Annotated in this window: 26 protein-coding genes (2 of these 26 cut by a window edge); 4 read left to right on the top strand and 22 right to left on the bottom strand. The window is 71.6% G+C overall.

Features of this window, described 5'->3' with window-relative positions:
- The 5 genes in view from ABGB06_RS33020 to ABGB06_RS33040 are tightly spaced (at most 42 nt apart) and all read right to left on the bottom strand, a layout consistent with a single transcriptional unit that may run on beyond the window.
- On the bottom strand, positions 1-506 hold the start of the coding sequence (locus ABGB06_RS33020; protein WP_347596925.1) for a cellulase-like family protein. The gene continues 760 nt to the left of window position 1, outside the view; 506 of the gene's 1266 nt are visible here — the first part of the coding sequence; the start codon lies at positions 504-506; its stop codon lies off the left edge, out of view.
- 42 nt (positions 507-548) lie between these two features.
- On the bottom strand, positions 549-1421 hold the full coding sequence (locus tag ABGB06_RS33025) for a carbohydrate ABC transporter permease (protein ID WP_347596928.1): 873 nt from the start codon (positions 1419-1421) through the stop codon (positions 549-551).
- On the bottom strand, positions 1418-2389 hold the full coding sequence (locus ABGB06_RS33030; RefSeq protein ID WP_347596930.1) for a sugar ABC transporter permease: 972 nt from the start codon (positions 2387-2389) through the stop codon (positions 1418-1420). The genes ABGB06_RS33025 and ABGB06_RS33030 overlap by 4 nt, the downstream gene beginning before the upstream one ends.
- Positions 2386-3720 carry an ABC transporter substrate-binding protein gene (locus tag ABGB06_RS33035; protein WP_347596933.1) on the bottom strand — a complete coding sequence of 445 codons (1335 nt, stop codon included), beginning with the start codon at positions 3718-3720 and terminating at the stop codon, positions 2386-2388. The genes ABGB06_RS33030 and ABGB06_RS33035 overlap by 4 nt, the downstream gene beginning before the upstream one ends.
- Complete coding sequence (locus ABGB06_RS33040; protein WP_347596936.1) at positions 3713-6112, bottom strand: beta-galactosidase; 2400 nt, start codon at positions 6110-6112, stop codon at positions 3713-3715. The genes ABGB06_RS33035 and ABGB06_RS33040 overlap by 8 nt, the downstream gene beginning before the upstream one ends.
- A 171-nt stretch (positions 6113-6283) precedes the next feature.
- Between ABGB06_RS33040 and ABGB06_RS33045 the strand changes: the two genes are divergently transcribed.
- Positions 6284-7018, top strand: a complete 735-nt coding sequence (locus ABGB06_RS33045; protein WP_347596939.1) for an FCD domain-containing protein — start codon at positions 6284-6286, stop codon at positions 7016-7018.
- Between the two features lie 40 nt (positions 7019-7058).
- On the opposite strand, the gene ABGB06_RS33050 is transcribed toward ABGB06_RS33045, so the two are convergent.
- The 4 genes from ABGB06_RS33050 to ABGB06_RS33065 form a co-directional block, all read right to left on the bottom strand.
- Complete coding sequence (locus tag ABGB06_RS33050; RefSeq protein WP_347596941.1) at positions 7059-9095, bottom strand: right-handed parallel beta-helix repeat-containing protein; 2037 nt, start codon at positions 9093-9095, stop codon at positions 7059-7061.
- A 117-nt stretch (positions 9096-9212) separates the two neighbouring features.
- Positions 9213-10625, bottom strand: coding sequence for an Nramp family divalent metal transporter (locus tag ABGB06_RS33055; protein ID WP_347596944.1), 1413 nt, complete (start codon positions 10623-10625; stop codon positions 9213-9215).
- Positions 10626-10650: 25 nt separating this feature from the next.
- Entirely contained in the window at positions 10651-11286 is a 636-nt protein-coding gene (locus ABGB06_RS33060; RefSeq protein WP_347596947.1) for a bifunctional 4-hydroxy-2-oxoglutarate aldolase/2-dehydro-3-deoxy-phosphogluconate aldolase, read from the bottom strand.
- An 80-nt stretch (positions 11287-11366) separates the two neighbouring features.
- Positions 11367-13118, bottom strand: coding sequence for an IlvD/Edd family dehydratase (locus ABGB06_RS33065; RefSeq protein WP_347596949.1), 1752 nt, complete (start codon positions 13116-13118; stop codon positions 11367-11369).
- 139 nt (positions 13119-13257) lie between these two features.
- On the opposite strand from ABGB06_RS33065, the gene ABGB06_RS33070 reads away from it, so the two are divergent.
- The 3 genes from ABGB06_RS33070 to ABGB06_RS33080 are packed head-to-tail and all read left to right on the top strand — an operon-like array spanning position 13258 to position 16480.
- Complete coding sequence (locus ABGB06_RS33070; protein WP_347596952.1) at positions 13258-13911, top strand: GntR family transcriptional regulator; 654 nt, start codon at positions 13258-13260, stop codon at positions 13909-13911.
- Positions 13908-15047, top strand: a complete 1140-nt coding sequence (locus tag ABGB06_RS33075) for a mandelate racemase/muconate lactonizing enzyme family protein (protein WP_347596955.1) — start codon at positions 13908-13910, stop codon at positions 15045-15047. Before ABGB06_RS33070 ends, ABGB06_RS33075 begins: the two co-directional genes overlap by 4 nt.
- Positions 15044-16480 (top strand): aldehyde dehydrogenase family protein, encoded by a 1437-nt coding sequence (locus tag ABGB06_RS33080; RefSeq protein ID WP_347596958.1) that lies wholly within the window; start codon positions 15044-15046, stop codon positions 16478-16480. Before ABGB06_RS33075 ends, ABGB06_RS33080 begins: the two co-directional genes overlap by 4 nt.
- Positions 16481-16501: 21 nt before the next feature.
- Here the strand turns inward: ABGB06_RS33080 and ABGB06_RS33085 are convergent, their stop codons facing one another.
- The 13 genes from ABGB06_RS33085 to ABGB06_RS33145 form a co-directional block, all read right to left on the bottom strand.
- Positions 16502-18106: an AMP-binding protein gene (locus ABGB06_RS33085; RefSeq protein ID WP_347596961.1), complete on the bottom strand. Its 1605-nt coding sequence runs from the start codon at positions 18104-18106 to the stop codon at positions 16502-16504.
- The gene (locus ABGB06_RS33090) at positions 18103-18918 is read right to left on the bottom strand and encodes an enoyl-CoA hydratase/isomerase family protein (RefSeq protein WP_347596964.1); all 816 of its coding nucleotides are present in this window, start codon (positions 18916-18918) and stop codon (positions 18103-18105) included. The genes ABGB06_RS33085 and ABGB06_RS33090 overlap by 4 nt, the downstream gene beginning before the upstream one ends.
- Positions 18919-18954: 36 nt before the next feature.
- The gene (locus tag ABGB06_RS33095) at positions 18955-20310 is read right to left on the bottom strand and encodes an MFS transporter (protein ID WP_347596967.1); all 1356 of its coding nucleotides are present in this window, start codon (positions 20308-20310) and stop codon (positions 18955-18957) included.
- 4 nt (positions 20311-20314) lie between these two features.
- Positions 20315-21382, bottom strand: coding sequence for a hypothetical protein (locus ABGB06_RS33100; RefSeq protein WP_347596970.1), 1068 nt, complete (start codon positions 21380-21382; stop codon positions 20315-20317).
- Between the two features lie 21 nt (positions 21383-21403).
- On the bottom strand, positions 21404-22930 hold the full coding sequence (locus ABGB06_RS33105; protein WP_347596972.1) for an AMP-binding protein: 1527 nt from the start codon (positions 22928-22930) through the stop codon (positions 21404-21406).
- Between the two features lie 259 nt (positions 22931-23189).
- Positions 23190-24086: a LysR family transcriptional regulator gene (locus tag ABGB06_RS33110; protein ID WP_347596975.1), complete on the bottom strand. Its 897-nt coding sequence runs from the start codon at positions 24084-24086 to the stop codon at positions 23190-23192.
- 65 nt (positions 24087-24151) lie between these two features.
- On the bottom strand, positions 24152-26092 hold the full coding sequence (locus tag ABGB06_RS33115; RefSeq protein ID WP_347596978.1) for an ABC transporter ATP-binding protein: 1941 nt from the start codon (positions 26090-26092) through the stop codon (positions 24152-24154).
- A 114-nt stretch (positions 26093-26206) separates the two neighbouring features.
- On the bottom strand, positions 26207-26446 hold the full coding sequence (locus ABGB06_RS33120) for an MbtH family protein (protein WP_347596981.1): 240 nt from the start codon (positions 26444-26446) through the stop codon (positions 26207-26209).
- Positions 26447-26637: 191 nt separating this feature from the next.
- Positions 26638-28098, bottom strand: a complete 1461-nt coding sequence (locus tag ABGB06_RS33125; RefSeq protein ID WP_347596984.1) for an arylsulfotransferase family protein — start codon at positions 28096-28098, stop codon at positions 26638-26640.
- Between the two features lie 119 nt (positions 28099-28217).
- Positions 28218-29375 carry a cytochrome P450 gene (locus ABGB06_RS33130; protein WP_347596987.1) on the bottom strand — a complete coding sequence of 386 codons (1158 nt, stop codon included), beginning with the start codon at positions 29373-29375 and terminating at the stop codon, positions 28218-28220.
- Between the two features lie 13 nt (positions 29376-29388).
- Positions 29389-47199, bottom strand: coding sequence for an amino acid adenylation domain-containing protein (locus ABGB06_RS33135; protein ID WP_347596989.1), 17811 nt, complete (start codon positions 47197-47199; stop codon positions 29389-29391).
- 47 nt (positions 47200-47246) lie between these two features.
- Positions 47247-51884, bottom strand: a complete 4638-nt coding sequence (locus tag ABGB06_RS33140; protein WP_347596992.1) for an amino acid adenylation domain-containing protein — start codon at positions 51882-51884, stop codon at positions 47247-47249.
- Positions 51881-57671, bottom strand: partial view of an amino acid adenylation domain-containing protein gene (locus ABGB06_RS33145; protein ID WP_347596994.1) — the 3' portion only. The gene runs 3425 nt beyond the window's last position; the window shows 5791 of its 9216 coding nt (coding positions 3426-9216); its start codon lies beyond the right edge, outside the window; its stop codon occupies positions 51881-51883. Before ABGB06_RS33145 ends, ABGB06_RS33140 begins: the two co-directional genes overlap by 4 nt.

A 57671-nucleotide genomic window follows, 5' to 3' on the forward strand; every position in this document is an offset into this window, starting at 1 on the left:
ACGCGGTCGTCGAGCCCGTCGTGTGCGGCGAGGAAGTCGACGAGGTCCGCCAGGGCGTCGGCCAGGGCCTCGGCGCGCCGTTCGGGCTCGATCGCCATCACGGCGTCGAACCAGGCGCGGTCGCCCGCGAAGGCCGGGCTCTGCTGGTACTCCCAACTGGAGAGGACGACGTAGCAGTCGTGCCGGCGAGCCGCCCGGAACAGGGCGAGCAGATGGGCGCGGCCGTCGATCTCGGCCTGTCCTGCCACGTCGTACCAGCGCACGCGCTGTCCGTACGCTCCCCCGAGCGGGCAGAGGCGCAGCCGCCGGGTGTCGAGCCCGGTGCCGAAGAGCAGCAGCGGCATGGCACAGACGCGGACGGTGTTGTAGCCGCGGTCGACGGCCTCGGCGAAGGCGCGGTCGAGGTCGTCGAACGGTTCACCGGGGCCGGTGCGGGTGTACCAGGAGAAGTCCCACAGGGAGATGGTCAGCTTGTCCGGCAGATGGGCGGGAGGCGCGGTGGGCACGACGGGTGGGCCTTTCCTCTCGGGCGGGGTGGGGGTTCGGGGTCAGTTCTTCACGGCGCCGGCGGTGAGTCCTTCGAGGAGCTGCCTGCGCAGCAGGAAGAACACCAGAAGGCTCGGCACGGCCGCCAGCACCGACGCGGCCAGCACCAGGTCGTACTGGCGGCCGGTGGCGCCGAACAGCGCCTGGATGCCGAGCGGCAGGGTGTAGTTCTCCGGGTCGCTGACCACGATCAGCGGCCAGAGCAGGCTGTTGTAGCTGGCGAGGAAGGACCACACGCCCAGCGCGCCGAGCGCGGGCCGCAGCAGGGGCAGCGCTATCCGGCGGAAGAGCGCGAACTCGGTGCAGCCGTCGACGCGGCCGGCGTCCAACAGGGCGTCGGGCACCGCCTGCTCGGTGTACTGCCGCATCATGAAGATGCCGAACGCCGGCGCCACCCAGGGCACGACCAGCGCGAAGTACGGCGTGGTCAGGTGCGCCTTGGCGACCATGATGAACAGCGGCACGACGATGACGGCGAACGGCACCGCCAGCGAGCTGAACATCAGGTTGAACAGGAACCGCTTCCCCCGGAAGCGGTACTTGGCGAAGGCGAACCCGGCCAGCGAGCACAGCCCCACGGACACCACCGTGGAGATCCCCGCCACCAGGGTGCTGGTGACGAACCAGGTCCAGAACGGCTGACCGTCCAGCAGCCCGCGGAAGTTCTCCAGGGTCGCCGGCAGCGGCAGCGGCTGCGGGGGGTAGCTGAAGATGTCGCTGCGCGCCTTGAAGGAGGAGGACAGCGCCCACAGCAGGGGCAGCGCGAAGATGACCAGCAGGCTGGTCAGGAACGCGTAGAGCAGCACGCGCCCGCCGGTGGTCCGGCCGCGCCCCTGGTCGCGGGGCGCTTCGGCGTGGGTGGTCGTGACCGTCACTGGTCTCTCCCGACTTTCAGGGCCCGCATGGCGAGCAGACCGAGCGCGAACACGACGAGGAAGAGGAGGACGCCGGCCGCGGCCGCGTAGCCGAGTTGCTGGCGCTGGAACCCGGCGCGGAAGATGAACATGGCGACCGACAGGGTGGACTCACCCGGGCCGCCCTGGGTGAGCAGGAACGGCTCCTCGAAGATCTGGGCCGTGCTGATCAGCACGGTGACGGCGACGAACGCGGTCACCGGACGCAGCGAGGGCAGCGTGACCTCCCAGAACCGCCGCACCGGTCCTGCCCCGTCGATCGCCGCCGCCTCGTACAGCTCCTTCGGGACGTTCTGCAGGCCGGCGAGGAAGAAGATCGTCAGATAGCCCGTCCAGCGCCACAGCACGAGGATCACGACGGTGACCCGGGCCCAGGCGGGATCGCCGAGCCAGTCGATGCCACCGAAGCCGAAGGCGGCCTCCAGCAGCCCGTTGACCAGGCCGAACTCGTTGTCGAAGACCAGGCCGAAGACGAGGGCGACCACGATGGGGGAGATCACGACCGGCATGAAGTACGCCAGCCGGAACATGTCGCGGCCACGCAGCCCCCTGGCGTTGAGGGCCTGCGCGATGAGCAGCGCGGCGGGCACGACGACGCACATGGTGAAGACGACGTACAGCGAGGTGTTGCGGACCGACGTCCAGAAGCTGTTGTCGGTCAGCAGGTCCTGGTAGTTGCGCAGACCCACCCAGCGCGGGGCGCCGAGGCCCGCCCACTCCGTGCAGCTCAGGTAGAGGCCGACGCCGATCGGGACGAGCAGGAAGAGTCCGTACAGCAGGTAGAAGGGTGAGATGAAGACGTACGGGGCCAGGGTGCGCTGGTGGCGCAGCCACCACGAGGGCCTCGGCGTCGCCGCCGCGGGCGGGGCGCCGCGGCCGGACGGCGGTCTGGTGCGGGCCGCGCCGCGGGTGGTGGGCGGAGAGGTCATCGTTTCACCTGCTGTCGGTAGGCGGCGAGGCCGTCCTCGATCGCGGCGGCGGGCGAGGTGCGGCCCCGCAGCGCGTCCAGTACGGGCCCGCCGAGGACGTCGGTGAGGATCTGCATTCCGGCGTCCTGGCGGAACAGCGGCAGGTCGTCGGCGGCCCGACCGTAGACGTCGAAGACCCGCTGGCCGAGGAACTCGTCCTCGATGTCGAGGAGTTCGGGGTCCTCGTAGAGCGAGCGCAGCGTGGGCAGGTAGCCGCCGGAGCGGTAGCGCAGCAGCTGGCCCTCGCGGGTGAGGTAGACCCGCCGCAGCAGCTCCAGGGCGGCGTCCGAACGGGCCTTGTCCTTCAGCACGGTGAAGGCGGTGCCGCCCAGGGTGGAGGCGATGTGCCCGCCGCCGCTGAAGCGGGGCAGGGTGCGCATCCGCCATCTGCCCGCCTGGTCGGGCACGTTGGCCTGCAGGCCGTAGGCGTTGTACCAGTTGGGCATCGCGGTGCCGGCGAGGCGGCCCGACTTGAGCGCGGCGGCGCAGGCGCTGCCGTAGGGGTCGGGGAGGGCCAGCAGGAAGCCGGTGCGCACGCCCCGGGCCATGAACTCCAGCACCTCGACGGCCTCGGCCGACTGGAGCGTGATCTCGCCGCGCTCGTCGAACACGCCGCCGCCGCGCTGGAGCAGGAACTGCAGGAAGCCGTTGACGATCGAGCCGTTGTCACCGGTGGCGACCATGCCGAGGCTGATCTCGCGGTCGGCGTTCAGCCGCTCGCCGTGCTCGGCCAGCTCCTCCCACGTCTCGACGTCCTCGGGGACGCCGAGCTCGTCGAAGAGGTCCCGACGGTAGTAGTAGACGGTGATCGAGTTGTCCGAGTCCAGGCCGTAGGGAACGCCGTCGACCGTGTACGGGGCGAGCTTGAGGAGGTCGTCCCCGAACGGCCGCACGGTCTCGGTCAGCTCGGTGAACAGGTGCTCCGCGATGCCCGAGACCATCACGCGCGGGAACTGGTCGATGACGATGCCCGCCAGGTCCGGCGTGTCGCCGTCGGCCACCGCCTGGGCGATCATGCGGGTCACGATGTCGCTGGGGGCGGCGTTGGTGATGTCGACGCCGAACTCGAAGCGGGACCCGCGCATCAGCGCCGCGTCGGCGACGGCGGCCTCGAAGGTGGTGATGTAGCCCGGGTCGTGCGTCCACAGGCTGATGTCCACCGGACCCGAGGCGACCGGGGTGGAGCTCGCGGTGCCGCACGCGCTGAGGGCGGGCGCGGCCAGCAGGCCGAGGCCCAGGCCCGCGCCGCCGCGCAGCAGGGCCCTGCGGCCGGGGGGCTTCCGGTCAGTCATCGCTGGCTCCTCGTGCCGCCCGGGAGGTGCCGGACGCGTGGAGGCCGATCCGCCGCAGCGGCACGACTGACACGGCGTCGACGGACGTCCCGGCGCGGGCGGCGTCGAGGCCGTCGCGCGCGGCGGGGCTCACGTGGATCCGGCTCTCCCCGGCCAGCGGGAGGATCCGCAGCTCGATCCCGTGCCGGACGATCTCGGCGGCGTGGCGCCGCAGCCCGATCTCCCAGTCGGGGCCGTACCAGAAGTGGTCGGCGACGAGCCTGTCGCCGACGTACGCCCGGGCCACGTCGCCGGTGTACCGGACCCGCAGCAGTACCTCGCCGTTCTCCTCCTCGAAGACCTCGGGCGGGATGGTGACGTGGTGGTGCGAGGCCCGTTCGAAGTCGGCGTCCAGCGGGGCCGAGGCCCGGGCGTGGGAGCCGCCGGTGCGGGCCGGGGCGGCGACGGCCTCGGACCGTACGCACGTGACGGCGGGGGCCGTCGGTGGCGGGGTCGCGGGTGGGCCCAGGGCCCAGCGCGTGAAGGCGCCGTCCGGGACCCCGGGTCCGCTGGCGCCGCCCGTCAACTCGGGCGGCGCGGGGAGGAGGGCGATGTCCGGGGCGGCGGCCGTGTGCACGCGCAGTTCCTCGCCGTCGGCGAGCACCAGGTCGTCGCAGAGCACCAGCCGGTCGCGCCCCCAGACCCGGACGCGGCCGAGCCGTCGCCCCTGCTCGGCGGAGAGCACCAGCACGCGGACCGGGCCGCGCGGGCCGTGGACCGTCAGCGACGCGCCGGTGCCCGGATCCGGCACGGTGACGAGCGTGCCGTCGGCCACCTCCCGTGCGTGCGCGGGCCCCTCGACCCGCGTGCCGCCGGGCAGCAGGAACCGGGGCGTGACGCCCTCGGTGCCGGCGAACACGGCGGTGGGCGTGCCCTCGACGTCCAGGCGGGTGAGGGGCTGCGCGGTCGCCCACACCAGGCGCACCCCGCGCCCCAGCTCGTATCCCAGCGGCCAGACGAAGCAGGCGCCGGACGGCACGGTCACCGGCTCCTCGGGCAGGGTCAGCGTCCGGCTGTCCAACTTCACGACGAAGCGCACGCCCTCGTGGTCCGGCAGCGGCTCGTGCGGCTGGTGGTTGTTGACGAAGAGGAAGCCCTCGTCGCCGCGCGAGCGCACCGCCCAGCGCAGGGTCGTGCGGTCGTCCAGGCCGCCGGGCTCGGTGTCGGGCAGCGACAGCGGCATGTCCGCCAGCGCGGCGCCCGAGTCGTGGAGGAGGAGGTGCTGCTGGCGCAGCGCGTGGAAGGCGGGGCGGACCTGCCCGAACTCGCCCAGCGGCGCCTGGAAGTCGTAGGTGACCGCGGGCAGGTCGTTGGGATAGCCGGTGGCGTGGGACTCCTGGTTGGGAACGCCGTGGTCCAGCCGCTGCGAACAGCCGTGGTAGAGGTAGTAGCCCTGCCACACCGAACCGCTGCCGAGCTTGGTCAGCGCCAGCGCCGTGACGTCCCGTTCGGGCACCAGCGGCCGTCGGTGGTAGGCGATGGCCATGCCGCCGCCGAGCTCGCACGTCGCGTACGGGTAGCGGCGGTCGTCCGGGCCGCTGCCGGCGGGCGCCGCGTCGCGGAGGTCGGCCCCGATGGCGTGGTCGTCGCGGATCGGGGTGAAGAAGTAGTGGCGGCGCATCTCCCGCGCCCACCCCGGGTGGGCGTCCTCCCAGAACGCCTCCGGGTAGCCGCCGTACAGCGGCAGCAGCACGTCCTCGGGTAGCTGCGCCGCGCCCCACGCGGTGGCCGTCCACAGCGGGGCGTGGATTCCGGCCTCCTCGGCCAGGCGCCGCAGCGTCGCGAGATGCCCGGGCTGGTCGTACAGCTCGTTCTCGACCTGCACGGCGATCACCGGGCCGCCGTCGCGGTGCCACAGGCCACGCAGCTCGTGGGCGATCCGCGCGTAGTACGGCCGCACCAGCGCCAGGTACGCGGGGTCGTCCGTGCGCGGGACGCATCCCGTCCCGGTCAGCCAGTCGGGGAAGCCGCCGTTGCGGCACTCCCCGTGGGACCAGGGGCCGATGCGCACGGCGACCGCCAGGTCCAGTTCCGCGCACAGCTCGACGAACCGGCGCACGTCGAGGTCGCCGTCGAAGCGGTGGGTCCCCCTCCGCTCCTCGTGCTGGTTCCAGAAGAGGTACGTCGCCACCAGGTCGATGCCGCCCGCCCGCATCTTCAGCAGCTCCTCGCGCCATTCGGCGGCGGGGTACCGGCTGAAGTGGAACTCGCCCATCACCGGGATCCAGGGCCGGCCCGCGCGCAGCAGACGACGGCTGTCCACGGCCAGGGGCGCGGGCGCTCCGGGCGGACTGCCCATCCGGAGATGGCCCGCGAGGACGGCGGGCGGTTCGTGGGCACGCAGCAACAACATGACAGCTGGCTCCTGCATCGGGCGGCTCGGTGAAGTGGGTTCATCGTGTGGGCGGCCCTCGACGCTGTCAAGATGTATTCATATTTAATCTTCGGGGGTAGGATGCCGCCATCCGGTCAGCCACCTGGCCGCGTCCTTCCTTGCATCCGAGCACCCAGGGGGAGAGCCGACATGGCGTCCTACACCAGCCGCGGCGTGCACGGGCAGGTGGTGCACGCCCTCGGCGTCCGCATCGTGAGCGGCGAACTGCCCGAGGGCGCGACGCTCGACCCCCGGGCCGTCGGCGACGAACTGGACGTCAGCATCACCGTCATGCGGGAGGCGCTGAAGGTCCTGGCGGGTAAGGGACTCGTCGACGCCCGCCAGAAGCGCGGCACTTTCGTCAGGCCGCGCGGCGACTGGCACCTCCTCGACCCGGACGTCGTCCGCTGGCACATATCCGGCGGCCTCGGCGAGCGGATCATGCGCAACCTGGCCGACGTGCGCTCCATCGTCGAACCCGCCGCCGCGCACCGGGCCGCGCTGCACCGCACCCGGGCCGACCTCGACGCCCTGGAGTCGGCCCTGGCCGCCATGGCCGGCGCCCGGGCCGACTCCGTCGCCGCCGCCGAGGCCGACGTCTCCTTCCACCGCGCGCTGCTGGCCGCGACGGGCAACGAGATGCTCGCCCGCATGGACCTGCTGCTGGAGCCCGTGCTGCGCGAGCGCGACCACGTGGTGCACTCGCACGCCGGCACCCACGATCCCGTGCCCAGCCACCGCACCGTCCTCGACGCGGTCCGCGACCAGGACCCCGCACGGGCCGAGCTCGCCATGCTCGATCTGCTCGCCATGGCCGTACACGACCTGGACCAGATCGCCGGCTACGCCGCCCCGCAGGCCCACCGGGCGACGCCGGAGGGCTGAGCGGGGCGGCCGGGCGGGGCGGCCGGGCGGGGCGCGGGGGTCAGCGGCGGGCGCCGGCCTCCGCCATCACCTGGTGGGCCGCGTCGGGCCAGTCCTCGCGCGGGACGTCGTTCAGGTCGACGTTGTCGCTCCAGGTGAAGCCGAACTCCGGGTCGGTCGGGGTGCGTTCGTTCCCGCCGGTCCACCAGTTGCCGACGAACGCGCAGTCGAGGGTGTTGAAGACGTCCGGGCCGCCCTCGATGTCGGCGTTGACGTAGATGTAGCGGTCGCTGTCGAGGATCACGTTCTCCCGCACCGTGATGTACCGCGAGCCCTGGTCGATGAGCATCCCGAACGTCTCCCGGCTGTCATAGATGTGGTTGTGCTCGATGACGGTGCCGGGGCTGGCCGACAGCGAGTAGATGCTGCCGCCGTCGTGCATCTCGTTCTTCGTGTCGTAGATCAGGTTGTGGCTCACCCGGTTGTCCCGGAACGTGGTGGGCGTGTCGTAGATCGGCTGGTACTCGTACAGCCCGGCGTCCCGGTAGTACTGGTTGCCGCCGGGGTCGTTGATGCCCCAGCCCCAGCCGATGTCGATCCCGTCGTAGGGGAGGTCCGTGAGCGTGTTGTGCGAGATGGTCGCGCGGGTCACGTACGTCGAGAGGATGCCGGCGCTGTCGCGGTAGTTCTGTCCGATCCTGGTGATCGTGTTGTCCGCGATGGTGATGTCGTGGTTCGTCATCCGCGGATCGCTCGGATGGTGGGCGTTCGGCTGCACACCGCCGACGACGATGCCGGAGCCCGCGGAGTCGGAGATCGTGTTGCCGACGACCTCGATGCCCGACGCGCCGTATCCGACGCCCGTGCCGTGCGCGTTGGGGTCCATGCCGATGCCGAGGGCGACCGAGCCGAGCTGGTCGAACCGGTTGCCGTCGAAGGTGACGTCGGTCGCCGCCGAGACCTGTACCGCGCCGGGCACCTGCCACCACTCGTTCCGGGTCTCCTCGAACTCCGGGCAGCCGTCCTGGCACGTGGTCAGGTAGTCGGCGGGCGGATCGTACTCGCCGACGATGTGCGCGCCGCTCTGCTGGTCGGCGTAGCCCCACCGCGAGTTCGGCCGCAGCCAGGTGGTGTGCGAGAACTGCAGGTCGCGGAACTCCAGGTCGCGGACGGGCCGGTCCTGGTCGCCGCCGATCTCGACCAGCGTCTCCAGGTTCGGCAGCCGCACGTCGACGTCGTCCATCGTGGTGCCGGGTTCGGCCTGGTAGTAGACCTTGCCGGCGGGCGAGTCGAGGTACCACTGGTCGGGGCCGTCGAAGAACTCGTAGGCGTTGACCAGATAGAGCGCGCCCCGGTTGTACGGCGACTTGAGGGTGTCGTAGCCGAAGTTGTTGTTCTCCCAGGCCGGCTGCACCATCCGGATCTCGTTGCCCACGATGCTCCGCACCGGGGAGATCCGGTCGGTGAAGGACCCCATGCTGACGATCTCCAGGTCGGACTGGTTGCCCAGCTCGCTGAGGTCTCCGAACCTGTCGTCCTCGAGGACGAGCCCGCGCTCGGTCCAGGTCAGATGCGCCCTGTCGTCCTCGTCGGCGCCCAGCATCAGCTGGGTCCGCTCCGCCAGTTGGCCGTCGACGTACAACTGGCGGGACTCGGTGCCGCGCGCCACGTCGGCCACCCAGATGTTCCGCTCCGGATCGTGCGGCGTCCAGCCGGTGACCCGCTCGCCGCCGGACAGCACCGCACGTTCGCCCGGCGCGCTCGCCCAGGTGACCGTGTGGCCGTGGGACCCGCTGTCGGTGGCGTCGAACCGGAGCGGCCGGTCCAACTCGTAGGTGCCGCCGTCCAGGAGCACGAGGGTGTCCCGATCGCGGGCATGGGTGCCCGCGATCGCCTTCGCCGCGGCGATCGACCCGACGACGACGTCCCCCTCCGGCGCCCCCTGCGGGCCGCGGGGCGCCACGACGATCGTGAAGGGATCGGCCGCCGCGACGGGACCCGCCCCGGCGGTGGCCACCAGCGCGCCGGCGGCCAGCGTGCCCGCGAGGGCGCCGACGATGTCGCGTTTCCAGTGTCTGGTTCGACGCCCCGATGGCATGGCGGCTCCTCATATGTCTGTTGACTGACAGATCCGACCTGGACCGTAGAGGCATGATCGGATCACGTCAATCGCCTGGAGCCGAGGGGAGGAGCCGCCGGGATCTCCTGACAGGGCCTAACCGTTGACGGAGATGCCGAAGACCTCCAGCAGGGCGTAGACGGCCAGCCCGGTGATCGCGACGGTGCTCACGGCGAGGACGGGCGTGACCCAGGGGCTGGCGCGGAAGCGCCGGTCCACCTCCGTGGTGCGCAGGTGCCAGACCGCGACGAGCACCGCCAGCAGGAAGATCGCGTTGCCGATGGCCCCGATCTGGAGCAGCAGCAGGGGGGACTGGACGAACAGGTACATGGCCGCCCAGATGGCCGGCAGCACGACCGTGAAGATCCGCAGGTAACGGGTGCGGACCGCCAGGTCGTTCCAGTCGATCGCGCCCATCAGCCCGAGGGTGTTGGTCCAGAGCCGGGGCACCGCCGCCACGGCGGCCACGTGCGTGGAGAACAGCACCGCGACGGCGCCGACCAGGAAGACGACCTCGGCCCACGGGCCGAGCGTGTCGGTGTAGATGCGCGACACCGTGGTGATGACGTCGTTCCCCTCGGGGACGGCGTTCTGCGGGGCCAGGACGGAGGCGCCCATGACGTAGAAGGCGAGCGTGGTCAGCGTGCAGATCACCCAGGAGACCAGCACGTCGAGCTGCATGACCTTCAGCCATCCCTCGGCGCGGAGGGCGCGCTCCTCGCTGCCGTCGTCGGGACCGGTCCAGCGGGCGTACCCCTTCTCCAGGCACCAGAAGGTGTAGTTGGTCATGTCGTCGGCGCCGACGCCGGTGGAGCCGAACATGGCCAGGGCGAGTCCGATGGTCCCGGCCGGGATCGCGAAGCTCAGCCCCGTGCCGAAGTCGCCCGCCGAGTAGGTGTACGGGGTGAAGGGCAGCGAGAGCACGAGCGCGATGGTGCTGGTCGTGAACAGCACCACGGATATCGTGGTGACCTGTTCGACGACGCTGTACCGGCTGCTGCTCATCAGCAGCACGCTCACCGCCGTGACGATGACGGTCCAGAGGACCAGCGAGGTGCGACTCAGTTCCCCACCCGCTATCGGCCAGGCGATGGAACAGGCCGCGGCCGTTCCGCCGATGACGCCGCCGCGTTGGAAGTTCTTGGCGGTGTCGAGGCCTATCCAGAGCCAGTTCATCCACCCCATGGGGCCGATCCGGGGCCCGACCTTGCCGTAGCCGGCGAGCGCGGTCTGCCCGTTGAGGATGGTCCATCGGGCCAGTTCCACCTGCACCCAGACCTTGACCGCCGCGCCGACGATCACGAGCCAGAGCAGGGCGAACCCGGCCTTCGCGCCGAGCGAGGTGGTGACGAGGAGTTCGCCGGATCCGACGACCGAGGCGGTGAGCACGATGCCCGGGCCGAGGTAGCGCAGCCGACCCCGGAGGGTCTCGGGAGGGTTGCGGACATCCTCGGGCCGCAGTTCGTAGGGATCCTGCTGGGGGGCGAGGACTTCGGTGGCAGTCAACATGTCTCCTTCGACAGGACGCTGGTGGTCAGCTCCGGAGCCGGCCGGGTCGGGCGGTCGCCTCGGCGAGTCGCCTGGCACCTCGGACCACCGACTCGATGTCGGCGGGATCGCCGAGCAGTCCGGCGGCGACACCGACGCCCACGCATCCGGCCTCGACGCACGCCTCGGCCAGGGCCTCGTCGACGCCTCCGGTGGCCACGAACGGCACGTCGGGCAGCGGGCCGCGGAGTTGCCGGATGTGTCCGGCGCCGACCGAGCTGATGGGGAAGACCTTGACCGCGTCGGCTCCGGCGCGGACCGCCCGGACGACCTCGGTCGGCGAGAGGGCGCCGGGCACGGAGCCCATGCCGAGCTCCTTGGTCCGCTCGACGACCCGTGGGTCGATGTCCGGGGAGACGACGAACTGGCCGCCGACGTCGGCGACCTGGCCCACCTCCTCGGTGGTGAGCACGGTGCCGGCGCCGACCCGCGCGTCGCTGCCGAGCCGGTCGCGGACGGCGGTGATCCCGGCGAGCGGGTCCGCGCTGTTCAGCGTCACCTCGAAGAGCCGGACGCCGGCCTCGTAGAGGCCCTCGGCCAGGTCCGCGCACTGGCTGGGAGACTGGCCGCGGAAGATGATCAGGAGGCGGTCGCGTTTCAGGTCACTCAGGAGATCGTTCATGGTGCGGCCTTCGTTTCGAACGGTGCGGAAAGTGCGAAAGGTACACGAGGGTGGAAAGGTGTCGGCTCGGGGATGCCGACTCAGAGGTGCCGGCGTGGCACGGCGTGTCCGCGGCGCCCGGTCAGGAAGTCCAGATCGGCGCCCGTGTCGGCCTGGTTGACGTGGCTCCGGTAGAGCGCCGCCCAGCCGGAGCCCGGCTCCGGGCCCTTCCGTAGGTCGTCGGCGGTCGCGTTCTCGGCCGCGCGCGCGGTGAGTTCGTCCTCGGGGACGTCCATCTCCAGCCGTCGGGCGGGAACGTCCAGGGTGACGCGGTCGCCGCTCCGGAGGAGGGCGAGTGGTCCGCCGACGGCGGCCTCGGGCGTCACGTGCAGGACCACGGTCCCGTACGAGGTGCCGCTCATCCGGCCGTCGGTGATGCGGACCATGTCCCGCACGCCCTGGTCCAGCAGCTTCCGCGGGATGGCCAGGTTGCCGATCTCCGGCATGCCCGGATATCCGACCGGACCGGCGTTGCGGACGACCAGGACGGTTTCGGGGGTCACCGGCAGCTCCGGGGAGTCCTTCTGGGCGTCGTAGTCCTCGATGGTGTCGAAGACGAGCGCGGGACCGGTGTGCCGGACGAGCTCGGGCGATGCGGCGGAGAGCTTGATGACGGCGCCGTCCGGCGCGAGGTTCCCACGCAGCACCGCGGTGTGGGAGCCGGGCTCGGCGACCGGGTTCTGCCGGCCGCGTACCACGTCCGGGCGCCAGTTCGGAGCGTCCGCGCAGTTCTCGCCGAGCGTCCTGCCGGTGACGGTCAGGGCCGAGCCGTCGAGCAGGTCGCCGAGTTCGCGGACGACGGCCGGCAGGCCGCCGGCGTCGTGCAGTTCCTCCATCAGGAAGCGGCCGGAGGGCATCAGGTCGACCAGCAGCGGGATGTCGGCCGCCAGCCTGTCGAAGTCGTCGAGGGCCAGGTCGACCTCCGCACGGCCGGCCATGGCCAGCAGGTGCACGACCGCGTTCGTGGAACCGCCGATCGCGGCGTTGACGCGCACCGCGTTGGCGAACGACCGCCGGTCCAGGACGCGCGAGGGGGTCAGCCCCTCCTCGACCATGGCGACGATCCGCGCTCCCGCCTGTTCGGCGATCCGGGCCCGGCCCGCGTCCACGGCCGGGACCACCGCGCTGCCGGGAAGGGAGAGGCCGAGCGCCTCGGTGACGCACGCCATGGTCGACGCCGTTCCCATGGTGGTGCAGTGGCCGGCGCTCCGGGAGAGGCACGCCTCCGCCGACCGGAACTCGCACGAGGTCATCCGCCCCGCCCGGACCTCCTCGCTGAACTTCCAGACGTGGGTGCCGGACCCGATCGCCTCTCCGCGGAAGCGCCCGTTCAGCGCGGGACCCCCGGTCACCATGACCGTGGGCAGGTCGACGCTGAGCGCGCCCATCACCTGGGCCGGCACGGTCTTGTCGCAGCCGCCCAGCAGGACCACGCCGTCGAGCGGGTTCGCGCGCAGCGTCTCCTCGACGTCCATCGCCATGAGGTTGCGGAACAGCATCGCCGAGGGGCGCATCAGCGTCTCCCCGAGGGAGATCGTCGGAAACTCCATCGGGACGCCGCCGGCCAGCAGCACGCCGCGCTTGACGGCCTCGGCGACCTGTCCCAGATGGGCGTTGCACGGCGCGAGATCCGACGCGCTGTTGGCGATCCCGATGACCGGGCGGCCGTCGAACATGGCCGCGGATCCGCCCCGGTTGTACAGCTTCGACCGGTGGACGAACCCCAGCTTTCCGTCGAGCCCGAACCACGCTGCGCTGCGTCGCTGGGCAGTGGGCTTGTTTTCCTCGGGCATCTCGTTCCCTCCGCCAGATGACCAGCGACATGTAACAGCATCGATTTACATGTAGCAAGACCGTCTGCATGTAAATTAACCAGTGTTACATGTAAGCTGCGCGGAGCCTGTCCCACGGATGAGAACCCAGGGGTGAGTCATGTCCGTCGCGAGCGATCCCCGCGTCACCGATCGTGTCCATCACGAGCTGCGCGAGTGGATATTCGCCGGGGATCTCCCGGCGGGCGCTCGACTGAGCGTTCCGGCCCTGGCCGAGCGGTTCGGCGTGAGCCGGAGCCCGGTCCGGGAGGCCATCGCGCGCCTGGTGCACGAGAGACTGGCCCGCGAGGAACCGCGCCGGGGCGCCGTGGTGGCCGACGTCAGCATCAACGCGCTGATCGCCATCTACGAGGTGCGGGAGGTCCTGGAGGGCCTGGCGACCCGACTGGCGGTCGAGAACGCCGGCCGCCGGCTGATCCGGACGCTCGAGGACGTACTCCAGGAACACGGTCACGCGGTCGCGGCGGGCGACGCGACGGCCGCCTCCGAGGCCGACCTGACCTTCCATCGGCTGATCCGGGAGGCCGCCGGCAACGCGGAGGTGGTCCGCATGCTCGACGACGTGCAGACCCAGGTGCGGTTGGCGATGCGCACCACCCTGGTCACCGGGGGACCCAGACTGGCGATCGCCGACCACCGCTCGATCGTCGCGGCCATGGAGGCGGGCGATCCGGCGGCGGCCGAGGAGGCCGCCCGGGCGCATATCGCCCGGCTGCGGACCGTGCTGGCCGAACAGGTGGCGGGGCCGCGGTGACGCGCGTCGCCACGGCCCGGATCCGGGTGCTCCGCGCGCCGGTTCGCGACGGCATAGCGATGTCGTTCTCGCCACTGCGCGAGCGCACGATGGTCCTGGTCTCGCTCACCGACGAGGACGGGACGACCGGCCACGGGGAGAGCTGGGTCAACTATCCGCCCTGGGGGGTCGCGGAGCGCACGGCCACCCTGCGGGAGGGGGTCCTGCCGCTGCTGGCCGGGCGTCGGATCGACGACGTGCCGGCCGTGCACGCCGACCTGTGCGACCGGCTCGACCCGCTGGGCCGCCAGTGGGGCGCGCCCGGGCCGGTCCGCCAGGCGATCAGCGCGGTCGACGTGGCCCTGTGGGACCTCCGGGGCCGACGGGCCGGCGCCGCGATAGCGCGCGTGGCCGCGCACCGGGTGCGCGACCGCGTCCGGGTCTACGCGAGCAGCCTGGGCCCCGAGTCGGTGGCGGCGCAGGCGGCGAGCTGCCGCGGCGCCGGACATGCCGCGGCGAAGGTCAAGCTCGGTTTCGGGCGGGAGACCGACACGCGCAATCTCGCCGTGGCGCGGGAGACGCTCGGCGATGACGTGCTCCTCTACGCCGACGCGAACCAGGGCTGGGACCTCGACGAGGCGGTGGCGATGGCGCCGGTGCTCCGCGATGCCGGGGTCGGGTGGATCGAGGAACCGGTCCGCGGCGACGGGTTGGCCGACCTGGAGGAGCTGCACCGGCGTACCGGCCTGGTGATCGCGACCGGCGAGAACCTCTACGGACGCGCGACGTTCGAGGCCTACGCGGCCTCGCCGGCGGTCGCGATCCTGCAACCCGACGTCGCCAAGGCCGGCGGGATCACCGAAGCGCTCGCGGTGTGCGACGTCGCGGAGGGACACGACACCGCCGTCATGCCCCACCTCTACGGCGGGGCCGCGGCCTTCGCGGCGACGTTGCAGGTGGCCGCGGCGTGCCGCGTGGTGGGCGGCGTCGAGTACGACGTGCGCGACAACCCCCTGCGTGACCCGCTTCTCCTCGATCCGCCGACCCCCGAGAAGGGCCGGCTCGACCTGCCCGACCTGCCAGGACTGGGCGTCCGGTTCGACACCTCGGCGCTGGAACGGGTGACCTGCCACGACGAGACCCTGGAGCTTTCGTGACGAACACGACCCAACCCCTCATCGGCGCGCGCATCGGCCGGGAGCCGGTGGCGCCCGAACACCCGACGCGGCACGAGCTGGTCGATCCCGCGACGGGCGCCGCCTGGGCGAGCGTGTGGTACGGCGGCGAGCCGGAGGCGCGCCGGGCCCTGGACAGCGGCGCCCGCGCGCAGCCGGACTGGGCCGCGCTGACGGCCGGCCGGCGGGCGGCGGCGCTGCGCGCGGTCGCCGCCGACCTCCGCGAGGACCGGCCCGCCGGGGAACTCGCCGGCCTGATCACCCGCGAGACCGGGAAGCGGATCGCCGAGTCGCGCGCCGAGGTCGCCCTGTCGGCCGCCTTCTTCGAATGGTTCGCCGACGTGGTCAGTGGTCGCGCCGGGCAGGTCTGGGACCACGTCCCCGGTCTGCGGCACGAGGTGGGAGACCGGGCGCTGGGGGTGGTCGCCGTGCTCACCCCGTGGAACTTTCCGGTGTCGATCCCGGCGCGCAAGATCGCGCCCGCCCTCGCGGCGGGATGTTCGGTGCTGTTCAAGCCCTCCGAGGTGGCCCCGGCCTCGGGCCTGTACCTGGCCGAGGTCGTCGACCGGCACCTGCCGAACGGCGTCGTGTCGACCGTGGTGGGGGAGCCCGCGGTGATATCCGACGTGTGGCTGGCCGACCGGAGGGTCCGCGGCCTGACCTTCACCGGCTCCACCCGGGTGGGGCGCCTGCTGGCCACGGCCGTCGCCCCCCGGTTCACGCGGGCCGTGCTGGAACTCGGCGGCAACGCGCCCTTCGTCGTGCTCGACGACGCCGACCTCGATCTGGCGGTGGACGTCCTGATGGTCGCCAAGTACCGCAACAACGGGCAGTCGTGCATCGCCGCGAACCAGGTGTGGGCGCCCCGGGCGCTGGCCGACGAGTTCGCCGCCCGGTTCGGCCGGGCGTCGAACCGGCTGGTGCTCGGCGACCCCGCCGACGAGGCGACGACGCTCGGGCCCCTGGCGCTGCCCTCCGACCCCGCGCGCGTGGACGGGCTGGTGGACTCCTCGGGCGGCGAGGTGTGGCGCGCCGACACCGCGGTGCCGCGGGCCGGGCACTTCGCGCGGCCCGCGGTGAGCGTCCGGCCGGGGCGCGACAGCGCCTTCGTGCGCGAGGAGATCTTCGGCCCGGCCGTGTCCGTGCTGGAGTACGACGCGATCGAGGAGGTCCTCGAGGCCGTGGCGTCCAGTCCCTACGGCCTCGGGGGTTACGTGGTCGGCGCACCCCGGCGGGCCGCCGACGTGGCCCGGGCGCTGGACGTCGGGATCGTCGGCGTCAACACGGGAAGCCCGAACACCCCGCAGGTTCCGTTCGCCGGTCTGAAGGACAGCGGGATCGGCGTGGAGGGCGCGCAGCTGGGACTCGACATGTTCCTCACGCGGCAGACGGTTGCGGTCGGGGACCACCGCTGATCCTCCGATCCTGGGCGGGCGTCAACGCGTCCGCCCCGAGCCGCCCCGCGCGTCGCCCCGCGCGTCGAAGGAGTCGTTCGTCTTCCGCGACAGCAGCGACTTCTGGATGCGCAGGCTCGGCGTCTTCGGGAACTCGTCCAGCACGGCGACGTAACGCGGCACCTGGAACCGGGCGAGACGCTGCCCGCACCAGGAGAGGAAGCCGACCGGATCGAACGCGGCCGGGTCGGCGACGGTGAGGAACACCTTGACGTCCTCGTCGCCCTCCGGGGCGGGCACGCCGACGACGGCGCTCTCGGTGACCGCCGGATGCGTGTTGACGACCGCCTCGACCTCCCAGGCCGAGACGTTCTCGCCGCGGTGCCGCAGCGAGTCGGTCAGCCTGCCGACGAAGTGCAGCGCACCGCCGGTGAGACGGCCACGGTCGCCGGTCCGCCACCACGCGCCGCGGCGGGACCGCGCGGTGGCCTCGTCGTTGCGGAAGTAGCCCGGCGTCACGAGGCCCTCGACCAGCGGGCGCAGCACGATCTCGCCGCTCTCGCCGTCGGGGACCGGCCGGCCGCGCTCGTCATGCACCTCGACGTCGAACCACGGCAGGGCCCGGCCGATGCCGCCGCCGACGCCGGAGACGTTCGCCGTCGAGATGCTGGACGCCTCGGTCATCCCGTAGCACTCGTGCACGCGCAGGCCGAACCGCGTCTCCGCCTCCCGCCAGGCCTCGCTGGTCATCCCGCCGCCCCACGAGACGCGCACGCCGTTGTCGCGTTCGGACTCGGACCGGGGACGGCTGAGCAGCATCGGCAGGATGCCGCCGAGGTGATGGATGTGCGTCGCGCCCGCGGCGACGGCCTGGGACCAGAAGGCCGAGGCGCTGAACCGCTCGACGAGGGCCAGCCGGACCCGGCGCAGCAGCGGGACGAACAGCACCTGCGCGCCGCCGACGTGGCACAGCGGCTCCCAGAGGAGGAACGTGTCCCCCTCCCGCGACGCGCTCACCTCGGCGGCGCCGAGGGCCGCCGCCCGCAGCATCCGGTCGGTGACCTGAACTCCCTTGGCGGGTCCGGTCGTGCCCGAGGTGTACATGATGCTGACGATGTCGTCCGCGCCGTAGTCCCCGCCGCCTCCGCCGCCGTCCGGTCCGGCCGGCGCCGGCCGGACCCCGGCGCCGTGGTGGCGCCAGGGCGCGACCGCGCCGCCCGCGTACTCGACCACCCGAGGCGGCGCGCCGCCGGGCGGGAGGGTCGCGAGTTCCGGCGCGTGCACCGGATCGACGACGAGCAGGCTCGGATCGCTGTCGGTCAGCACATGGGCGAGTGGCTCGCCGCGGAGCCGGGTGTTGACCGGCACCCACACCGCTCGCAGTGCCACCAGCGCGTGCACCAGCACCACGTGCTCGAGATGGTTGGGCAGCATCACGGCCACCCGGTCGCCGCGGCGGACGCCCAGCGAGGCCAGCCCGCGCCGGGCGTCCGCGACGGCCGCCGCCAGCGCGTCGAGGGTGATCTCCTCCCCGGCGAAGGTCGCGTACGGGGCCTCGCCGCGCTCGGCCGCGGCGGCGGCCAGCAGCTCGGGAAGGGTGGCTCCGGTGAGCGCGGCGAGGTGCCGTGGGTCGGGCTCGACGGTCACGACCTCCCGCTCCCGCCCGCCGCGGCCCGCTCCGCCCCTCGTGTCTTCCTGGCCTTCCGGGCCTCGAAGAACTCGCGCATCACCTGCTGCGGCTGCCCGGACGCCCAGGCCTCCTTGTCGATGCGGGCGGCCGCCGCGAACGCCTCGCGCAGCCCGGGCAGCAGATGCTCCCGGTAACGCCGTTTGGTGAGCGCCACCGCGACCGTCGGCAGCGCCGCGATCTCGTGCGCGACCTCGATCGCCCTGTCCAGCACCCGCTCCCGCGGCACCACATGATGGACGAGGCCGACGGCGGTCAGCTCGTCCATGCCCATCAGCCGGCTGCTGAGCATCAGCTCCAGCATGCGCGAGGTGCCGAGCGCGGACCGGGTGAGGTACATGCCGGTGATGCTGGGAATTCCGGAACTCACCTCGGTCTGGCCCATGGTGACCTCGGAGTGCGCCACCCGGACGTCGCACAGCAGGGTGAACTGGTAGCCGGAGCCGGCCGCGACGCCGTTGATCGCGGCGACGACCGGTTTGTCGACCTGCAGCACGGTCTCGTAGAGGGCGCGGAAGTTGTCCAGCCACCGGTCGACGTCCTCGTCGGCGTCGAACGCGGCCGTCTCCGCCAGGTCCTGACCGGCGCAGAACGCGCGCTCGCCCGCGCCGGTGAAGACGATCCCGCGCACCGCGTCGTCCGCGGCCAGCGCCGCCACCCGCTCCCGCACGCGGTCCTGCATGCGCATGGTCCAGGCGTTGAGCGCCGCCGGCCGGTTCAGGGTGATGACGGCCACTCCGTCGCGGTTCTCGACCAGGATCTCGTCGGTCATCGACCGCTCCTTTCTCTTGGGGTCAGCTCTCTCGGGTCAGTGCGCCTTCGGCGTGAGCATCGCGTTGTCGGCCCGCAGCATGGAGAGGCTCGACGTCTCCGGCAGCGCCCTGATCGGGATGAGCGCGAGCAGCGCGAGCGCGATGAGGTAGAACGCGGGCGCCAGCTTGTTGTCGGTCACCAGCACCAGGTACTGGCCGAGGAACGGCGCCGAACCACCGAACACGGCGTACGCGATGTTGTAGCCGAGCGCCGCGCCGGTGTAGCGCACCGCGGCCGGGAACAGCTCCGCCTGCGCCACGGCGACGACGGAGGCCACGGTCACCAGCGGCAGCGTGATGAGCAGCTGGCCGACGACGGCCAGGCCGAACCCGCCACTTCCGGCGATGAGATAGCCGGGCACCGCGAGCGCCGCGAGCGCGAGCGCACCCGCGCGGATCACCCGTTTCCTGCCGACGCGGTCGCCGACCATCCCGGCCAGCGGGATGAACAGGCTGTAGGCCAGCAGGGCGAGGCTGTTCGAGGCGAGCGCCGTCGTCGCGCTGAGGTCCACCACCTCCTGGAGGTACGTGGTGAAGTAGCTCGACACCGTGTAGAAGGCGACCGCGTTGAGCGAGGCGATCCCGATCAGCACCAGCAGCTCACGGCGGTAGCCGCTCAGCACCTCGCGCAGCGGGGCGTGGGCGACCCGCTTCGAGTTCTCCAGGGACCGGAACACCGGGGTGTCGTCGATCCGCATCCGCAGGAAGAGCCCGACGAGCGCGAACGGCGCGGAGATGAGGAACGGTATTCGCCATCCCCAGCCCTCGTAGTCGGCGTCGCCCAGCCAGGTGTTGAGCACCAGGATGAGCAGCGCGGCCACGGCGAACGGCAGGGTCTGCGTGCTGTTGGACAGGCCGCTCCAGGTGCCTCGCCGGTTGCTCGGCGCGTACTCGCTGAGGAACGTCGCCCCGCCGGAGGACTCGCCGCCGCCCGAGAACCCCTGGCACAGCCGCAGCAGGGTCAGCAGGATCGGTGCGGCGATGCCGACCGTGTCGTAGGTGGGCAGCAGGCCGATGAGGGTGGTGCTGACGCCCATCAGCGTGAGGATGGCGACCAGGGTGTTGCGCCGGCCGATCCGGTCGCCGAGGCGGCCGAAGAAGACGCCGCCCAGGGGTCTGGTGACGAATGTGAGGCCGAAGACCGCCAGGGTGCCCAGCAGCGCGACGGTGTCGTTCCCCGACGGGAAGAAGAGGTCGGCGATGACCGTCGAGGAGTAGGCGTAGATCGCGAAGTCGTACCACTCCACGAAGTTGCCGGCGGACACGCCGGCGAGCGCGCGCATCGCCATCCTGCGGTCCTGCGCGGTGCGGGGTCCCGTCTGTGCGGGAGCCGTCGAGTCGATGGCGTTCATGGCGTCACCACAGCCAGGTGCCGGTGTCGGTGAGCTGCCAGGTCTCGCCGTCCGGGTGCGCGGTGCGGGTAATCTCCACGTGTCCGTTGAGCATCCGCGTCGCCGCACGGTGGAACTCGAAGAACGCCTGCCGCAACCCCTCGGGGTAGGACTCGCCGAACGGATGGTACGACGCCACCTCCAGCCGGTGGGTGCGCTCGTCGACCCGCCGGACGCTGACGTCCCTGCGGGCCGCGGCGAGGAGCCGCTCGTGGAACGTGGTGATGTCGGCCACCGACCTGCCGGCCACGCCGGCCCGGGCGGCGAGTTCCGGCGTGAGCTGGATCCCGAGGAGCCGGGACGCCGAGGCGACGATCTGGTGGCTGGCGAACTCGCCGTAGGTTCCGTAGAGGGAGTCGACCGTCGCCTGGACGTATCCGGAGGAGAACTTGGGGCGTGCCTTCAGCACGCGTTCCTCCGGCCATCGCGCCGGATCGAGTTTCGGCGCGGCCTCGGGGTCGAACTCGGGGGTGCGGAGCGCCACCTCGTACCGCATGGTCTGCGACGGGTCGATGTCGTGGTCGTACTCGATGAAGTAGCCCTCGTCGTAGGGGTCGCCCTCCATGGAGAACTTCGTGCCGACGTAGCCGAGCCGCGGGCAGTTCATGTACCTGCCGTTGCGGGGGTGCCACGAGCTGAAGACCGTGCGGCGCACCGAGGCGGGCATGGCGATCATCGCGACGCCCGCGTACATCCACATCGGGGCCCGGTACCGCACCCAGACCTTGCGCGGCGACTCCTCGACGTACTCCATGTCAAGGCCGCCGATGATGTTGGTGAGGTAGTGGTACTTCGCCGCGGCGACGGCGGGCGGATCGTCGTGGATTCCGAGCTTGCGGAGCCCTTCGGCGTACCGGTCGCCCTGGTGGTTGGTGAGCACCTCGAACCAGAGTTTGTTGACGGCCCGCTCTCCCTTCTCCCGGAACGTCATCGCGGTCAGCGCGGAGAACATCCTGCTGAAGAAGGTCGTGGAGAGTGCCGAGGTGAACCGGAGCCGTTCCAGTTCGGTGGTCGTCGCTGCCTGCGTTTCCATGGTCCTGTGCCTCTTCCTGTCTCAGTACGCACAACCGGCGGGCCACGACCTGAGCTGGGCGCGACCGAGTTTGCCCGACTGGCCACGCGGCAGGTCGCCGACGAATTCGACGAGCTTCGGGTAACCGAACGCCGAATGGCGTTCCCTGACGAACCGCTTGATGTCGTCGGCGAGTTCGGCGGACGGTTCGTAGCCGGGGCGAAGGACGACGAACGCCTTCACCCGCTGGCCGCGTGCCGGGTCGGGCACGCCGACGACCCCCGCCTCGGCCACGGCCGGATGGCGGCCGCACGCCTCCTCGATCTCGAACGGGCCGATCCGGTAACCGGCCGACTTGATGACGTCGTCCTTGCGTCCGACGTAGAAGACGTAGCCGTCGGAATCCGCCCACGCGATGTCCCTGGTGTGGAACCAGTCGCCGCCGAAGTCCTCGTCGGTCTCCGCCGGACGGCCCCAGTAGCGCAGCGGGTACTGCGGATTGCTGCGGGCCCGCAGGCAGATCTCGCCGGACTCGCCCCGCGCCACGGGCCGCTCGTCCTCGTCCAGGATCGCGACGTCCCAGCCGGGGACCGGAAGGCCCATGGAGCCCTCCTTCCGGGGAACTCCCGGAAGGTTGCCGATCATGGGATAGCCCTCGGTCATCCCGTAGTTCTCCAGCACCGGAACGCCGAACTGCTCGGCGAACCAGGTGGCCTCCGGCCTGCCGAGCGGTTCGTTCGCCGAGCACACGATGCGGAACTTCTGCGGGAACCGGGTGCCGGCGTCCGGGACGGTGTTCATCATGATCCGAAGCCCGGTCGGGTTGAGGAAGACGTTGCTGACGCCGAGCCGGGACAGCGCGTCGAGCAGCCCCTCGGCGTCGAACCTGTGCCCGGCGGCGTGGACGACGTTGACCGCGCCGTAGCGCCAGGGGCCCAGGATCTTGTAGACGCCCCAGGCCCAGTCGCCCATCCAGTAGGAGAGTTCGCCGTCGCGCAGGTCCTGGCAGTACTCGAACTCGTTGTGCCCGATGAGGCTGCGGTGCGGGGCGAGCACGCCCTTGGGGCGGCCGGTGGAGCCGGACGTGTAGTAGAGCAGCGCGGGGTCGTCGGCCAGCGTGTCGGCGCGTTCGGGGGAGGCCGGGCAGGCGCGGACCGCGGCCAGGTGCTCGTCGTCGAGCAGCACGGTCTCGGGTACCGCGTCGGTGATGTCCCTGGCGGCGGTCGCCGCGTCGGTGACGATCAGCCGCACGTCCGCGTCCGTCAGCCGGTAGCGCAGCGAGTCGTCGCTCCACAGCGTGGACATCGGCATCCCGACCGCGCCGATCCGCAGCGCGCCGAGCAGCGCGGCCGCGCTCTCCGGCGTGGTCGGCGCGAGCACCCCGATCCGGTCCCCGCGGCGGACCCCGCGTGCCCGGTAGTAGCTCCCGAAGCGCGCGCTGAGATCCTGCAGTTCGGCCCAGTGCACGAGTCTGTCCGGACCCGCACCGTCCGTGCAGATCATCGCCAGTTTTTCCGCGGGATGCTTGTCGCAGACGTCGTGCGCGACGTTGTAATGTCGGGGAACCACCCATCGGTGGTCCGCGCGCATTCGGTGATAACGCGTAAGGTCGCACAAAGAAGAGATCCCTTCGCTCGAAGAGAAGCGCGAAGCGTGAATCGCGATTCGTTCGGCCACGACCGCCGCCGGCTCTTTATGGCCGCGCTGCGGATATCGGATTGAGGTGGCCGTACTTCAATTGGTGGGATCACATTAGGAACGCGCCGACGCCTCAGCAAGGGCGCCGACCACGCGGTCTCCTTGCCTACACCCCAAGAACTTCTTGGCCTCAGCGGTCGGCGAAGGCGCGACGCAGCGCGTCGATGCCGTTCGGCAGGAGCGGGTTGGAGTTCGCGGTGCGATGCAGCGCGAGGATCTGCCGCCCGGGGGTGAACTCCCGCAGCGGGACGCTGAAGACGCCCGCGTCGGGGGTGTGACCCAGCTCCGGGACGATCGCCACGCCCGCGCCCGCCCGCACGAGCCCCTGCACGACGCTGTAGTCGTCACTGCGGAAGGCGACCGTCGGGACGAATCCCTGCGTCGCGCAGATCCGGCGCAGGCATCTGCTCGACGCCGTCTCGGACTGGCTGGAGATCCATCGGTCGTCCCTGAGGTCCCCGAGCCGGAGGTCCTCCGCTCCGGCACGCGGGTGCTCGACGGGCATGACCAGGAGCAGGTCCTCGGTCGCCAGCTCGATGCTGGTGAGCCCGCTGGGCCAGTGCTCCGGCACGAGCGCGTAGACGTGCACGACGGCGAGGTCGACGTGGCCCTCGACCACCGCGGTGACGAGGTATCCGGTGTTCCCCTCGCTGAGCTCCAGGTCCGCGGCCGGGTGCTCGGCCATCGCGCTGGCGACCACCCGCGGGATGATCGTGCGGTTGGCGGTGGGGAAGCTGCCCAGCCGCAGGCGGCCGTGCGCGCCGTCGGCCAACCCGGTGAGCAGCGAGTCGAAGTCGTCCAGTCGCATCAGCAGTTCCTCGCCCTGGGCCGCGACGTACCGGGCGGCGGTGGTCGCGCGGATGCCGTGTGCCTCCCGCTCGAACAACACCGCCCCCGCGGCCCGCTCCAGACCGGCGATCTGCTGGGAGATCGCCGAGGCGGTGTAGCCGAGACGGCGCCCCGCCGCGGCGAAGGAACCCTCCCGGACAACCTCGCACAAAGCGCGCAATTGCGTAATGTTCACCATTCGCAGGATGCTAGAGCAAACTCATGGCTGTGCAGGGCACGGGAAACCCGCGGGCCTCCTCCGGCTCACTCCCGTGCGGGCTGTGCGCCGCCGGTGCTGTCGACGGCGAGGCCGAGGGAGGGCGCGTGGCCGTTACCGGTCGCCTGCTGGGCGAACTGGGTGCGGTACAGATCGGCGTACAGGCCGTCGCGGTCCAGGAGCTCCTCGTGGCTGCCGCGCTCGTGCACGCGTCCCTCCTTCAACACCAGGATCTGGTCCGCGTCGCGAATGGTGGACAGCCGGTGCGCGATGACCAGGGAGGTCCGACCGGTCAACGCCGTCTTCAGGGCCCGTTGCAGGGCCGCCTCGGACTCGGAGTCCAGATGGGCCGTGGCCTCGTCCAGCACCACCACCGGCGGCGACTTGAGCAACAGGCGGGCCATGGCGAGGCGTTGCTTCTCGCCACCGGAGAGGCGGTAACCGCGATCGCCCACCACCGTGTCGAAGCCGTCGGGCAGGGACCGGATCAGGGCGAGGATCTGCGCGGCCTCACACGCCCGGACCAGATCGGCCTCGCTGGCGCCGGGCCGCGCGTACATCAGGTTCTCGCGGATGGTGGTGTGGAAGAGGTAGGCGTCCTGGGTGACCATGCCCACCGTGTCGCGCAGCGAGTCCAGGGTGACGTCGCGCAGGTCGTGGCCGCCGATGCGCACGGTGCCCTGATCGGGATCGTACAGGCGGGGCACCAGATGGGTGATGGTGGTCTTGCCGGCGCCCGAGGGCCCGACCAGGGCGGTGAGCTGTCCGGCCGGGACGGTGAAACTGAGATCGGTGAGCGTCCAGGAGTCGTCGGCGCGCTCCGGCGCGGGCAGCGCGATGGACTCCAGGGAGGCGAGGGAGACGTCCTTGGCCCTCGGATAGCGGAACGACACGCCCTCGAAGGCGATCTCGGGGGCCGAGCCGGTCGAGGCGGGTGTGGTGGAGCCGGCGGTGAGCGGGGTGGCGCCGGGCTTCTCGGCGATGAGGGGTTTGAGGTCCAGGACCTCGAAGAGCCGGTCGAAGCTGACGAGGGCGGTCATCACGTCGGCCTGGGCGTTCGACAGCTGTCCCACCGGGCCCGCCAGCCGGGTCAGCAGGGTGGCCAGGGCGACCAGGGTGCCGATCTGGAGGGCGCCGTCGACGACCAGCCAGCCGCCCAGGCCGTAGACCACCGCGCCGGCCACGGAGCTGACCAGCAGCGTGGCGATGAACAGCATCTTCATGTACACGGCGGTGGTGACCCCGACGTCCCGTCCCCGGGCGGCGATCCGGGAGAAGGCGCCGGTCTCGGTCTCCGGGCGGCCGTACAGCTTGGTGAGCAGGGCGCCGGTGACGTTGAAGCGCTCGTTCATCATCGAGCCCATCTCCGCGTTCACCTGCATGTGCTGGCGCAGCACGCGCTGCATGCGCCGGCCGACCACGCGCGCCGGCAGGACGAAGAACGGCAGCAGCACCAGCGAGACCAGGGTGACCGTCCACGAGAGCAGGAACATCGTGCCCAGCACGAAGGCCAGCGTCAGACCGGCGGAGACCACCGTGGAGAGTAACTGCGTCAACGCCTGCTGGGCGCCGACCACGTCCGTGTTCAGCCGGGAGACCAGCGCACCGGTCTGGGCCCGGGTGAAGAACACCAACGGCTGCCGCTGCACGTGGTCGAACACCTCGGTGCGCAGATCGTAGATGAGTCCCTCGGACACCCGCGCCGAATACCACGCCTCGGCGAAGCCGAGACCCGCGCCGACCACGGCCACGCCGGCCACCGCCAACGCCACCCACACCACCACTCCGGTGTCGCCGCGAGCGATGCCGTGGTCGATGAGGTAGGCGAAGAGCAGAGGCGGCGCGACCACGCTCGCGGCGTTCAACGCGCTGACGAGCACCAGCACGCCGATGATGCCCCGATACCGTCCCGTATAGGGCAGGATGCGTTTCGCGGTGCCGGGTTTGACCTGATGCTTTCCTCTCGGCGCGTCCGCATCCTCCCCCATGCCCCGGATAATCATCTGGCCTGGGCCACCCATGGCCACGGAAACCACCTCTGTCTTCTCGTCACGTTACCGACTGGCCGCTGGAAACGGATTGACTCCAGCGGCCTGAAACAACTAGCCGGCGGTGTTCGACCGCTCCGCCGTGGACATCTCCATCTCGTCGATCAGGGACTGCGGACGCATATCCGTCCAGTGCCCCTCGATGTACTCCACGCACGCCTGACGCAGGCTCTCGCCGAAGACCGTCTTCCACCCGTCCGGCACTTCGGCGAACGCCGGCCACAGTGAATGCTGGTTCTCCTGGTTCACCAGTACCAGGAACGTGCCGTCCTCATTGTCGAGCGGGTTTTCCACGACTTCTCCCATTCTTGGTGCAGTGAGTTGACGCACGAATTACGGTATCGAGGCATCCGATCTGCTGACGAATACGGCAGTTGGACAGGGAGGCGCCGCGGCGCACCCTGGAATGGCCGGGAAGATCCGTTTCCTCGAGGCGGTGTGAGGCGAGGGAAACGGGTCGCCCGCGAACCTGGCGGAGCGATGCCTCACAGACTGCCGGTGCTGCTGCCCAGCACCCTGCCCCTCGCGTCCAGCGCGCTCACCCGGAAGAAGCCGGCGTCCTCGGGCACGCGCACCTCGGCGGCGGTGGCGTAGCCGGACCGGGACACGCTGCCCAGCACGTCCAGGCAGTGGGCGGAGGAACCGGCCTCGACGAGCCAGCGGTCGACCTCGGTGGCGCCGTTCCAGCTCATCGTGAGCTCCCGGCCGCCGTCGGCGTCCGGTGCGCTCCAGTCGGTGGTGGGCGGCTCGGCGGGCGTGCCCTCCCAGTCGGTGGCGCGCTCGGCGCGGTAGGAGAGGGTGACCGGGTCCTCGGGGAAGGTGGCCGTGAACACCGGCTCGGTGCCCGACGGGCCGCCGAACTCGATGATCTCGCCCGTGTCGCCGAAGGAGACGAGCTGGTTGCCGTCGGCCACCTCCCGGTTGGAGCCGGCGAAGGGAACGAAGGCCCCCTCGGAGGGCCGCAGGTCCTCGACCAGTTCGGCGGTCATGGCCTGTTCGTCGAGCTCGTAGGCGGCGCCCCGCGAGACGAGCGGCTCGCGGTGGTTGCCGTTGTCGAAGACCGTCAGCCGGCCGTCCGGGAGCCGCCGGGCGTCGTGCTGGTGGCTCGGCGCGTCGGCCGGATCGGCGAAGGCGAAGTCGCTGGCCTTGCCCCCGAAGCGCCACAGGACCTCGCCCGTGTCGATGTCGATCTTGTAGACGGTCGAGGTGGTTCTGGCGCTGACCAGGAGGTTGCCGTCGGTGTCGTAGGCCAGGGAGTTGACGTGCATGTAGTCCACGACCTCATCGGTCAGCGGCCGCTGCGTCTCGTCGACCGGGACGTGGTCGAGCCCGCTCCACTCGAACGTGATCTCGCCGGTGTCCAGGTCGCGCTCCTGGACGACCGGCTCGATGAGCGTGGCGTCGGGGAGCCCGCCGTACTCGCTGAGGTCGTAGGTGTGCTGGCGAAAGCCGATCAGCAGCACCCGGGAGCCGTCCGGGCTGTACTGGCAGTCGTGTCCGTCGGTGGGCGTGCCGGCCACGCTGAACGAGGCGATCTCGGTGTAGGAGGAGTCCAGCAGCAGGCACTCACCGCCGGACTCGGTGAACCTGTAGACGCTGAGCGCCGGCTCGCCCTGGTAGGTGACCTGCGACAGGTTCTGGTAGGGACCCTCCTGCCAGTAGACCAGCTCGCCGGAGTTCTCGTAGACGGCCATCCCCCGCATGGAGCCCACCTGGGGCGACGTCAGCAGCAGGTCGGAGTCCTCCTGTCCGGTGGGGGTGGTGGTCAGCACCGGGGCCTCGATCGGAACGTCCGCCGCGGGCAGCGGGACCACGCTTCGCTCCGCGGCCGGTTGCCCCGCCGCCCCGGCGGGGACGGCCAGCGGAACGGCGAGGGCCACCGTGCCGAGTACGACGGCACCGCGTGGGAACGAACGTGCTGAGAACGACAGTCGTGTTCGGCGCATGGATTCCTCCCGGACGAGGGGGTGATGGGTTCGGCGGATTCGCGGATTCGCGGATTCGCGGATTTGAGGGGAAGCGGGGTCGGTCGACGTGTCCGGTGGGTACGGAACGGGCTCTCGCCTCACCAGGCGACGGGCATCGCCTGAATGCCGAACTGGGGCGAGGTCTCCCGCACGCGGATCTCCTCCCGCGGCACGGCCAGGCGCAGCTCGGGAAAGCGGGGCAGCAGCTGTTCGAGCTCGACCTTCAGTTCCAGTCTGGCCAGCGCCGCGCCGGGGCAGAAGTGAATGCCGTGGCCGAAGGCCAGATGCTGGCTTCGTTCGCGGGTGATGTCGAGATCGTCGGGAGTTCCGGATATCAGAGCCCGGTTGGCCCCGAGCACGCTCAGCGCCACGATCTCACCCGACCTGATCACCTCGCCGGCCATGGGCACGTCCTCCTGGGCCATGCGCGCGGAGAGGTACGGGATGACGGACACGTAGCGGAGGAGTTCCTCAACCGCCTGATCCAGGAGGCTCATGTCCGCCCGGAGCAGCGCCAGTTGGTCCGGATGCTCCAACAGCGCCAGCACGCCGAGCGCGAGCATCTGCGCGGTTCCCTCGAGCTGGGCGAAGATGAGGGAGTTCATCATGTCGATGATCTCCGTCTCGGTGAGCTCGTGGCCGTGCTCGCGAATCAGCTTGCACAGCAGGCCGTCGCCGCTGGGGTCACGCAGCCGCAGCCTCACCAGCCGTTCGATGTAGTTGTAGTACGTGTCGCCCGCCTGCGTTTCCGTCATGCCCGGGCCCCAGGCGCGGATCGTGATCAGGCGCGCGAGTTCGGGCATGTCGTCGCGGGGGACCCCGATCTGCGCACAGGTGACCAGCCCCGTGACCGGGAAGCTGACGCGGCGCATCAGATCCGCGCCGGGGCCCGCCTGTTCCAGGTCGTCCAGGCAGTACCTGACGACCTCCTCGACCAGGGGCCGCATCTCGCGGGCCCGTCGCGGCGTGAAGTCCTGGGTCTCCAGCCGTCTGATGCGGGTGTGGTGCGGCGGGTCGAGACTGAGGAGATTCGCTCCTCCGGTGTGCTTGGCGGGACCGTTGCGGTGGTCGTTGAGGGCGAACCTGGTGGTGTCGTTGAGGATCGCCCGTATCTCGTCGGCCCCGATGACAACCCAGTCACAGGAGCCGTCGCCGACCCTGACGAGGGGCTTTCCCTCGCCTTCCGGGTAGCCCTCGGGCAGGGGGTCCAGCCCGTCCCGGCTGTGGTCGAGAAGCGGATGGTGTGGTCCCTGCATCACTCGATTCCTTTCATCGTTCCGAGTCGCCGGCCGGGCCTCGTTGTGCGAGGAGTCTCCGCGTGACGACGCGTCCGATATGTGAGACATGGGGGAACTGGAGCATGCTGTAGTGGTCCACGGCGACCTCGTGGGCGTCGATCCCTCCCGCGGCGTAGGGCTCCCACACCGTGCGGGCCCGCGCGGCCGGCAGGTCCGCCGGGCGGTCCTTCGTCGCCACGAAGAGAAGCAGGTCGCCCGAGTACCGGCGGGGGGTGTGGATGCGCGCGAGGCGGTCCGCGTTCTGCGCCAACGCCGCCTGCGTCTCGGAGGCGAAGGACAGGTCCGCGGGGCCGTGTCGGACGTCTCGCAGCCCGGGTGCCGACGAGTCCGCCGCACCGTCCGCCGGGCTCGTCGGCCTGGCCGGAGGGGCGGCGGGCGGGGGAGTGATGCCGCCGGGATAGCCGTCGAGCACGGCGAGGAGCGCGAGGTCCTCGCCGAGATCCTCCAACCGGGTGGCCATGGCCTGGCTGACCACGCCGCCCAGCGACCAGCCCAGCAGGTGGTAGGGCCCGGTCGGCTGGACGGTGCGGATCTGCTCGACGTAGTCGGCCGCCATCTCCTCCAGGCTGTGCGGCAGCGGCTCGGCACCGGCCAACCCACGGGCCTGGAGGCCGAACACGGGCACCTCGGCCGGCAGGTGTTGCAGCAGGGAGGCGTACCCCCAGCTCAGGCCCGAGCCGTGGTGCACGCAGAACAACGGGGGCAGGGTGCCCTCGGGCCGCAGCGGCAGCAGCACCTCCAGGTCGCGGTTGCGCCCGGTGCGGCGGAGCGCACGGGCGTGCCGGAGGCGCTGGGGGGCGTCCGCGCGCTCGGTGGCCACCGCGAGGCGGTGGTCGTCCCCGTCCAGCGACACGTCCACCTCGCTCAGGCGCAGCTCGGGGTCGAGGGACACCTGGGACAGGACGCCGACGAACCGGTCGGCGAGCGCGGTGGCGAGCGAGGCGTCGAAGAGGTCCGCGGCGTAGCGGAGCACGCCGTCCACGCCGGCCGGGTCACCGTTGTCCCGCCGCCGGGTGGTGAGGCGCAACGACAGGTCCGTCTCGGAGCTCAGACCGCCCACGGACACCGGTCGCGTCGCCAGCCCCGGGAAGTCGGGCACGTCCCAGATCTCACCGATGTCGTTGCGCACGTCGAGCGACACCTGGAAGACGGGATGGTGCGTCGCCGCGGGCGGCAGCTCCAGCATCTCGAGGACGCGCTCGAAGGGCAGGTCCCGGTGCGCCATGGCCTGCTCGTGCACCTCGCGCACCCGATCCATCAGTTCGAGGAAGGTGGGATCGCCGGAGGTGTCGGTCCGCAGCGGCAGCGGGCCGGCGAAGGGACCCACGACGTCCGCGACGACCTGCTGGGGGTCCCGCAGGGGCTCGGTGGTGCCGATGGCGAGGTCCTCGCCCGACCCCAGGCGGGTCAACAGGGTGGCGAGCGCGGCGTGCAGCACCGTGAACGCCGAGGCGTCCCTGGCCTCCGCCGCCCGCATCAGCCGCCGATGCGCGTCGGCGTCCAGCCGCACCGGCACCTCTCCGGTCCGGCCGCTGGAGCGGGCCGAGGGGGCACGGTCGGTCGGCAGTCGGGTCTCCCCGTCGATGCCGGCCAGCGTCTCCCGCCAGTAGGTGACCTGATCGTTGATCAGACTGTGCGCCTCCCCCTCGCGCCTGAGCAGTTCTTCCTCCCACAGGGCGTAGTCGGCGTACTGGAACGCCAGCGGCAGGCGCTCCAGGCTCCGGCCGTCGCGGCGAGCGCCGTAGCCGGCGGCCAGATCGCGGACGAGCCGGTCCATCGAGCGGTCGTCGACGGCGACGCGGTGCACCACCAGCAGCAGCACATGCTCGGTGGGCGACAGGGCGAACAGGTGCGGTGCCCACGGGGTGGCGCTGGTCAGGTCGAACACGTGCCGGGCACGAGCGGTCAGCAGCGCCGGCAGTTCCTCCTCCGTCGCCGGTGTCACGGGCAGGTCGGGCCGGGCGGCGGCCGCCCCGGCGGCCAGGACGTTCTGGTGCGGGATTCCGTCGACCGCGGGGAACACGGTGCGCAGGACGGCCTGCCGGTCCGCGAGGTCGCCCAGCGCCAGCCGCAGGGCGTCCCGGTCCAACCGGCCGCCCAGGCGCAGCGCGACCGCGGTCTGCTGCGCCGTCGGGTCCACGGCGTGACGAGTCCGCTGCCACAGGCGCCGCTGGCGGGCGGAGACCGGGACGGGCCCGTCCGGCGCGCGCTCGAAGGCGCGCAGCACCGGTCGCGTCTTGAACTCCAGCATCCGCGCCACCCCGCCGGGAGTGGGGGCGCTGAAGAAGTGCTGCATGCTCAGGTCGACGTCCATCTCCGAGCGCACGCGCGCGGCGAGGCGCATGGCGAGTGCGGAGTTGCCGCCCAGGTCGAAGAAGTTGGCGTCGGCCCCGACGCGGTCCCGCCCGAGGACGTCGGCGAACATCGCGCAGAGGGCCGCCTCGGCCTCGGTGGCGGGCTCCCGGCCCGCCTCGGCATCGTCGATCTCCTCGGACAGCAGCGCCTTGCGGTCGACCTTGCCGTTGGGAGTCAGCGGCAGCGCGTCCATCATCCTGATGACGGCCGGCTGCATGTAGTGCGGCAGGATCCCCGCCAGATGGTCGCGAACGGCCCGGACGAGCGTGTCCTGGTCCGGCCTCGGGGCGTCCTCCGCCGTCGCGGTGACGACGAAGGCGACCAGGCGTCGCAGCCCGGGGCTGTCCTCGCGCGCCACCACGGCCGCCTCGCCGATGCCGGGATGGCTGAGGACGGCGGCCTCGACCTCGCCCAGCTCGATGCGGAAGCCGCGGATCTTCACCTGCGCGTCCGCTCGGCCGACGAAGCGCAGGTGCCCGTCGCCGTCCCAGCGGGCCAGGTCGCCGCTGCGGTACATCCGCTGGCCCGGGTCGTCGCCGTAGGGGCAGGCCACGAAGCGCTCCGCGGTGAGGCCGGGTTGTCCGGTGTAGCCGCGGGCGAGGCCGGGGCCGGCGATGTACACCTCTCCGGTCACCCCCGCGGGCACCGGGTTGAGGAACCCGTCGAGGAGATACACCCGGGTGTTGGCCAGGGGCCGGCCGATCGCCGGCGCCGCGTCGTCCGGGGTGATGCCGGGATCCACCGGGGCGGGCATCGCCGCGGTGATCACCGTGGCCTCGGTCGGGCCGTAGGTGTTCCACACGCGCGACCTGGACGCCCAGCGGGAGGCCAGATCGGCCGTCAGCCGCTCGGCGCCCAGCACCCAGTTCTCGACGCCTGGCACCGCCTCCGGCTCCAACCCGGACAGCAGGGAGGGCACCACACTGGCCACCCGCACGTCCGCCTCGCGGATCGTCTCCGCCAGCAACCGCGGCTCGGCCCGTTCCTGGCTGGTGAGCACCGCCAGCGTGCCGCCGGCGCCGAGAGTGGTCACGACGTCGAGGATCGAGGCGTCGAAGCTGAACGAGGCGAACTGCAACGCCGTCACGCCCTCGGCCACGCCCAGCACCGGCCGCATCGCCTCGGCGAGGTTGACGAGACCCTGGTGCGTGACGGCCACGCCCTTGGGTCGGCCGGTGGATCCGGAGGTGTAGATGACGTACGCCAGCTGACGAGGGTCGAGCACACGCTCCGGCGAGTCGCCGGCCCGGGCCGCGATCGACGCCCGGGTGGCGGCGTCGTCCAGCGACATCACCCGCGCCGCGGACCCGGGCAGCTGGGCCACCGTCTCGTCGGTGACCAGGACGACCGTCGTCGCGCTGTCGTCGATGATGTACGACAGCCGGTCGGCGGGGTACTCCGGGTCCAGGGGGACGAACGCGGCGCCCGCCTTCCACACCGCGAGCATGCCGACGATCACGTCGGCACCGCGCGGGAGGAACAGCCCGACCCGGGACTCCGGCGCCACACCGGCGTCGGACAGGTGGCGGGCCAGGCGGTTGGCCCGGGCCTCCACCTCCGCGTACGAGAGGCTTTCCCCGCCGCAGCGCACCGCCGTCGCCCCGGGCCTGCTCCGAGCCCGGGCCTGGAACTCCTCCAGCCAGGTGTGCCGCGGCAACGGTCGGGCGGTGTCGTTCCACCGCTGGAGCACCCGGGCCTGCTCCCCGTCCCGGAGGATGTCGATGTCGCCGAGCCGGATGTCGGGGTCGTCGGCGATCTGGGCCAGGACGTGCGTCAGCCGGTCCGCCAGACCCTCGACGGTGTCGTGGTCGAAGAGATCGGCCGCGTACTGGATGCCGCCGACCATGCCGGCCGGGGCGCCCCGGTCATCGTGCCTTTCCGCCAGGTCGAAGGAGAGGTCGAACCGGGCGGGTGGTTCGACGGCGGGCGGGATCTCCGCCACCCGGACACCGGGGAGGTCCCAGTTCGGGTCGGCCATGGTCTGCAGCGCGAGCATGACCTGGAAGAGCGGGTTGCGGGCCAGCGATCGGGGCGGGTTGACCTCCTCCACCAGGCGCTCGAAGGGCACGTCCTGGTTCGCGTAGGCGGCCAGATCGGCCTCCCGCACCCGGCCCAGCAACTGGGTGAAGGTGGGGTTCCCGCTGAGATCGGTGCGCAGCACGAGGGTGTTGACGAACAACCCGACCAGGCCCTCCAGCTGGGCGTCTCCGCGACCCGCCGTCGCGGTGCCGACGGGGATGTCCGACCCGGCGCCCATCCGGGAGAGCAGCATCGTCAGCGCGGCGTGGACGACCATGAACATCGTCGCCCCGCCCCGGCCGACCAGCCGCGTCAACCGGGCGTGCGTGGCGGGGTCGACGTGGACCGGCGCCTGGCCGCTGCGGAAGGAGGGCGCGGCGGGGCGGGGCCGATCCGTCGGCAGGGTGGTCTCCGGTTCCAGCCCGGCGAGGGCGTCCCTCCAGTACGCCAGTTGGGCACTGATCACGCTGTCCGGATCGTCCGACTCGCCGAGCACCTCGCGCTGCCACAGCGCGTAGTCCGCGTACTGGACCGGCAACGGAGCCCAGCCGGGCTCGTGGCCCTGGCACCGGGCCGCGTAGGCCGCCCGCAGATCGTCGGCCAGCACTCCCATCGACCATCCGTCGGAGGCGATGTGGTGAGTGACCAGCAGCAGGACCGACTCGGTGGGAGCGAGGCGCAGCAGCCAGGCACGCCACGGCAGCTCGGCGCGCACGTCGAACCCTCGTCCGGCCCGCTCGGCCAGCGCCTGGTCCAGCTGCTCCTCGCTGACCTTTTCGACGACCAGATCGGGGCGGGCGGCCTCGCCCCGCAGGATGTGCTGACGGGGCGCGCCGTCGGCGTCCGGAAAGACGGTGCGCAGGCTCTGGTGCCGGTCGGCGAGGTCCGCCAGTGCCGTACGCAGCGACGCCACGTTCACCGCACCGGAGAGCCGCAGCGCCAACGGCAGGTTGTAGGCCGCGTCGGCACCGCCCTGGTCGTCCATGCGGTTGAGGAGCCACATGCGTCGCTGTGCGAAGGACAGCGGCACCTCTTCCGGCCTGGTCCAGGGCCGCAGCGCCTCCCGCGAGCCGCCGATGGCGTCGGGACGTGCGACGCGCACGGCGAGCGCGGCCACGGTGGGTTCCGCGAACACGTCGCGGATGCCGATGTCCGCGTCCAGCACCGACCGCACCCGGCCGATCAGCCGCATCGCCAGCAGCGAATCACCCCCGAGGGCGAAGAAGGAGTCGTCGATGCCGACCGTTTCCAGGCCCAGGATCTCGGCGAAGAGGGTGCAGAGGGTGGCTTCGGTGTCGTTGCGGGGTGCGCGGCCGGTGGAGTGGGCGGCGTAGTCGGGGGCGGGCAGGGCCCTGCGGTCGAGCTTGCCGTTGGGGGTGAGGGGCAGCGCGTCGAGGAGCACGACGGCGGCGGGGACCATGTACGGGGGCAGGGCGGTGGCGGCGTGGTCGCTGACCTGGTCGGCGGTGACAGGGGCGGCCGCTTCGGGGACCACGTAGGCGATGAGGCGTTTGTCGCCGGGGTGGTCCTCGCGGGTGGTGACGGTGGCCTGGGTGATGTGGGGGTGGGTGAGGAGGGTGGTTTCGATCTCGCCGGGTTCGATGCGGTAGCCGCGGATCTTGACCTGGGCGTCAGTGCGGCCGAGGAACTCCAACTCGCCGGCTTCGGTCCAGCGCACGAGGTCGCCGGTGCGGTACATCCGTGCGCCGGGTGCGTCGCCGTAGGGGCAGGCGGTGAAGCGTTCGGCGGTGAGGGCGGGTTGTTCGGTGTAGCCGCGGGCCAGGCCGGCGCCGGCGAGGTACAGCTCGCCGGGTATGCCGGGGGGCACGGGGCGGAGGAAGCCGTCGAGGACGTAGGTGTGCATGTTGTCCAGGGGACGGCCGATGGGGATGGCCGTGGGGACGGGGTCGTCCGGGTGGATGGGGTGGGTGGTGGCGAAGGTGGTGGTCTCGGTGGGGCCGTAGCCGTCGACGACGGTCAGGTGGGGGCAGGCGTCGCGGACGCGGGTGACCGCGTCCGCGTGGACGGCGTCTCCGCCGGTCCATACCTGGGTCAGGCCGGTGAGGCAGGCGGGATCGTCCTGGGCGAAGAGGTGGAAGAGCGCGGCGGTCAGCCACATCGCGGTGACGCCGTGATCAGTGACGAGGGCTCTGATGCTGGTGGTGGTGAGGGGGGTTGGTGGGGCGATGACGATCTGGCCGCCGGTCAGGAGTGGGGTCCAGAGTTCGTAGGTGGAGGCGTCGAAGGTTTGGGGGGAGTGGAGGAGGACGCGTTCGTGGCCGTGGGTGAAGCGGCTGTCGAGGGCGAGGGCGGTGATGTCGCCGTGGGTGACGGTGACGCCTTTGGGGATGCCGGTGGAGCCGGAGGTGAACATCACGTAGGCGGTGTCGAGGGTGCCGAGGGGTACGTCGGTGTGGTGCGTGGGGCCGGTGAGCAGCTCGTCGACGGGTGTGGTGTCGACTGGTGGGTCGGTGATCGTCCGGTCGGTGATGAGGAGTGCGGCCTGTTGGAGGATCAGTTGGCGGCGGGCTGGTGGCCAGTCGGGGTGGAGGGGGAGGTAGCCGGCGCCGGCTTTGAGTGTGCCGAGCAGGATGGCGACCAGGTCGGCGGAGCGGTCCATGGCGACGCCGACGAGGTCTCCGCGGTGTATGCCGCGGGTGACCAGTCCGGACGCCACCCGGTCTGCGCGCCGAAGCAGTTCCGCATAGGACCATTGCTGGTCGGCGGTGACCACGGCGGTGGCGTCGGGTGTGCGCGCGGCCTGGGCCTGGAACAGCTCCACCAACGAACCCTCGGGCGTCGGCCGAGCGGTGTCGTTCCACGCGCCCACCACCAGGTCGCGGTCCGCCGCGTCGGTGATGTCCACGCTCCCGACCAGCGCCTGGGGCCGGGCGACCAGTTGCTCGACCACCCGCAGCAGGCTGGCCACGATGCCTCGTGCCTGGTCCGGCCCGACGAGGTCGGGGCGGTAGGCCAGCTCCCCCTCCAGCCGCTCGCCCGGACTGGTGATCAGGCACAGCGGGTAGTGCGTGGCGTCCTGGGGAAGGTCGACGGGACGCATGACCACGCCGTCCGTCTCGTCCGGGCGGTGGTCCCCGGCCGGCCGCGGGTAGTTCTCGTGCACCACCAGGGTGTCGAAGCTCGCCCCGGACCCGGCCACCTGCTGGATCTCCGACAGCCCCACCCACTGGTGCCCCATCAACTCGACCTGCCGGCGCTGCAACTCGTCGAGCATCGCGATCACCGGCCGCCGCGCGTCCAGGCGCACCCGCACCGGCAGGGTGTTGATGAACAACCCCACGGCCGACTCCACCCCCGGCAGGTCCGTGGGCCGGCCGGCGACCGTGGTCCCGAAGACCACGTCGTGCCGCCCCGCCAACCGGGCCAGCACCAGCGCCCAGGCGCCCTGCATCAGCGTGTTGACCGTCAACCCCCGCTGCCTGCCCAGGTCCTGCACGGCCCGGGTCGCCTCCGCGCTGAGGGTGAAGCGCTCCACCCGGGGGCGGACCTGCACCGCGGCCGACTCCACCGGCGCCACCAGCGTCGGCCCGTCCACCCCGGCCAGCTCCGCCCGCCAGGCCGCGTGCGCGGCCTGCTGGTCCTGCCGGGCCCGCCAGGCCAGGTACTCCCGGTACGACACGGCCTCGGGCAGCTCCCGACCTGCTCCGGCCGCGTCGTACAGCGCGGAGAGGTCACCGATCAGCACCGGCAGGGACCAGCCGTCCATCAGGATGTGGTGGCTGGTGAGCACCAGGCGGTGCCGTCGCTGCCCCAGCCGGATCAGCAACAGCCGCAACAGCGGCGCCGAGCCCAGATCGAACCGCCGGCTCATCTCCCGCTCGGACAGTCGCGTGATCTCCCGTGCCGCTTCCTCCTCGCCCAGATCCGAGACATCGGCCTCCCGCCAGGGCAGGACGACCCGGTCGGCGATCACCTGGACGGCCTGCCCCGAGGACAACTGGTGGTAGCTGGCCCGCAGGATCGGATGCCGAAGCACCAACGCCTCCCACGCCGCCCGCAACCGTTCGACGTCCACCGGACCGTCCACCGACATGGCGCGCTGCCCCTCGTACACGTCCACGCCCTCGCCGTCGAACAGCGCGTGGAAGATCATGCCTTCCTGCAACGGAGACACCGGCCAGACGTCGACCAACGCCGGCACCGCCGCCTCCAACGCCTCGACCTCCTCCTGGCCGATCTCCACCAGCGGGAAGTCGGAGGGCGTGTGCCCACCGGCCTCGGCGTGGTCCGAGGTGTGCCCGGCCAGGCCGGCGAGCGTCGCCGCCCACCAGGTCAGCAGCGCCTGAACGTCCGTCTGCCGCAGCAACCGCTCGGGAAAGGCCGCGCTGAGGGTGAGCTGGGGACCGGTGGGCAGGTCCCGCACCAGTCCCATGACCTCCAGGACATGCGCCACCGGCAGCCCGCCCTGCCCGCCGCCGTCCGGCCCCGGCCCGCCCACCGGCACCCACGCCTCGGACGCGGCGGCACCGCCGGGACCGGCCGCCGGCATCCGGCCCAGATAGTTGAACCCGATCTGTGCCGAGGGAAGACCGGCGAGGGTTTCGGCGGTGCCGGGGTTGAGGCGGCGCAGCATGCCGTAGCCGAGCCCGTCGCCGGGCACCGCACGCAACTGCTCCTTCACCCGTTTGACCGCCTGGCCGGCGGCCGGTCCACCCTCGCGGACCTGGGCGGCGTCGATGGCCCCGGCGTCGATCCGGACGGGGTGCGTGTCGGTGAACCAGCCAGCGGTGCGGGAGAGGTCGTCGCCGTCGCCCAACGGATGCCTGCCGTGGCCCTCGACGTCAACCAGGAAGCCGCCGGAGACGTCCCCGCCCCGCCACTCACCCAACGCCACGGCGAGTCCGGTCAGCAACACGTCGTCGACACCCGCGTGAAAGGCGGTCGGCACGGAGGTCAGCAGCGCTGACGTCACCTCGGCCGGCACCGTCACCGAAACCTGCCGCACCGTGGAGCCCACATCCCGTGCCGGATCAACCGGCTCGGCGGTCACCTGTCCGGAAGGCCCCTCCAGAAGAGCGGTCCATCCCGGCAGCTCCGCCTCCCGCTCCTCGCTGCCGGCCTGCGCGGCCAACTCCCGTGCCCAGTGCCGGAAGGAGGTGGGCACCGCATCGAGCGTCGCCTCCCGCCCGGCGGCCACGTCCGCGTACGCCTGCGCCAGATCGGGCAGGAGAGCGTGCCAGGACACGGTGTCGATCACCAGGTGGTTGGCGATGACCAGCAGCCGGCCGGGCTCGTCGGCGCCGCGATCGAGCCACACCATCTGGAGCACGTTGCCCGCCCGGGGGTCCAGGCGGGCGACGGCCTCGGCCGCCTGCCCCTCCAGGAGCTCCCCGAAGTCGCCGATGCGACGGGCGTCGACGCGGGTGACCAGCCCGGCGGCGTCCACGGAGCCCCGCTCACCCACCAGGAGAACGGGCCGCGACCCGTCACCGCTCAGTCGGGCGCGCAGCATGTCGTGGCGGTCGATCACCGCCTGCGCCGCACCCACCAGCGCGCCGAGTTCCATGCCGGCAGGCGTGGCCACCACGGTGGACTGGACAACGCGCCCGATCCGGTCCGGGCCGACGCGTTCGACGACCTCGCGCATCACGGGCGTCAGCGGCACCTCGCCCACACCGGACTCGCCCCGCTCGGCGGGGCCCTCCGTGCCCAGGCCCGCCACCGCGGCCAGCGCGGCCGGTGTCTTCTGCTCGAAGACCTGCCGGGGGCTGAGCGTCAGTCCTTCGCGGCGGGCGCGGGTGGCGAGCTGCATGGACATGATGGAGTCGCCGCCGAGCGCGAAGAAGGAGTCGTCGACGCCCACCCGCTCCAGATCCAGCACCTCGGCGAACAACGCGCAGAGCCTGGCCTCAGCCTCGGTGCGCGGCTCGCGCTCCGACACCCGTCCAGCGAAGTCCGGCGCCGGCAACGCGGACCGATCCACCTTGCCGTTCACCGTCAACGGCAGCGCGTCCAACACCACCACCGCGGCGGGCACCATGTAGTCGGGCAGGCCGCGTGCCGCATGGTCGCGCACGACTGAGGCCAGCGTTTCGTGGTCCCGTGTCTCGCCAACCGCCGGCACCACGTAGGCGACGAGGTGGTTCTCGCGGGCCACCACGGCGGCTTGGTGGACTGCTTCGTGGGTGGTGAGGGTGGTTTCTATTTCGCCGGGTTCGATGCGGTGGCCGTGGATTTTGGTTTGGGTGTCGGTGCGGCCGTCGAAGTGGAGGTGGCCGTGGGTGTCCCAGTGGGCGAGGTCGCCGGTGCGGTACATCCGTTCGCCTGGGGTGCTGGGGAAGGGGCAGGCGATGAAGCGTTCGGCGGTGCGGCCGGGTTGGTTGACGTAGCCGCGGGCCAGGCCGGGGCCGGCGAGGTACATCTCTCCGGTCACACCTGGGGGGACGGGGCGCAGGAGGGTGTCGAGGAGGTAGACGCGGGTGTTGGCCAGGGGTTGGCCGATGGTGGGGGGTGGGTCGTGTGGGGTGATCGCCGGGTCGAGGGGGGTGGGTGCGACGGTGGTGATGACGGTGGCTTCGGTGGGGCCGTAGGTGTTGCGGATCTGGGCTTGTCCGGCCCAGCGGGAGGCGAGGTTGGCGGTGAGGCGTTCGGCGCCGAGGACCCAGGTGGTGACGCCGGGTACCGATTCTGGTTCCAGGGTGGTGAGGAGGGAGGGGACGACGCTGGCGGTGGTGACGTTGGCGTCGCGGATCATCTCGGCAAGGGCTTGGGGGTCGGTGCGTTGTTCGGTGGTGGCGATGGCGAGGGTGGCGCCGGTGGTCAGGGTGGTGGTGATGTCGAGGATGGCGGCGTCGAAGGTGAAGGAGGCGAACTGCAGGGCGGTTACGCCCACGTCGACGCCGAGGGCGGGTCGCATGGCGTGGGCGAGGTTGGTCAGGCCCTGGTGGGTGACGGCGACGCCCTTGGGTCGGCCGGTGGAGCCTGAGGTGTAGATGACGTACGCCAGCTGCCGTGTGTCGAGGGCGGGCTGCGGGCGGGTCGGCGACTCCTGCGCGATGGCCTCGCGGGTGTGGGTGTCGTCCAACGCCACGGATCGGCCCGGGTGGTCCGGCAGCCGGGCCAGCGTCTCGCCGGTGCCCAGCACGAGGGTCGCCTCGCTGTCGGTGAGGATGTGGGCGAGGCGGTCGGTGGGGTGGTCGGGGTCCAGCGGCACGAACGCGCCGCCCGCCTTCCATACGGCGAGCATCGCGACGATCATGTCGATGCCGCGGGGCAGGCACAGGCCCACCCGGATCTCGGGACCGACGCCCAGCTCGTCCAGATGGCGGGCCAGCTGGTTGGCTCGTCCTTCGAGTTCGGCGTAGGTCAGGGCCTGGGGTCCGCACCGCAGCGCGGTGGCCTCCGGTGACCGTTGGGTCTGGGCGTCGAACGCCGCCAGCCAGGTGTCCGGGGAGACCGGCGCGTCGGTGTCGTTCCACCGTCCGATCACCTGGGACCGCTCGTCCGCGTCCAGCAGGTCGATGTCGCAGACGCGGACCTGCGGGTCGGCCGCGAACTGCTCCAACACCCGCACCAGGCGCGTCATGACCTGCCGCGCGTCGGCCTCGGCGAACTGATCGGGGCGGTAGTCCAACCGGAATCCGAGGCTCTCGCCCGGGTTGACACCCAGGGCCAGGGCGAAGTTGGTCGACTCGCGCATGCCGGCCGGGGCCAACCGCAGTCCCGCCGGACCCGATGCGTTCCCGGTCGTGGGCATGTTCTCGAAGGCGACCAGGGTGTCGAACGTGGCTCCGGGCCCCGCGACGCGCTGGATGTCGGCCAGCCCCAGGTGCTGGTGATCCAGCAGCGCGGACTGCCGAGCCTGAAGCTGTTCCACCGTCCGCGCGAGGCTCTCCGCCGGGTGGAAGGTCACCCGCACCGGAACGGTGTTCAGGAACAGCCCCAGCATCTCCTCCATGCCGGGCAGCTCGGCGGGCCGTCCCGCCACGGTGGCCCCGAAGACCACATCCTGGTGTCCGGTCAGCTGGCCCACGACCATCGCCCAGGCGGTCTGCACGACGGTGTTGAGCGTCACGCCGTGCCGGCCGGCGAGGGTGCGTAGCGCCTCCGTCAGCGACGCGCCCGCGTCCGCCGACACCGTGCGCGCCAGCACAGCGGAGGCAGCCGCCGCCTCGGGCGCGACCCGCGTCGCCTCCTCCGCCCCGGCGAGCGCCTCGCGCCAGGCCTGGCGAGCCGCCTCCGTGTCCTGGCGAACCAGCCAGGACAGGTAGTCCCGGTACTCGGGCGGCGGCGGCAACTCCCGGGCGCTGCCGCCCGCCTCGTAGCAGGCCCACAGCTCCCGCATCAGGATGGGCAGCGACCAGCCGTCCAACAGGATGTGGTGGAAGGTGACGACCATCCGGTGCCGCCCCGGTCCGAGCCTGAGCAGCATGAGGTTCAGCAGCGGCGGGGCGGCGAGGTCGATGCCCCGCGCGCGTGCCTCCGCGCCCAGGCGCTCGGCCAGCTCGGCGGCGGCCTCCTCGTCCAGCCCGGTGAGATCCTCCTCGCGCCAGGGCACGCGGGCCTCCCGGGCGATCACCTGCACGGGCTGCTCCACGCCTGGCGTCTGCCGGAAGCCCGCGCGCAGGCTGGTGTGCCGATCCACCACCGCCTGCCAGGACGAGCGCAGGGTCCCAGTGTTCAGGGGTCCGTCGATGTCCAGGGCCAGCTGTTCCACGTAGACGTCCGTGCCCTGCTCGTCGAACACGGCGTGGAAGAACATGCCCTCCTGCAACGGCGAGACCGGCAGCGCCTCCACGAGCCCCGGAACGTCCCGCTCCAGCGCCTCGACCTGGCTCTGGTCGATAGCGACCAACGGGAAATCAGACGGCGTGTGCCCACCCGCGCCCGGCGCCTGGGAGTGCGTGGCCAAACCGGCCAGCGCCCCTGCCCAGCCCTCGGCCAACTGCCGTGCGGACGCCTCGTCGACGACACGCTCCGGGAAACCCACACTCAACGTCAGCTCGGGACCGGTGGGCAGGTCACGCACCAGGCACAGGATCTCCAGGGCGTGCGGCACGGGAAGCTCGGCCTGCGCGCCGCCGTCCGGCCCCGGGCCACCGCTGCTGGTCCAGTCGGACGCGGCGGACGTGTCACCGGCGCCACCCGCCGGCATCCGGCCCAGGTAGTTGAACCCGATCTGTGCGGTGGGGAGATCGGCGAGGGTTTCGGCGGTGTCGGGGTTGAGGTAGCGCAGCATGCCGTAGCCGAGCCCGTCAGCGGGCACCATCCGCAGCTGCTCCTTGACCCGCTTGATGACCTGGCCGGCCGCGGCGCCACCGGCGCGCACCCGCGCCACATCGATCGCTCCCGCGTCGAGCCGCACGGGATGCATGCTGGTGAACCAGCCAGCGGTGCGGGAGAGGTCGTCGCCTTCGCCCAACGGATGCCTGCCATGGCCCTCGACGTCCACCAGGAAGCCGCCGGACGCGGCCTCGCCGGCCCACTCGGTGACGGCCACGGCGAGACCGGTGAGCAGGACGTCGTCGATGCCGGCGTGGAAGGCCGTGGGTGCGTGCGTGAGCAACGCCGAGGTCGTCCCGGTCGGGACGGTCACGGACACCTGCCGCATCGTGGCGCCGACATCACGTGCCGGATCCACCGGCTCGGCCGTCAGCGGAGCGTCACGACCCTCCAACAGCCCGACCCACGTCGGCAGCTCAGCCTGCCGCTCCTCGCTGGTGGCCCGCGCGGCCAGTTCGTGAGCCCAGCGTCGGAAGGAGGTGGGCACCGCATCGAGCGTCGCCTCCCGCCCGGCGGCCACGTCCGCGTACGCCTGGGCCAGATCGGGGAGCAGCGCCTGCCAGGTGACGGTGTCGATCACCAGGTGGTTGGCGATGACCAGCAGCCGGCCGGGGCGGTCGGCGCCGCGATCGAGCCACACGAACTGGAGCATCACGCCCGCCCGGACGTCCAGTCGGGCCGTCGCCTCCTGCGCGGCCAACTCGGTGAGCGCGGCCAGGCCCACCTCGGGGACGCGTTCAGCGTCGACATGGGTCACCAGTCCGGTGGCGGCCACCGACCCCGGCTCACCCACCACGAGAGTGGGCCGCGCGGCGTCCGTCTCCAGCCGGGCACGCAGCACGTCATGGTGGTCGAGCACCGCCTGGAGTGCACCGGTCAGGGCGTCGAGAACCATGCCGGCCGGTGTCGTCACCACGGTGGACTGGACCACCCGAGCCACCAGATCGGGGCCGACCCGGTCGATGACCTCACGCATCACCGGCGTCAGCGGCACCTCGCCCACGCCCGCATCGTCGCGTTCAACGGCCCCAGCGGCGGCGTCGCCCGACGCGGCCGCCAGCGCGGCGGGGGTCCGCAGCTCGAAGACCTGCCGAGGGCTGACCACCAGCCCGGCGCGGCGCGCCCGGGACGCCAACTGCATGGACATGATGGAGTCGCCGCCGAGCGCGAAGAACGAGTCGTCGACGCCCACCCGCTCCAGTCCCAGCACCTCGGCGAACAACTGGCACAGCGTCGCCTCGGTCTCGGTACGCGGTTCACGTCGGGACACCCGCCCGGTGAGGTCGGGGGCCGGCAACGCGTCCCGGTTGACCTTGCCGTTGGCGGTGAGCGGCAGCGCGTCCAGCACCACCACGGCCCCGGGGACCATGTGCTCGGGCAGGCTCGCGGCGGCGTGGTCACGGGCGGCCGATGCGACGGCGTCGTGGCTGTCCGTCGCCTCTGGGACGGGGACCACATAGGCGACGAGGCGCCGGTCACCCGGACGATCCTCGCGGGCCACCACGACGGCTTGGCTGATGGTGTCGTGGGTGGTGAGGACGGCTTCGATCTCGCCGGGTTCGATGCGGTGGCCGTGGATTTTGGTTTGGGTGTCGGTGCGGCCGTCGAAGTGGAGGTGGCCGTGGGTGTCCCAGTGGGCGAGGTCGCCGGTGCGGTAGATCCGTTCGCCTGGGGTGTTGGTGTAGGGGGAGGCGATGAAGCGTTCGGCGGTGGGGGCGGGTTGGCCGGTGTAGCCGCGGGCGAGTCCGGGGCCGGCGAGGTACATCTCTCCGGTCACGCCGGGGGGTGTCGGGCGCAGGAAGCTGTCCAGGACGAGGACCCGTGTGTTGGCCATGGGCCGGCCGATGGCGGGGGGCGGGTCCTGCGGTGTGATCGCCGGGTCGAGGGGGGTGGGTGCGAGGGTGGTGATGACGGTGGCTTCGGTGGGTCCGTAGGTGTTCCAGATCTTGGCGTGTGGTGCCCAGCGGGTGGCCAGGCGGGTGGTGAGGCGTTCGGCTCCGAGGATCCAGTTGGTGATGGTGGGTACGGCTTCTGGTTCCAGGGTGGTGAGGAGGGAGGGGACGACGCTGGCGGTGGTGACGTTGGCGTCGCGGATCATCTCGGCAAGTGCTTGGGGGTCGGTGCGTTGTTCGGTGGTGGCGATGGCGAGGGTGGCGCCGGTGGCCAGGGTGGTGGTGATGTCGAGGATGGCGGCGTCGAAGGTGAAGGAGGCGAACTGCAGGGCGGTTATGCCTTCGGTGACGCCGAGGGTGGGTCGCATGGCGTGGGCGAGGTTGGTCAGGCCCTGGTGGGTGACGGCGACGCCCTTGGGTCGGCCGGTGGAGCCCGAGGTGTAGATGACGTACGCCAACTGACGTGTGTCCAGGGCGGGCTGCGGGCGGGTCGGCGACTCCTGTGCGATCGCCTCGCGGGTGTGGGCGTCGTCCAACGCCACGGATCGGCCCGGGTGGTCCGGCAGCCGAGTCAGCGTCTCGCCGGTGCCCAGTACGAGGGTGGCTTCGCTGTCGGCGAGCACGTACCCGAGGCGGTCGGCGGGGTGGTCGGGGTCCAGCGGCACGAACGCGCCGCCCGCCTTCCACACCGCCAGCATCCCGACGACGACGTCCACCCCGCGCGGCAGGCACAGGCCCACCCGGGACTCCGGCCCGACGCCCACACTGGTCAGGTAGCGGGCCGTCTGATTCGCCCGGCTCTCCAACTCCCCGTAGCTGAGCGCCTCGCCGCCGCAGCGCAGGGCCACCAGGTCCGGGGTCCGCTCGGCCTGGGCCTGGTAGGCATCGAGCCACGTGCCGGCCGCGAGTGCCTGGGCCGTGTCGTTCCACGACTCGACCACCCGAGACCGTTCGGCGTCGTCGAGCAGATCGATCCGCCCCACGGGGAGCGAGGGGTCGGCGACCATCTGCTCCAGGACCCGGACCAGCCGCTTCGCCACGTCCCGAACGGTGTCCTCGTCGAACAGGTCCGATCGGTAGTCGAGCTTGCAGATCATCGTCTCGCCGGGGACCACGACCAGCGTGAGCGGATAGTGAGCGGACTCCCGTACCCCGGTGGGCCGGATGGCGAGGGCCTCCGGGGCGGGGGAGCCGGCCGGCGGACGAGGGTAGCTCTCGTAGACCACCAGCGTGTCGAAGAGGGCTCCGGTTCCCGCGAGACGCTGAACGTCCGGCAGGCCGATGTGCTGATGGGCCATCAGCTCCGACTGGCGACTCTGGAGGGCGGCCAGCATCTCCGCCACCGGCTGGGCGCCGTCGAGTCGGACGCGGACCGGGAGGGTGTTCATGAAGAGCCCGACCATCGACTCCACGCCCGGCAGGTCCGAGGGGCGGCCGCCCGAGGTCGCCCCGAACGTCACGTCGCCGCGTCCGACGCGTTGTCCCACCACGATCGCCCACGCGCCCTGTAGCACGGTGTTGACCGTCAGCAGCTGGCGACGGGCGAGACGCGCCAGTCCCCGGCCGAGTTCCCCGGGCAGCTCGATGACCAGGTTGGCGAACAGCTGCCCCCCCGCGCGGTCCGAGTCGGACGCCGGCGCGAGCAGCGTCGGGCCGGGGACGCCGTCCAGTTCGGACCGCCACGCCGCGCGTGCCGCCTCCTTGTCCTGTCGTGCCAGCCAGGCCAGATACTCCCGGTACGACGTCACCCGAGGCAGTCCGCTGGGGTCGCCCCCCGCCGCGTAGATCGTCGAGAGCTCACCGATCAGCACCGGTAGGGACCAACCGTCCATGAGGACGTGGTGGGTGGTCATGACCAGGCGGTGCCTGTCCTCGCCCAGCCGAACGAGGAGCAGCCGTAACAGCGGAGGCTCTGCCAGGTTGAACCGGGTGTGCAGGTCCTCTTCGGAGAGCCGGTCGATCGCCGCGCGCGCGTCCGCCTCGTCCAGGTGGGCGACGTCCTCCTCCCGCCATGGCAGGTCCACATGTCGCGCGATGACCTGGACCGCCTCACCCGACCTGCGTCGACGGAAACCCGCCCGCAGCGCGGCGTGCCGGGCGATCAGGGCCTCCCACGATCTCCGCAGTCGCCCCGCGTCCAGCGGCCCGGTCAGTTCGAGCCCTCGCTGCCCCTGGTAGACGTCGCGGCCCTGGCCGTCGAAGGCGGCGTGGAACAGCATCCCCTCCTGGAGCGGAGACAGGGGCCACACGTCCTCGACACGGGTTCCGGTCATCGCTTTGGTCTCCTTGTCAGCTGTCCGGCGACTTGTTCGAGTTGAGGTCAGACGAGGTCGTCCGAGCCGTCGAGCTCAAGCTCGTCGACGTCGTCCTGCGTCAGGTCGAGGAGGGGGAAGTCGGAGGGGGTGTGGCCGCCGGCGTCGGGGTTGGTGGTGTGGGTGGCCAGAGCGGTGAGTGCGTCCAGCCAGATGTGGCCCAGGTGATGTGCGTCGGTGTCACTGAGTGGGCCGAAGGCCCAGTTGAGGGTGAGGTGGAGTTGGGGTCCCTGGGGGGTGTCCTGGACGAGGGCGCTGGCGTCGAGGGTGTGGCTGGTGGGCGTGTCGGGGTGGGCTGAGCTGCCGATGGCGGTGGAGCTGGTGAGCTGCCAGGGAGTGGTGGTGTCGGTGTCGGTGGGGGTGGGGAAGCGGCCGAGGTAGTTGAAGCTGATGTCGGGGGTCGCGAGGGCCGCGAGGGTGGGGGCGGTGTCGGGGTTGAGGTGGCGCAGCATGCCGTAGCCGAGACCGTCGTCGGGGGTGGCTCGGAGTTGTTCCTTGACGGTCTTGAGGAGCTGGCCGGCGGCGGGTCCGCCGGCGAGGGCGTCGTTGATGTCGATGGAGGCGGCTGAGAGACGGGTGGGGTGGACGCTGGTGAACCAGCCGACGGTGCGCGAGAGGTCGTCGCTCTCGTCGAGTGGGTGGCGGCCGTGGCTTTCGATGTCGACGAGCAGGCCGTTGGCGGTGGTGTCCGGGCGCCAGCGGGCGAGGGCCCCGGTGAGGGTGGCCAGCAGAACCTCGTGAACCCCGCAGTGGAACTCCGTGGTGGTCCGGCTGGTGAGGATGGCCGCCTGTTCGGCCGGCACGGTCCAGGAGCGCGTCGCCATCGTCCGCGCGGTGTCACGAGACGGGTTCAGCGGACGGCTGCCCAGAAGCGGCTGGGGATGATCGACTATGGCGGTCCAGGCATCGAGCTCCGCCACACGCGCGGGGGTGTGGGCCTGGCTGACCAGCAGGTCCGCCCAGCGCTTGAAGGTGGTGCCCTCGGGGTCGAGCGCCGGCTGGCGTCCCGTTGCGGCGGCCTGGTAGGCCGCGGCCAGGTCGGGGAGGAGGATGCGCCAGGAGACCCCGTCGATGACGAGGTGATGGGCGGTCAGGACCAGACGGCCCAGCCGTTGGGGCCCGGCATCCACCCAGACCGCCCGGAGCACCGTGCCCGCTGCTGGATCGAGAAGCTCGGCCGCCTCGCGCGCGGCCCGCTCGGCGATCCGGTCCACCTCCTGGCTGGAGGCGTGTGTCGCGTCCAGCCGGGTGACCAGGCGGGCGGCGTCGGTGTCGCCCCGCACGGGGATGACGAGGCTGGGTTGTCCGGCGTGATGCGCGATCCGGGCGCGAAGTACGTGATGGGTGTCCTGGAGCGTCCCGAGGGCGGTGGTGAGTGCGGTCTGGTCCAGGGCGGCCGGGACGCCGATGGTCACCCCCTGGGTGAAGCCGGCCCTGGTCGCGTGCGGGCCCATCGCGCGCATCGCCGGGGTGAACGGCGCCTCACCCACCCCCGTGTCCTCGATGGCGTCGGGTCGCGCGTTCTCTGGTGGTGCGGCGGCGAGGGCGAGGCGTTCGGGTGTCTGCTCCCTGAAGATCTGGCGTGGGGTGAGGGTGAGTCCTTCGCGGCGGGCGCGGGTGGCGAGCTGCATGGACATGATGGAGTCGCCGCCGAGCTCGAAGAACGAGTCCTGGGCGCTGACGTTGTCCAGGCGGAGAATCTCGCCGAACAGCGCGCAGAGGATCGTTTCGGCCTCGGTGCGAGGGGCCCGCCCGGTGGGGCGTTCGGTGAGGTCGGGGGCGGGGAGCGCCCTGTGGTCGATCTTGCCGTTGGGGGTCAGCGGCAGCGCGTCCAGGACCGTCATCGCCGTTGGCAGCATGTAGCTCGGCAGGCGGGTGGCCGCGAAGTCTCGTATCGCCGTGGTGTCGATCTGCGCCCGGTTGTACGGAACGAGGTAGGCGACGAGGCGCCGGTCACCCGGACGATCCTCGCGGGCCACCACGACGGCTTGGCTGATGGTGTCGTGGGTGGTGAGGGTGGTTTCTATTTCGCCGGGTTCGATGCGGTGGCCGTGGATTTTGGTTTGGGTGTCGGTGCGGCCGTCGAAGTGGAGGTGGCCGTGGGTGTCCCAGTGGGCGAGGTCGCCGGTGCGGTAGATCCGTTCGCCTGGGGTGCTGGGGAAGGGGCAGGCGATGAAGCGTTCGGCGGTGAGGGCGGGTTGGCCGGTGTAGCCGCGGGCGAGTCCGGGGCCGGCGAGGTACATCTCACCCGTGATGCCGGGGGGGACGGGGCGGAGGAGGGTGTCGAGGAGGTAGACGCGGGTGTTGGCCAGGGGTTGGCCGATGGCGGGGGGTGGGTCGTGTGGGGTGATCGTCCTGCTGATGGGGGTGGGTGCGACGGTGGTGATGACGGTGGCTTCGGTGGGGCCGTAGGTGTTGCGGATCTGGGCTTGCCCGGCCCAGCGGGAGGCGAGGTCGGCGGTGAGGCGTTCGGCGCCGAGGACCCAGGTGGTGACGCCGGGCACCGATTCTGGTTCCAGGGCTGTCAGGAGGGACGGGACGACGCTGGCGACGGTCACTCCGGCGTCGCGGATCATCTCGGCAAGGGCCTGCGGGTCGGTGCGTTGTTCGGTGGTGGCGATGGCGAGGGTGGCGCCGGTGGCCAGGGTGGTGGTGATGTCGAGGATGGCGGCGTCGAAGGTGAAGGAGGCGAACTGCAGGGCGGTTACGCCCACGTCGACGCCGAGGGCGGGTCGCATGGCGTGGGCGAGGTTGGTCAGGCCCTGGTGGGTGACGGCGACGCCCTTGGGTCGGCCGGTGGAGCCTGAGGTGTAGATGACGTACGCCAACTGAGCCGGACGGGGGGACCGTGCCGGGGGCGTGTTGGGCTCGGCCTCGACGGTCGCTCTGTGGGCGGAGACGTTCAACCGGACCGTGTGGGGTGTGGTGTTGGGTAAGTGGGTCAGGGTGTCGGCGGTGCCCAGCACGAGGGTCGCTTCGCTGTCGGTGAGGATGTGGGCGAGGCGGTCGGTGGGGTGGTCGGGGTCCAGCGGCACGAACGCTCCGCCCGCCTTCCATACGGCGAGCATCGCGACGATCATGTCGATGCCGCGGGGGAGGCACAGGCCCACCCGGATCTCGGGACCGACGCCCAGCTCGTCCAGATGGCGAGCCAGCTGGTTGGCTCGTCCTTCGAGTTCGGCGTAGGTCAGGGCCTGGGGTCCGCACCGCAGCGCGGTGGCCGCCGGCGACCGTTGGGTCTGGGCGTCGAACGCCGCCAGCCAGGTGTCCGGGGAGACCGGCGCGTCGGTGTCGTTCCACCGTCCGATCACCTGGGACCGCTCGTCCGCACTCGCGACGTCGATCCGGGCCACCGGCAGTGACGGGTCCGCGACCACCTGCTCCAGTACCCATGCCACACGGCGGGTCAGGGCGCGTACGAAGTCCTCGTCGAACAGATCAGGTCGATACGACATGGCCAGGGTCAGACGCTCTTCCGGAAGAACGCCCAGGGCCAACGGAAAGTTGGTCCCCTGGTTCTCCTCCACGATGGAGAAGGACAGGGAGGGGGAGTCCGCCGCCTCGGCACGCGGGGAGTTCTGGTACACGACGATGGTGTCGAAGAGGTCGTCGACGTCCGTGAGCTTCTGGATGTCCGCGAGCCCCAGATACTGGTGTGAGGTCAGCGCCGACTGACGCTCCTGCAACCGCGTCAGCATCTCCATGACCGGCTGCCGGCCGTCGACACGCACCCGCACGGGGACGGTGTTGATGAACAGGCCAACGGTCGATTCGGCCCCGGGCAGATCCGTGGGTCGGCCGGCGACCGTGGCCCCGAAGACGACGTCGTTGCGTCTCGCCAACCGAGCCAGTACGAGCGCCCACGCCCCCTGCACCAGAGTGTTGACCGTGAGGTCCGAGCGCCGGGCCAACGCGGAGAGGGCGGCCGTGGTTTCCTCGGACAGCTCCACCGAGTGCTCCACCGGACGCACCGGAATCCTGGCACGGTCCAGGGGTGCCACGAGCGTTGGTTCCGCCACGCCGTCCAGTTCCGCGCGCCACGCCGACCGGGCCGTCTCCCTGTCCTGCCGCCCCAGCCACGCCAGGTAGTTCTCGTAGGAGGGCGCCGCCGGCAGATCCTGCGCGTCACCGCCGGCCGCGTAGATGGCGGACAGCTCGTTGAACAGCAGCGGCTTCGACCAGCCGTCGACGACGATGTGATGCGTCGTCACCACCAGGTGATGCCGTTCGGCGCCCAGTCGGATCAGCACCAGGCGGATCAGCGGGGCGACCGCCAGGTCCAGCCGCTCGGCCGCCTCCTCGGCGGCCAGCTCCGCGGCCCGGACCGGCCTGTCCGAGTCCGCGAGGTCGGAGAGATCGACCTCGCGCCACGGCAGCGTCGCCTCACGCTTGACGAGCTGTACCGCGTCACCCGACTTTCGGCGGTGGAAACTCACGCGCAGCGCCGCATGTCTGCGCAGCAGCGCCTCCCAGGAGGCCCGTAGCCGGGCCGCGTCCAGGCGGCCGTCGATGCCCAGCACCCATTGCACGCCGTAGAGATCGGGACCCTGGTCGTCGTAGGAGGCGTGGAAGAGCATCCCCTCCTGGAGAGGAGACAGTGGCCACACGCCCGCCAGACCGGAACCCTTGACTCGGGCAGCGTTCACAGCAACCGTCCTCCTTCGAGGTCATCCGCTATCGCTTCGAGCAACTCGACCTCGTCCTGATCGAGGTCCAGGAGGGGGAAGTCGGAGGGGGTGTGTCCACCCACCTCGGCGGCGGGGGCGATGGTGTGGGCGGCCAGACCGGCCAGGGCCAGGAGCCAGGTGTCACCCAGGTGCTCGACGTCGTCCGCGTCCAGAACGTCAGCCGGCCAGCCGAGGGTGAAGGTGAGGCGGGGGCCGTGCCGGGTGTCGTGGAGCACGACGCCGACCTCCAGGGTGTGGGCGACTGGCGTGGCGGGGTTGGCGGAGCTTCCGATGGGTTCTTCGCCCGCGAGTTGCCAGGGTGTTGTCTGGTCGGTGGTGGTGGGGGTGGGGAAGCGGCCGAGGTAGTTGAAGCCGATCTGTGCGGTGGGGAGGGCGGCGAGGGTTTCGGCGGTGTCGGGGTTGAGGTGGCGGAGGAGGCCGTAGCCGAGTCCGTCGCCTGGGGTGGTCTGGAGTTGTTCCTTGATGGTCTTGAGGAGGTGGCCGGCGGCGGGGCCGCCGGCGAGGACCTCGTCGAGGTCGACGGGGGTGGTGGAGAGACGTACGGGGTGGAGGCTGGTGAACCAGCCGACGGTGCGGGAGAGGTCGGTCTGTGCGCCGTCGAGGGGGTGGCGGCCGTGGCTTTCGATGTCGATGAGTTGGCCGTTGGTGGTGGTGTCCGGGCGCCAGTGGGTGAGGGCGCCGGTGAGGGTGGCCAGGAGGATCTCGTGAACCCCGCAGTGGAAGGCGCTGGTGGTCAGATTCGTCAGGATCGCCGCCTGCTCGTCCGGAACCTCCCACGAGCGCGCCGTCACGGTCTCCGCGGTGTCGCGGGCCGGATCCAGGGCCCGTCGACCCAGCGGTTCCTCCCCGCGCTCGCCGAGGGTCGAGGTCCAGTGGTCCAGCTCCGCCAGCCGTGTCCGGGCCCGCGCTTCCGCAGCGAGCGACCTCGCCCAGTGCCGGAAGGGGGTTCCGGCGGTGTCGAGCGTGGGCTGCCGTCCGGCGGTGACCGCCTCGTACGCGGCGGTGAGATCGGGGACGAGGATGCGCCAGGACACGCCGTCGACGACGAGGTGATGGGCGATCAGGACCAGGCGTCCGGTGCGGTCGGGGCCGGCGTCCACCCAGATGGCCCGAAGCATGGTGGAACGAGGGTCCACGTGTGCGGCCGCTTGTCGTGCGACCTGGTCGGTGATGCGTTCGAGGTCCTCGGTCGCCGCCTCCGTCGCGTCGACGCGGGTGATCTGCTCGGCGGTGTCCGCCGAGACCCGTTCGGAGACCAGCAGGATCGCCTCCGTGGCGCCGTCGGGTGGCGGTTCGACGCGGGCGCGGAGCATGGGATGGCCGCCGAGGAGCGCGGTGAGGGCCGTGGCGAGTGCGGCCTGGTCCAGGGCGGGTGGGGCGCCGATGGTCACCCACTGGGTGAAGCCCGCACGGGTGGCTGACTCTTCTCCCATCCAGCGCATGATCGGAGTCCAGGGCACCTCCCCCGTGTCGGCGTCCGTCGGAAGGGCGCCCCGCACCGTCTCGGCCGTGTCGACGACCAGGGCGAGTCGTTCGGGCGTCTTCTGCTCGAAGATCTGCTGGGGGGTGAGGGTCAGTCCGGTGTGGCGGGCGCGGGAGGCGAGTTGTAGTGAGGTGATGGAGTCGCCGCCGAGGGCGAAGAAGGAGTCGTCGATGCCGACCGTTTCCAGGCCCAGGATCTCGGTGAAGAGGGTGCAGAGGGCGGCTTCGGTGTCGTTGCGTGGGGCTTGGCCGGTGGAGTGCGCGGCGTAGTCGGGGGCGGGGAGTGCGTTGCGGTCGAGCTTGCCGTTGGGGGTGACGGGCAGCGCGTCGAGGAGCACGACGGCGGCGGGGAGCATGTGGTCGGGCAGGGTGCTGGCCGCGTGGGTGCGTAGCTGTTCCGGTGTGAGGTCGGGGGTGTTGGGGACGGCGTAGGCGATGAGGCGTTTGTCGCCGGGGCGGTCCTCGCGGGTGGTGACGGCGGCCTGGGTGATGTGGGGGTGGGTCAGCAGGGTCGCTTCGATCTCGCCGGGTTCGATGCGGTAGCCGCGGATCTTGACCTGGGCGTCGGTGCGGCCGAGGAACTCGAGGTCGCCGGTGTGGGTCCAGCGCACGAGGTCGCCGGTGCGGTACATGCGTTGGCCTGGTAGGTGGGGGCAGGCGGTGAAGCGTTCGGCGGTGAGGGCGGGTTGTTCGGTGTAGCCGCGGGCCAGGCCGGCGCCGGCGAGGTACAGCTCGCCGGGTATGCCGGGGGGCACGGGGCGGAGGAAGCCGTCGAGGACGTAGGTGTGCATGTTGTCCAGGGGACGGCCGATCGGGACGGGAGCGGGGACTGGGGCCTCGGGGTGGATGGGGTGGGTGGTGGCGAAGGTGGTGGTCTCGGTGGGGCCGTAGACATCGACGACGGTCAGGTGGGGGCAGGCTTCGCGGACGCGGGTGACCGCGTCGGACTGGACGGCGTCACCGCCGGTCCACACCTCCCGCAGGCCCTGAAGGCAGGTGGGGTCGTCCTGGGCGAAGAGGTGGAAGAGCGCGGTGGTGAGAAAGACGGCGGTGATGTGATGACGCTCGACGAGGGCTCTGATGCCGGTGGTGGTGAGGGGGGTGGGTGGGGCGATGACGATCTGGCCGCCGGTCAGGAGTGGGGTCCAGAGTTCGTAGGTGGAGGCGTCGAAGGTTTGGGGGGAGTGGAGGAGGACGCGTTCGTGGCCGTGGGTGAAGCGGCTGTCGAGGGCGAGGGCGGTGATGTCGCCGTGGGTGACGGTGACGCCTTTGGGGATGCCGGTGGAGCCGGAGGTGAACATCACGTAGGCGGTGTCGAGGGTGCCGAGGGGTACGTCGGTGTGGTGCGTGGGGCCGGTGAGCAGCTCGTCGACGGGTGTGGTGTCGACTGGTGGGTCGGTGATCGTCCGGTCGGTGATGAGGAGTGCGGCCTGTTGGAGGATCAGTTGGCGGCGGGCTGGTGGCCAGTCGGGGTGGAGGGGGAGGTAGCCGGCGCCGGCTTTGAGTGTGCCGAGCAGGATGGCGACCAGGTCGGCGGAGCGGTCCATGGCGACGCCGACGAGGTCTCCGCGGTGTATGCCGCGGGTGACCAGTCCGGACGCCACGCGGTCTGCGCGTTGGAGTAGTTCCGCATAGGACCAGTGTTGGTGGGCGGTGACCACGGCGGTGGCGTCGGGTGTGCGCGCGGCCTGGGCCTGGAACAGCTCCACCAACGAACCCTCGGGCGTCGGCCGAGCGGTGTCGTTCCACGCGCCCACCACCAGGGCCCGTTCGGCGTCGCTCAGCAGGTCCAGGCCGCCGATCCGGGCATCCGGGTCGGCGGACATCGCCTCCAGCACGTGCAGCAGCCGGTCCACAAGGATCCGCGCTTCCCGCTCCTGGAAGACGTCCGACCGGTACATCAGCTGGATCCGCAGTCCACCGATCGGGCTCACCACCAGCGACAGGGGATAGTTCGTGGACTCCCGCATCCCCTCGTGGGTGAGCCGCAGGTCGTCCGGGGCCGACGCCCGCGGCTCCGCGTCCGCCGTGCGGTAGTTCTCGAACGCCATCACGGTGTCGAAGGTGGCGCCCGGGCCGACCAGCCGCTGGATGTCCGTCAGGCCCAGATGCTGATGGTCCAGGAGCGTCGACTGCCGTGCCTGGAGCCCGGTGAGCGTCTCGAGAACGGTCAGTTCCGGATCGAGACGCAGGCGCACCGGGACGGTGTTGAGGAAGAGCCCCAGCACGTCCTCCACGCCGTGGAGTTCGGCGGGGCGGACGGCCACAGCCGATCCGAAGACCGTGTCCTGACGCCCGGTCAGCTGAGCCACCACCAGGGACCAGGCGGCCTGGAGCAGGGTGTTCAACGTGACGCCGTGGGCGCGCACCAGCGAGTCGAGTGCCGCGTCGAGCGCCGGAGTCGCCTCGACGAGGACCACCTCGGAGGCTCCCACGGTGTCCCGGGCGGTCGGGGCGACCAGCGTGGGCTCGTCGCAACCCGCCAGCGCCCGCCGCCACGCCTCGTGGGCGGCGTCGCGATCCTGGCGACTCAGCCAGGCGAAGTACTCCCGGTAGGGCATGAGGGAGGGCAGGGCTCGGGCGGTGCCGCCGGAGGCGTAGCAGCTCACCAGTTCCCCGGTCAGGAGGGGCAGGGACCAGCCGTCCAGCAGGACGTGGTGCAGGGTGACGATCATCTGGTGCCGGTCCGGGGCGAGTTTGACCAGCAGGACCCTGAACAGCGGGGGCCGCGCCAGGTCGAACCGTCGAGCCCGCTCCCGGATGCCCATCCGTTCGGCCTCGGCACGCGCGCCGTCCTCGCCCAGGCCGGAGAGGTCCTCCTCGGACCAGCCCGGCACCGGATCGCGGACGATGAACTGGAGGGGGCGCGCGACGTCGGCCAGCTGCCGGAACCCCGCGCGCAGTCCCGGGTGGCGCCTCGTCAGCGTCCGCCAGGAGGCGCGGAGGGTGTCCGAATCCAGGGGCCCCTCCAGGCCCAGGACGATCTGTTCCACGTAGACGTCGGTGCCCTGCTCGTCGAACAGGGCATGGAAGAGGAAACCCTCCTGGAGGCCCGAGAGCGGCAGCACGTCCTCCAGGCCGGGGATCTCCGTCTCCAACTGGTCGATGTGGTCCTGAGTGAGCGGGACCAGGGGGAAGTCGGAGGGGGTGTGTCCGCCGGCGGCGGAGCCGGGATCGGTGGTGTGGCCGACCAGGCCGGTGAGCATCGCCGCCCAGGTGTCGACCAGATGCTGGGCGCGAGCCTCGTCGAGCAGGCGGCTCGGCCAGTCGACGCTGAGCGTGAGCTCCGGTCCGGTGGCCAGGTCCCGGACGGCGCAGAGGATCTCGAGGGCGTGCATGGCCGGTGCCGCGCTGACCGTACCCTCGCCGAGGCCGGCCTCCCCGATGACCTGCCAGCCGGTCTCGTGACGCGCCGTCCGTCCCAGGTAGTTGAAGCCGATCTGGGGCGTGGGGAGGACCGCGAGGGCGGGCGCGGTGTCGGGATTGAGGCGGCGCAGTATGCCGTGACCGAGCCGGTCGCCGGGGAGGGCGCGGAGTTGTTCCTTGACGTGCTTGAGCGCGGTGCCGCCGGCCCGCCCACCCTCGCGCACCTCGGTCGGGTCGAGGACCGAGGCGTTCAACCGGACGGGGTGCGTGTTGGTGAACCAGCCGACGGTGCGGGTCAGGTCGTCGCGGTCGCCGAGGGGCTGGCGGCCGTGGCCCTCGACGTCGACGAGGAAGCCGCCGGAGGCGTCCTGGTCGGTCCACTCGGCCAGGGCGGTGGTCAGGCCGGCGAGCAGGACGTCCTCGACGCCGGCGTGGAACGCGGCCGGGACGTCGGTCAGCAACGCCGAGGTGACCTCGGTGGGAACGGTCGTGGAGACCCGTCGCACGGTCGTTCCCAGGTCGCGGTCCCGGTCGAGTGGGTGCGCGGTCAGCAGCGGGTCGGGACCGGCCAACGAGTCGATCCAGGCGGGCAGTTCGGCAAGCCGCGCCTCGTCCTCCGCCTGGCCGGCGAGGGCCCGAGCCCAGTGCCGGAAGGAGGTCGGCACCGGGTCCAGCGTGGCGTCCCGCCCGGCCGCGAGGTCGGCGTAGGCCTGGGCCAGGTCGGGCAGCAGGATCTGCCAGGAGACGGTGTCGACGACCAGGTGGTTGACCACCATCAGGAGCCGCCCCGTCCGGTCGGAGCCGCGGTCGAACCAGACGGCTCGTAGCATCGCGCCCGTCCGCGGATCGAGTCGCCCCACGGCGTCACGTGCCTGCCCCTCGACCAGCCGGTCCAGA

The sequence above is a fragment of the Streptomyces sp. B6B3 genome (assembly GCF_039871525.1).
Taxonomy (GTDB): Bacteria; Actinomycetota; Actinomycetes; order Streptomycetales; family Streptomycetaceae; genus Streptomyces.

What these genes read in the sequence shown, in the direction of transcription:
- ABGB06_RS33030 (WP_347596930.1), bottom strand. Translation starts at nt 2,389, where the DNA reads ATGACCTCTCCGCCCACCACCCGCGGCGCGGCCCGCACCAGACCGCCG.
- ABGB06_RS33035 (WP_347596933.1), bottom strand. Translation starts at nt 3,720, where the DNA reads ATGACTGACCGGAAGCCCCCCGGCCGCAGGGCCCTGCTGCGCGGCGGC.
- ABGB06_RS33040 (WP_347596936.1), bottom strand. Translation starts at nt 6,112, where the DNA reads ATGTTGTTGCTGCGTGCCCACGAACCGCCCGCCGTCCTCGCGGGCCAT.
- ABGB06_RS33045 (WP_347596939.1), top strand. Translation starts at nt 6,284, where the DNA reads ATGGCGTCCTACACCAGCCGCGGCGTGCACGGGCAGGTGGTGCACGCC.
- ABGB06_RS33050 (WP_347596941.1), bottom strand. Translation starts at nt 9,095, where the DNA reads ATGCCATCGGGGCGTCGAACCAGACACTGGAAACGCGACATCGTCGGC.
- ABGB06_RS33055 (WP_347596944.1), bottom strand. Translation starts at nt 10,625, where the DNA reads ATGTTGACTGCCACCGAAGTCCTCGCCCCCCAGCAGGATCCCTACGAA.
- ABGB06_RS33060 (WP_347596947.1), bottom strand. Translation starts at nt 11,286, where the DNA reads ATGAACGATCTCCTGAGTGACCTGAAACGCGACCGCCTCCTGATCATC.
- ABGB06_RS33065 (WP_347596949.1), bottom strand. Translation starts at nt 13,118, where the DNA reads ATGCCCGAGGAAAACAAGCCCACTGCCCAGCGACGCAGCGCAGCGTGG.
- ABGB06_RS33070 (WP_347596952.1), top strand. Translation starts at nt 13,258, where the DNA reads ATGTCCGTCGCGAGCGATCCCCGCGTCACCGATCGTGTCCATCACGAG.
- ABGB06_RS33090 (WP_347596964.1), bottom strand. Translation starts at nt 18,918, where the DNA reads ATGACCGACGAGATCCTGGTCGAGAACCGCGACGGAGTGGCCGTCATC.
- ABGB06_RS33095 (WP_347596967.1), bottom strand. Translation starts at nt 20,310, where the DNA reads ATGAACGCCATCGACTCGACGGCTCCCGCACAGACGGGACCCCGCACC.
- ABGB06_RS33100 (WP_347596970.1), bottom strand. Translation starts at nt 21,382, where the DNA reads ATGGAAACGCAGGCAGCGACGACCACCGAACTGGAACGGCTCCGGTTC.
- ABGB06_RS33110 (WP_347596975.1), bottom strand. Translation starts at nt 24,086, where the DNA reads ATGGTGAACATTACGCAATTGCGCGCTTTGTGCGAGGTTGTCCGGGAG.
- ABGB06_RS33115 (WP_347596978.1), bottom strand. Translation starts at nt 26,092, where the DNA reads ATGGGGGAGGATGCGGACGCGCCGAGAGGAAAGCATCAGGTCAAACCC.
- ABGB06_RS33125 (WP_347596984.1), bottom strand. Translation starts at nt 28,098, where the DNA reads ATGCGCCGAACACGACTGTCGTTCTCAGCACGTTCGTTCCCACGCGGT.
- ABGB06_RS33130 (WP_347596987.1), bottom strand. Translation starts at nt 29,375, where the DNA reads ATGCAGGGACCACACCATCCGCTTCTCGACCACAGCCGGGACGGGCTG.
- ABGB06_RS33135 (WP_347596989.1), bottom strand. Translation starts at nt 47,199, where the DNA reads ATGACCGGAACCCGTGTCGAGGACGTGTGGCCCCTGTCTCCGCTCCAG.